Here is a 57,671-nt window from a genome sequence, read left to right on the forward strand (position 1 = left end):
AATGAAATTCCAAAATTCTTACCATCATTTTCTGGATTGCAGCTAGATTTAGAAGTTAATGCGCTTAATAAAATAACTTTTGAAATTTCTAGACCAATTACTTGTATTATTGGTGGGTCTAAAATTTCAACTAAGATTAATGTTATTAAAAACTTAATTCCTAAATTTGACAATATTATAATTGTCGGGGGTATGGCTAATAATTTCATAGAATATTTTGGAAATAGTATTGGAAAATCTATTAAAGAGGAAAATTGTGATAAAATAGTTGAAGAAATCATCTCTCTTTCAAAAAAAGAAAATTGTAAAATAATCTATCCAGTAGATGTGATTGTATCTAAAGATTTAAATGGATCGCCTCAAAAGAAAGAATTGAGCGAAGTATTATCTGATGAAATGATATTAGATATTGGTCCAAAAACTATTGATAATATAACAAATATTATTGATAATAGTAAAACTATACTCTGGAATGGACCCGCAGGATATTTTGAAAATCCAAATTTTGCTTATGGAAGTATTAAAATAGCAAAAAAAATCATTGAAAATAATAAAGCAAACAAAATTTTTTCTGTTGCTGGTGGTGGGGACACAGTTTCTTTATTAAATAATTTAAACGCTGTTAATGAGTTTAATTTTGTTTCAACTGCAGGTGGCGCTTTTTTAGAATATCTTGAAGGTAAAAACCTTCCTGGTATAACCGCATTAAATTAAAATGTCTGAATTAAATAAAATTGCACTTAAAATTATTTCCAATGGCAAAGGTATACTTGCGGCTGATGAAAGCAATGGAACTATGACAAAAAGACTTGAAGCAGTGAACGTCAAATCAACTCCAGAAAATAGGCTTTCATTCAGAGAAATTCTTTTTTCATCGGATGGAATGAAGGATTGCATAGGTGGTGTTATTCTTTTCGATGAAACCATAAAACAAATTTCAAGCGCAGAAAAATCAATACCTGATTTAATATCTAGTTCAGGTGCAGTTCCTGGAATTAAAGTTGATACTGGAGCAAAAAATTTAGCAAATTCCTCTGAAGAAAAAATTACAGAAGGTTTAGATGGGCTAAGAGATAGATTAAAAGAATATTATGATCTTGGGGCAAGATTTACAAAATGGAGAGGTGTCTATTCTATTAGTGAAAAGTATCCAAGCAAACTTGCTATTAATAGTAATGCTCACGCACTTGCTAGGTACTCTGCATTAGTTCAAGAAAGTGGAATGGTTCCAATAGTAGAACCTGAAGTATTGATGGATGGAAACCATTCTTCTGAAGTTTGTTTAAATAAAACATCAGAGGTAATTAAAAAGTGTTTTGAGGAGTTAATTTTGCACAAAGTTGATCTCTCAGGAATAATATTAAAACCAAATATGATTTTGCCTGGGAGCCTATCAGAAAATAAAATTTCTAGTGAAGAAGTTTCTATCAAAACGTTAGAATGCCTTAAAAATTCTGTACCTAACGAAGTTCCTGGGATAGCTTTTTTATCTGGAGGCCAATCTGAAATTGAAGCTACAGAAAACTTAAATTTAATTAATAAAAATAATAATACAAATTTTATCATGACATATTCATATGGACGAGCTCTTCAGCAAAGTGCTTTAAATGTTTGGTCAAATAATATTAAAAACGTAGAGGCAACTCAAACTACTTTTAATCATAGAGCTAAAATGTGCACCTTAGCTGCTCAAGGAAAATGGTCGAGAGAACTTGAAAATAAATAAAAAAAAATTTATTTATCTTATTTCTCCTAACAAAATCCCTAATTCTTTTTATAACAATCTAAAGTTGGTTTTAAAAACTGGAAAAGTAAGTTTTTTTCAGCTCAGACTTAAAAGTTACTCTCAGAATAAAAAAATTATAATTGGAAAAAAAATTAAAAATATTTGTAAAAAAAATGATGTAAAATTTATAATTAATGATGACCCTTTGCTTGCTTTAAAGTTAGACGCAGATGGTTGTCATTTAGGTCAAAAAGATATGAATATTAAGATAGCAAAAAAAATACTTGGTAAAAAAATTATAGGAATTACTTGTCATAATTCTATGAATTTAGCAAAAAAAGCAATTAAAGCTAAAGCTGATTACATTGCCTTTGGTGCTTTTAATCAATCTAAAACTAAAATAACTAAACATGTAGCTTCTGTTAAGATTTTAAAAAAAGTTAAAAAATTTACAAAAACTCCAACAGTGGCTATTGGTGGGATTAATGCAGTTAATTACAAAAATCTATTATTGAATAATGCTAATTTTTTAGCTATTTCAGGCTACATTTGGAAAAATAAAAAATATAAACCGTTACAAGCTATAGAAAGATTAAAATGAAAATTAATGCTGGAGAAATAAGGGTTGGAATGCTCTTAGAATATAAAAATGACTTATGGCAAGTTTTGAAAACCCAACATGTAAAACCAGGAAAAGGTGGTGCGTTTGCTCAAGTTGAAATGAAAAGTTTAAATAAAAATACAAAGTTAAATGAAAGATTTAGATCAAGTGAAACAGTAGAAAAAGCATCACTGGAGGAAACGACTTTCAATTATCTTTATAGTGATGAAGCAAATTATTTTTTTATGGATCCAAAGACATTTGAACAAATAGAAATAAAAAAAGAAACAGTAGGTGATAAAGGTAAACTTTTAACTGAAAACCTTCAAGTTTCTGTAAGTTTTTATAATCAAAAACCACTATCAATAGATTTACCTAACCAAGTGCAGTGTAAAATTGAAACTACTGACGCAGCTCTTAAAGGACAAACCGTGTCATCATCTTACAAACCAGCAACTCTTGAAAATGGATTAAATATTCAAGTTCCTCCTTTTATTGAAGCAGGAGATGAAATTGTAATTGATACTAGAAATTTAGAATATATTAAAAAAATCTAAAATGATCTCTATATCCTCAAATTTAAATATTATGATCAAAGCAGCTGAAAAAGCCTCAAAGTCTGTGATAAGAGATTTTGGAGAAGTTGAGAAACTACAAGTATCTAAAAAAGGTCCCCGAGATTTTGTTACAAAAACTGACAAACTTGTAGAAAAAATTTTAATTGAAGAACTTTCTAAAACAAAAAAAAATTATTCTTTTTTATCAGAAGAGGTTGGTTCAATTAAAAACAAAGATAAAGATAATATTTGGATTATTGATCCGATAGATGGTACAACAAATTTTCTACATGGCATTCCTCATTTTGCAATTTGTGTGGCTCTTGAGTCTAAAAAAGAGATCATTAGTGGCCTAATTTATGATCCTATTAAAGATGAAATGTTTTATGCAGAAAAAAATAAAGGAGCTTATCTAAATAATCAAAGATTACGAGTATCAAACAAAAATTTAATAGATGAATGTCTATTTTCAAGTAATCATGAAGGAGTCAAATTCAGCAATCTAAATATGAGATACAGTGGATGTGCAGCTTTAGACTTGGCTTATGTGGCTTCAGGTAGGCTAGATGGTTTTTTTCATAATAAAATTAATATTTGGGATGTGGCAGCAGGAGCCTTGTTGGTACAAGAGGCAGGTGGGATAGTTAATGAATTAGATAAATTCGATCAGAATAATATAGATATTCGAGCATCAAGTGTAGCAATTAATGGTAAAATGATCGAAAATTTAAAGAACTTTTAATTGTGTTATAAAATTCTTTTGTTATAAGTCTCGATATGAAAAAAGACACACACCCTAATTACCATAAAATTAAAGTAGAAATGACAGATGGTACTCATTTTGAAACAAGATCAACTTGGGGATCTGAAGGCGATATTTTAAAATTGGAAATTGATCCTAAATCTCATGCTGCTTGGACAGGCGGTAAACAAAAGCTAATGGATAAAGGTAGAATTAGCAAGTTCAATAAAAAATTTCAAAATTTCAAAGTAGATAAAAAAAGTTAGATGTCAAATACACCTTTAATGCCAATGGCAACTGCTGTTTGGTTAGTTGAAAATACTACTCTTACATTTAAGCAAATCGCTAGGTTTTGTAATTTACATGAAGTAGAGGTTCAAGGTATAGCCGATGGAGAGGTTGCTAAGGGAATTAAAGCATATAACCCTATAATCTCTGGTCAACTTTCAAGAGAGGAAATTGAGTTATCCTCAAAAGATGAAAATAGACAATTACAGATTAAAAGCAGAGATGTTGAAATATCAAATTCTGAAAAAAAAATTAAAAAATATGTCCCTCTGTCAAAAAGACAAGATAAACCCGATTCAGCACTTTGGTTAATTAAGCAACATAGTATTTTAAAAGACTCTCAAATTGCAAAATTAGTTGGTATTACTAAAAATTCTGTAACATCTATTAGAAATAAAAGTTATTGGAATTATAATAACCTTAATCCAAAAGATCCTGTTGCTTTAAATTTATTTACTCAAAAAGATTTAGTTGAAGCTTTAGAAAAAGCTGAAAGAAGAATAAAGAGAGAGAAAAAAGAAAAAGAAAAACAAGCAAAATTAGTATCTGTATAATGAATAATATTAATAGACATAAAATATTAAAAATGTTATCTAACCTTTTTTTTGGAGGTAGTTATTAAAATAGAAGTCAAAGATAATAATGTTGAACAAGCTTTAAGAGTTTTAAAAAGAAAACTTCAAAGAGATGGTTTTTTTAAAGTAATTAAGTTAAAAAATACTTATGAAAAGCCGTCTGAAAAGAAAAAAAGAATTCTTCAAGAAAATATTAAAAGAGTTAAAAAATTAAATAAGCTAAAAAACAGAATTTAAAATACCGCGGGGTGGAGCAGTCTGGTAGCTCGTCAGGCTCATAACCTGAAGGTCGGCGGTTCAAATCCGTCCCCCGCAACCAATTAATGATTATTGATTATAAAGAAATCAAAGAAATTAAACCTTTAAAATTACTTAGTATTCTATTGCTTGTTGCATACCCACTTGCTTTAATTTCAGGAAATCTTGTAATAAATTTATTTATACTTTTATTTTCAATCATTTTTTTTCTAAATTTTAAAGAAAACAAAAAATTATTAAAAAATAAAATTTTTTATTTATTAGTATTTTATTTTATTTCATTGATAGTAAATCTCGTTTTTAGCACCAATGTAGAAAATTCAGTTTTTAGAGTCTTAAAAATATTTTTTATTATATGCTTAATAATTGAAGTAATGAATATGATAACCAGACACAATAAAACTTATTTAAAATATATTTTTTTTTCATGGTCCTTTATATTTTTTATAGTTTCTATGGATATTGTTTTTGAAAGTATTTTTGGATTCAATTTAATTGGAATTAAATCTCCTTTCCCTGGAAGGATAGCTAGTTTTTTTGGAGATGAACTTGTTGCTGGAGGCTTTTATCATGGTTTTATCTTATTTTTTTTAAGCTTCTTAATAGTAAATAAAACTAAAAATTATTTTTTTATTACATTAATTATCTGCCTTACAGTAATAAGTTTTTTAATTGGTGAAAGGTCAAATTTTATCAAAATATTTTTATCAATTTTAATTTTTTCATCAATTGCTATTAAAGTAGATTTTAAGTCAAAAATAATATCATTTCTTATAGTCATTATATCGTTGTCAGCTTTTCTAAACTTTAATGATCAGTATAAATTAAGATATTTTGATCAACTTAAAATATTATTTACATCTGATGGATATTCAAATTATTTAAAAGAGTCAACTTACGGTGCTCACAGAAACACAGCGGTTAAAATTTTTAAAGAAAATTTTTATTTTGGAGTTGGCATAAAAAATTTTAGACACGAGGCTGATAAGGAAAAATATCAAAATAAAGATTATAAAGAAACAGGAACAAAAACTACTCACCCACATCAAGTACATCATGAAATTTTATCCGAAACTGGAATATTTGGTTATATTTCATTTTTGATTTTTGTCCTTGGTTCACTATTTTTTGGTATGAAAAGTTATTTTAAAAATCGTAACCTTTATCTTTTATCTAGTATCATATTTATAATTACTACTTTATTACCTGTTCTGCCCTCAGGAAGTTTCTTATCCACATTTAACAGCAGTATTTTTTGGATTAATTTTGCGATAATGGCAGGTTATTCCAATATCAAATCTTAAATTTAGATTTTATACTATCTTTCAAAAAAGCTCTGACAGTTTCCTTGGTTAGCTGATCAAATGTTTTTCCAAAATTTTCGATTTTTTCTATAATTGCTGGTGGAACTGTTATTATTTGGCAACCTAGTTGTTTCGCTTGTAAATAATTGTATGGTTCTCTAACACTTGCCCAGAGTATTTCAACATTTTTATATTTTTTTGCTAAAGAAATACTTTTTTTAAATTCAGGCAAAGGATCTTTGCCTGTATCTGCAGCTCTACCTGCAAATATTGAAATAATCACTTTTGTTTTTTTATTAATTAATTTAAGAATTTTCTTTGTTTGTTTTGAAGTATAAACGGCAGTTATATTAATTTTTATATTTTCTTTATTTAGTTCTTTAATTATTTTACCCATAAACTTACCTTTTGAATTTGCAATCGGTACTTTTACAAACACGTTTTTTCCCCATTTATTAATTTCAATAGCTTGCTTTTTCATCTCATTATATTCGTCTGCAAACACTTCAAATGAAACTGGTTTATTTTTACAAATTTTAAGAATTTTTTTTGAGTATAATTTATAATCTTTTGCACCAGCTTTCCTCATTAAGCTTGGGTTTGTTGTAAAACCTTTAACAATTTTTTTTTTATTAAATTTTTTGATTGTATCTACTTCGGCAATATCGCAAAATATTTTAGTTTTCAATTATAAATCCTATAAATTTTTAGTTATGTCTTCAGTCATTTTTTTTGCATCTGCAAATAACATTAAAGTATTTTCTTTATAAAATAGATCATTATCAATTCCTGCATAGCCAGGGGAAAGGCTTCTTTTTACGAATAGAACTGATTTACATTTTTCAACGTCTAAAACTGGCATGCCATATATTGGGCTTTGAGGATCAGTTTTAGCAACTGGATTAGTAACATCATTTGCTCCAATCACAAAAGCAACATCAGCATTAGCAAAATCATTATTAATTTCCTCTAACTCAAAAACTTCATCATAAGGTACGTTAGCCTCTGCCAATAGTACATTCATGTGTCCTGGCATTCTGCCTGCAACTGGATGAATAGCATAGGAAACTTTAATATCGTTCTTCTTTAATGTATCAACCATTTCTCTTAGTGCATGTTGTGCCTGAGCAACTGCCATTCCATAACCTGGTACAATTATAACTGAGGATGCATTTTTCATTAAAAATGCTGCATCATCTGCATTACCACTTTTAACTGGTCTTTTTTCTTTGTTTGAATTACTTGAACTTTCCTCTGTTGCGCCAAATCCTCCCAAAATAACGTTAAAGAATGATCGGTTCATTCCTTTGCACATAATGTATGAAAGTATAGCTCCTGACGAACCAACCAATGCTCCGGTAATAATTAAAGCTGTATTTTCTAAAGTAAAGCCAATCCCTGCTGCTGCCCAACCAGAATAAGAATTTAGCATAGATATTACTACTGGCATGTCCGCCCCACCAATTGGAATAATTAAAAGAAAGCCAATTAAGAAAGAAGCAGCTAAAAGTATCCAAAATAAATTTGATGATTGAGTTGAGCACAAAAGATAAATTAAAACAATTATTGAAATCAAGATAATAGCATTCAAAGGATGTTGACCTTTAAATGTAATTGGAGATCCAGACATTATTCCTTGTAATTTTAAAAAAGCAATTACAGAACCTGAGAATGTTATTGCTCCAACTGCTGCACCAATAGACATTTCAACTAAGCTACCAAGTTTTATATTTCCTGGTAATCCTAAGTTGAAAGCTTCGGGATTTAGAAAAGCTGAAATTGCAACAAATACTGCAGCAAGTCCAACAAGACTATGAAAACCAGCGACTAATTCTGGCATAGCAGTCATTGGTATTCTGTAAGCTATAAAAGCTCCAATTGATCCTCCTATTAGTATAAATATTACTACAAATACAAAACCTGTTGAAAAATTGCCTATTGATAAAAATGTTACAGTTATAGCAATAACCATTCCTAAAATACCAAACAAATTTCCTTGTCTAGATGTTTCGGGAGAAGATAAACCTCTTAAAGCTAGAATAAATAATACGCCTGAAACCAAATAAAAAATTGCAGATAAGTTTGCAGATATCATGATTATTTATCCTTCTTTTTTTTTTTATACATTGCCAACATTCTCTGAGTTACAAGAAAACCACCAAAAATATTAATTGCGGCCAAACCTATAGCCAAAAAACCAAAAATACTTGAAGTGTTAAATATAGTTTCAGAATTTCCTGATAAACCAGCAATAATAGCTCCAACAATAATGACAGAAGAAATTGCGTTTGTGACTGACATTAAAGGTGTATGCAATGATGGAGTAACGCTCCATACTACATAATATCCAACAAATATTGAAAGGATAAATATACTTAATCTGAATATTAAAGGATCTATTTCCATAATTTATTTAATTAATGTATTTTTTATAATTTCATCTTCTAGATTAATATTCATTTTTTTACTTTCTTTGTCGAACAAATTGTCAATAAAATTAAAAATATTTTTTGCGTATAAGTTTGAAGCTGAAACAGGTAACTTATTTAATATATTTGACTCTCCCATTATTTTTACTCCATTTCTATCTATAATTTTATTTACCTCTGTTAATGCAGTATTACCTCCTTGAATAGCGGCCAAGTCATAAATAACAGATCCTGCTTGCATGTTTTCAATCATATTTTCTTTAATAATTAATGGAGCTTTCCTTCCTGGTATCAAAGCTGTACAAATTACTATATCAATTTTTTTTAGAGTTTCAGATAAAAGTTCCTCTTGTTTTTTTTTAAAATCATCAGAGGTTTCTTTTGCATAACCACCTTCAGTTTCTAGGTTTTCTGAACCCTCAACAGTTAAAAATTTACCCCCTAAACTTTCAACTTGTTCTTTTGATGCCATCCTAACATCTGTTGCAAATACAATTGCACCCATTCTTTTTGCTGTTGCAATCGCTTGTAATCCAGCAACTCCTGCTCCAACAATTAAAGCTTTTGCAGCTGGAATTGTTCCTGCCGCTGTCATCATCATCGGTATAGCTTTCTCAAAGTTGGCAAAAGACTCAATAACTGCTTTATAACCAGCAAGATTTGCTTGAGAAGACAATATATCCATAGACTGAGCTCTAGTAATTCTAGGCAATAAATCTAAAGAAAAAAGATTAATATTTTTTTTTACCAACTCATTTAGTTTATCTTTTTTATCATACGGATTTAATACTCCAATTATTGTTTGATTTTGTCTCAACAGAGAATTTTTTTCATCCTCTGGCAAACCTAATTGGACAATTAAATCTGTGTTATTTAATACTTCTTTTTCGTCATTTAAAAACTTTACACCTGCTTCTGAATATTTTTCATCTTGAAAACCTAAATGAAGACCATATTTTTTTGGTAAAAATATCTCAAATCCAAGTCCAATATATTTCTTAACTACCTCAGGTGTAATAGAAATTCTTTTTTCTTTTTTTTGATTTTCAAATATAGAACCAATTCTCATACAAAAATCTTTATAATAGAAATATTGCCATTAATGCTAAAATAATTATTACCACTGCTGTTCCCCATAAAACAAATTTTGTAAAATTATTCCAAGTTTTTTTATGGTTTTCGTTATCCATAAAAAATTATTTCTGTCTTGCTTTAAATTTAGGATTAGTTTTGTTTATTACATAAACACGACCTCTCCTTCTCACCAGTTTGGAATTGAGGTCTCTTTTTTTTATAGACTTTAAAGAACTTTTTATTTTCATAATTGATCCTCTTAACAAACGAAAATGCCTGGCAACGTCCTACTCTTCCATGTCTTAAGACAAAGTACCATCGGCGCAGAAAGACTTGACTTCCGAGTTCGGAATGGGATCGGGTATTGCCCTTTCGCAATAATTACCAGGCGTGAGATAAATACAGAATTAAATTATAAATGTAAATAACTATTTACTTATTTTTAACATCAAAAGTTTCAATAATATTAAAAAACCATCCTTAAATTCATTTACTTTTTTAAATCCAGCTATTCTAGGCCTCTCATAACAAGGAAAATCAGATATTTTAAGTCCCCTTTTTTTAGCAACCACAGGTAACTCTACACATAATCTAAAATCATAACTTTCAAGAAATAATTCATTAACTTTGCGAGTATCTCCTAAAACAAACGTATACAAAATATCTGAAATATTTAATTGAAATAAAAAATTTCCAAAAAAAGTAAAAAATTTGTTACCTATAAAAGTTAAAAAAGTATCATCCTCGCTCCCAGCATTTTTCAAATACCTCGATCCAAATACTAAATCTAATTTTTCATATTCTAATTTATTTTTCATATTTATTATCTCTCGTGGATTAAATGATCCATCTGCATTAAAAATTGAAAAAAATCTAGTTTGAACTTTACTTATTCCATAAATCAAAGCATCACCATAACCTTTTTTTGGTTGGTTCAGAATTTCAACATCTAATTCTTGAATAGATTTAATTGTTTCAATATCTTCCTTTTGAAGAACTACTTTAATTTTAACATTGTATAGACTCTGAATTTCTTTTATTGTAATTGGCAAACTATCTGCTTCATATCTGGCTGGTATAATTAAAGTAAGATTTTCTAAATCATGCATATCTAGTAGCTTTATCTTTATAAATTATTCATTTGATATACATTGATGAAAATTAATGACAATAGATTTTTTACTATTAATTTTAACATTTTACTTAATATTATTCAGCATAGTTGGATATGGGTATCAGTTTGCATCTATTGGTAATTTAAAAAGTGATGTTGGATTTAAAGGATTAATAGGAATTTTTATACTGATAATAGTCTCAATAATTTCAAACTATTTTTTACCTCATAATAAAATCCATAATTCTTTATTAATTATTTTGGGTCTCTTTTTTTTCTTTCAGAATTTTTTAAAGAAAGATTTGAAAATATTATTAATTGTTTCTTTAATTTTCCTAATTACTATTTTCCTAAGTAAAAATCACGATGATTTTTTCTATTACCATCTCCCTTATGAATTAACATTAATAAATTATTCAAAAATTATTGGATTAGGACAACTTGGAATTACTGGATTTAATACACAGTCATCAATTTTTTATCTGAACTCTTTGTTTTACCTTCCAGTAATCAACCTTAATGGAATGCACTTTGGGGTAATTTTTATTTATCTTTTTTCAACAATTACATTATTAGATTTTATATTAAAGAGAATTGAATTAGAAAAAATAGATGTTTTATTTTATCAATATTTGTTAGCCATAACATTTTTTCTTATTTTTTTTTATAGAGTTGCTGAGCATGGAACAGATAGAAGTGGTTTGTTACTATCTTACATACTTATACTTTTAATTCTAGAGTCAATTTTTATATCTAAAAGTGTTGAATTTTTTCAAATCTTTTTAAAAATATTAATTATTCTTGGACTTACGATTTCATTTAAAAGTTTTTTTATTTTATATTTTTCCTTTTTATTGTTTTTATTGTGGGTTAAAAAAGAATATTTTATAAAGATACGTAATAATATTTTTTCAAATATAATTTTTTACTTATTTTTTATTTTGTGTTTTTTGATAACGCTAACAACTTTTTTAAATAGTGGTTGTTTAATATTTCCGTTAGGATTTACTTGCTTTGAATTTGAATGGTCTACACCTGTAAGTTATGTAAATCATGTAAAAGATTGGTTCGAACTTTGGTCTAAGGCAGGAGCTACACCTAACTATAGAGTAGACAATCCAGCAATTTATATTCAAGAATTAAATTGGTTATCTAATTGGATTAAAGAATATTTTTTAAATAAAGTGTCAGATTTTTTAGTTTCTTTAACATTTATAAGCTTGTTATTTATAATATTATTTAAAATTAAAGATATTAAAAATTTAAAAAATGAAATTAATTCTAAAGTTATAATAATATACATTTTAATTTTTTTAATGTTTTTTGAATGGTTTTTTAATCATCCAACCTTAAGGTATGGGGGTTATACAATTATAGCGCTAATGTTTTTTTTCCCACTCGGTTTTGTACTAGAAAGAAATAAAAATAAGCAAAAAATTTTAAGAAATAGTTTTTTTATAATTATTTTAACTTTTTCAATTTTCTTTTTTAGGAATATAGATCGACTTTATAAAGAATATAACATTTATGACTACAACCTAATTAAAAATCCATACTATAGAATTAGTGAAGAAAGTTTTCGTGTAGATAAAGAAATTAAAAACTATATTAAAGATGGAACACTCTGTAGATATGGAACAATTTATGTATACAAAAAAAATAAACTTTGTGGATAATTTTATTTTTTATTTAATAAAATTATTTATTTCTAAACAAACTTTGTCAATATCTTTTATTTTTATATCAGGTCCTGAAGGCAAATAAAGTCCATACTTAGAGATATTTTCTGATATAGGAAAAGACCCTTTAAATTTTATATTATATTTTTTTAAAAACCTTTGTTTATTCATTGGATAAAAAAATGGTCTAGTTTGTATTCCCTTTGACTTTAAATAATTCATCAAAATTTTAGCTGTTATAGATTTTTTCTTAATAACTATTCCAACTACCCAATATATATTTTCAATGCTTCTATAATTTGGTCTTTGAATGAAAATTTTCTTATTATCCTTTAACTTTTGAAAATATAGTTTTCCTATATACTTTTTTAAAACAAGGGTCTTATTCAATCTATTAAGCTGAGATAAACCAAATGCTGCTTGCAAATTTGAGAGTCTATAATTCCAGCCAATATCATCGTGATTAAATCTATCTTTTTTTCCAAAACATAGGTTTCTCAAACTTTTTATTTTTTTATCAAATTTGCTACTGTCTGTTAATATCATTCCTCCTTCTCCTGTTGTAACGTGTTTGTTGGCATAAAAACTAAATGTAGATATATCTCCATAGAAACCACATTTGTGCTTTTTGTAATTATGACCTAACATTTCTGCGGCATCTTCAATTAAAAATAATTTATTTTTTTTGCAAATAATTTTAATTTTATCTATTTCGATTGGATAACCATATATATGTGTGGCTAAAATTGCCTTAGTTTTTGAATTAATAGCTTTTTTAATTTGCTCAATATTCATATTCCAAGTAAATGAGTCACAATCAACTAAAACAGGTTTTAAATTATTTTTTAATACAGCAATTAAATTTGAAACTATGGTAAAATTAGGAATTATTATCTCATCATTTTTTTTAAGGTTTAAAGTTTTAATTGCAATCTCTAAGGCAGCAGTTCCATTAGAAACAGTTGAAGCATATTTTTTTTTTATCAAATTTGAAAATTTTTTTTCAAACATTTTAACTGCAGGTCCTTCTGAAGTTATCCATCCATCTCTCATAACTTTTGAGACAGAATTTATATCTTGCTTTAAGATAATTGGTTTAGAAACTGGTATCATAAAAAAGAAATAATTTTATTTATTATAGTTGTAATATAATAATCTAAGGATGGAATAAATTTTTTATTCTTTTTTTCCATAATAAATTTTACATACTCAAATGCCTCTTTCCTTTTTATAAACCAATTAATTGTAAATTTTTTAGTAATAGTTGAAAGTTCGACACTATTTAATCTCCAATAAGATAAAAATAGATGAGTTCTATGGAGTGAATTATAATAAAAATGTGCAAATATGACTAATTTTGCATCAATTTCTAAATATTTATAGTTATCACCTTTAGTAATTTTAATAAATTTAGTAAAAAAATCTCTTTTAAAACTTAAAGCGCTTGTTTGAAAATTATTTGGCCAAATACTTCCCAAATAAAATTTTTTTTTCTCCTTAAAATAAACCTTCTGATTATTACTTCTATAACCGACAAAATTATTAATTAAAAAATTAATTTTTTTTTTTTTAAAAATGTAATTAATATTTTTTAATTTTTTTTTAAAAAAAAAATCGTCAGAATCTAATAAACATATTATTTTTCCTTTTGAAGCGTTAAAACCTTTTTTTAATGCATAAAATTGTCTTCTAGCAGGAGTAAAATTTTTAAAATTTTTATTAATCTCTAATAACTTAATTTTTTTTTTATATTTTTTTAATATTGTTTTAGAAGCATCGGTGGAGTTATCATCAACTAAAATTATTTCAAAACTTTTAAAATTTTGACTTATACAACTATCCAAGCATTTTTTTAAAAATTTTGCTTTATTATAATTAGAAATAATTATTGAAATTTTCATTTATAAATATTCATATTAATACTTTAATTATACTTCCTTTTATTAAGCTAATAAAATAATAAAAAATGATAAAAATATTTATTAAAAAAATATTTTTAATTTTAAATTTTTGAACATTTTTTTCATAAATAAAAAATAATATGCAAAAATACAACAACGGTTCAAAATAATTATGATATATAGATAATTGTGGATTTGATAAAAAGAGTACAAAAATTAAAATTAAATTATAAAAATTATTTTTAACTAAACTAAATATAAAAAGTACTGATATTGTTGATGGAATTAATATCAAATAAAGAAGATCTAATTCATATAGAAATTTATAAAATATACCTCCGCCTTTAATATATTCATAAACTTCACTATAATCATGAAAATAAAAGCTAAATACCACTATAATAAGTGAAATTAAAAAAATAACGAAATTATTTCTATTTAAATACCTAGCTTCAAATTTATTTATAAAAAAGATGAAACTATGAAAAAATATTATAGTTGAAACTAACAAGATTTTATTTGAAATATTTAAAATCGAAAAGATACTTTCATCATATCCATATATGTTTTTTCCAAATTGAAAAATATTAATATCTAAAAAAAAAATATAATAAATAGCAAAAGAAGATAAGAAAAAATTTGTTAAAATAATTATTAAAATTTTTTTAATATCTTTTATATAATAAAGGCTAAAATTATAAAAATAGTAAAGAGAAAAAATTGCAAAATTAGGACTAAAGTATGAGCTTAGTGCAAGAAAAAAAATATTTAATATTACATCTTTAAATTTTTTTTTCTTTTGAAATTTTAAGAAATAATAAGTCGAAATAGAAAAAAAGATTAGACCGAAGCTAAAACTATCTGGCCAGATAGAATACGATCTAAATGTAGGAGATAAAAAAATAAGTGGTAATAATAAAATTTTAAAATTTAAAAAATTGTTAAATTTTAATTTTAAAGATTTGTAAAAAAATAATGGTATTAATAAATTAAAATGTAAAAATATTAATCTAAAAACCAAATCATTATCTATAAAATAATATAATTTATATAATGTAATAAAAAAAAAGGGAGAATGTCTTGCACCAGTTACTTCATAATTAAAAAGTGTAAATAAAAAATTATTTTGAAACGCTTTTAAAACTTGAATGGTTGTACCATGATAATCTATATTAGCTGCACCAAGAGTATCTTCATTAAGCAAAAATCCAATTATTAAACTTAAGTATAACAATAAGATAAAGCTTATATTAAATTTTTTTTGGTTATTATTTACAAACATACTTACGCTAATTTTTTATGGATAATTTATTAAAAAGATTTTTAAAAATAGATAAAAAATAAAAATAAGATTTAATTATATAATTTATCTTACTATGTGTTGTTTTTGAATATCCTGAATATCTTTTTGACTCTCTAAAAGGTAATTCTATAAATTTGTATTTTTTTAACTTGATATGGAATAGAAGATTTATGAAATATTCTCCATAATAGGCATTAAAATCAAAATCATTTAAACATTTTTTTTTAATACAAATAAATCCACTTGTAAAATCTGTGAAATCGTTAAATAAAAATTTATTACAAAATTTGTTTAAAATTGAGGTTGAATTATCGTGAAATGATTTTCCTTTTTTAGTAAATCTTAAATACCTTGAATAAATTATGACATCATAAGTTTTAATTTTTTTAATAAATTTTTTTATATATTTTGGTGGGTGTTGAAAATCTGCATCTAACCAAATAACATTATCATTTTTACTTTTTGAAATCCCAAATTGAATAGATAGAGCTAAATTTTTTCTGAATTTTTTCCTTGAAAAAAATTTAACAAATTTATTTTTTTTTAGAAAAATTTTTACTAATTTTTCTGTATTATCTTCTGAATTATCATCAACAACAATAATTTCGAAATTTTTATTAGTTTTTTTGAATACATTTTTAATTTCTTTAATAAGCTTGATAATATTTCCACCTTCATTATAAGTTGGTAGAATTATTGAAAACTTAGTTTGCATTTTAAAATTTTAATACACTAAATATGAAATTTTTGAGATTTAATTTAATTATTATCATATTTTTTTTGACTTTAATTCTTATAAAAACTTCAACAACAAATAATTTAATAAATTTAGTAAAATATAATTATGATGAAAGATGGAATAAAGTATATGGTTTCTGTGAAAATGAAGCCTTAGGCTTTGTAAAATATATAAATGAAAAATATAATTTTGCAAGAGTCCCAAAAATAGTAAATTTTAAAAAATTCCCAGACGCATCATGGACATTCATGAGGAGCGATGTTAATCAGTCAAAAGATAAAGTCATATTGTTGAACTATATTGCTAAGCAAAAATATAAATTAAAAAAAATTAAAAATGATAAATATATTTCAGAAAATACTATTTTTTCTGTTTCAAGTGTAGATAGTGTAATCATAAACAAATCTGAGGGAAGTTTAAGAGGAAAATTAAAAATTTATAAATCTGATGCCCATAAAAATATTTTAGTTGATGAAATAAAATTTGATGAAAAAAATGAAAAAATTATTTTTAACAAATTTAGAGATATGAAGTTAAATAATCCTTTAGATCCATTGGATAGAGAGAGAAAATATATTATTCAGATAGAAACAGAAAATAATATTGACTTAAGTAAAATCAAAGACCTAAGTATTACTTTTAACAATATCTATAATTTAAATGAGTATGAAATTATAGAAAGCTATAATAATTGCTATTTCATAAAAAAATGACTGAAATTTTAAACATATTTTATCTTTTTTTCATTTTTAATCTCATAGGTTTTTATAATTTAAGCAAAAATAGTCTAAGTATAAAAATTACACATAATACATTATTATTTTTAAACTTAGCTTTATTTTTTTCATTAATAAAAAATTCTAGTCAATATTTTTTGTCTATATATATTTTGTTAAGTATCTTAATTGGTATTATTTTATTTAAAAAAAAAGCTTCCTTCAAAAATATTAAAAGTATTTTTTTTGAAAATAAAATTTATTTTTTTTTATTACTTTTTGTTTTTTTAATTTTATCTATTGATATTATTTCAAAATTAAAGCTAGGATGGGATGCTCAAAATTTTATTTTTTTAAAAACCTTACATTTTTTAAATGGAAAACCTTTTTTAAGTCTTGTTGAACTCGATCAACCTCATTACTCACATCTTGGATCCTACATATGGTCTATTTTTTGGAATAATGGTTTTTTCAATAATGAATATAACGGAAGGTTGTTTTATTTATATTTTTTTTTAATTTCATTATTTAGTTTTTGTAGTCATTTTGATAACAAAAAAATATTTATTATTGCAGTTCTGGGTTTTGTTTTATTATTTTATAAATATAAATATTTTTTTGGCTCACAAGAAATTTTAAATTTTTCATTATTTTTAATTCTTTCTTCGACTATTTATAGAAGAGTTTATTTAAATAAAAAAGTAAGCTTTATTGAAATAATTTTTTTAATTAATTTATTCATGTGGTTTAAAAATGAGTCTATAATAATGCTGTTTATAATAATCTCGTATTTTGTTTTATTCTCAAAAAACTTAATTTCTTTAAAAGAAAAATTATTTATCACGTTCTCAACTTTATTTTTGTTCTCCTTGAGATTAATTGTATATTTTTACATTGAAAGTGAAATTGTTAGAAATACCCCACTTTTTGACTATCAATTTGAAAAAACTTTTTCAATAAACCTTCAAATCTTAATTGATAATTTTAAGATAGTAACTTACTACTTTGCAGGACATATATTCTTAAATCCATTTTTACTTTTAAATTATTTAGTAATGATATATTTCATTATTTTTTCTAAAACAAACCACATAATGTTTAAACCATTTATTATTTTTATTATAATATTTCATACTATTTTTACTTATGTTGCATTTATGTTTAATTTTTATGATGTAAAATTTCAAACCCAGGTAGCTATGGACAGATTCTTAATTTCAACTTGCGGAATTTACTCTTTAGTTTACTTAATTATATATAACGAATTTAAATTAAAAAATGATACCCAAAACATATAAAATAAAGAAATGCAGATTATGTGGAAATAATGAATTAAAAAAAATATTTTCATATGGCAACTTTTTTGTAAGTAATTTTGTCTCAAAAGCAAATATTAAGAAAGGTGTTAAAGCTCCTCTAAATTTAGTTAATTGTAATAAATGCAGCTTGTTGCAACTTGAGCACACTGCACCACAAGAAATCATGTATAAGAGGTTTTATTGGTATCAATCAGGCATAACAAAAACTATGCGTGATGGTCTTAAAGATATTTATCAATCTTCAAAAAAAATAGCTAAATTAAAAAAAAATGATACAGTTTTAGATATAGGTGCCAATGATGGAACTTTACTTTCATATTTTAAAAAAGATGGTATTAAAACAATTGGTTGTGAACCAGCAAAAAACCTACAGTCAAAATTAAAAAAAAACTGTGATTATCCTCTTAATGACTTTTGGCGTATTAGTGCTTTAAACAAAATTTTAAAAAAAAACAAACTTTCAAAACCTAAGTTAATTACTGCCATAGGTATGTTTTATGATTTAGAGAACCCATTAAAATTTATTAAAGATGCAGCTGATTCCCTTGATGAGAATGGAATTTTTATAGCCCAACTAATGTGTTTAGACTCAATGATTAAAAAAAACGATCTAGGAAACGTTTGTCATGAGCACTTAGAGTTTTATACTTATAAATCTCTAAAATATTTATTTGAAAAAAATGGATTATATATTTTTAAAGTTGAATTTAATGGAATAAATGGAGGAAGTTATAGAATTTTTTGCAAAAAAAATTTAAAAAAGTCTATAAATTATAATGAGAAAACAAAACTTATTGACATTAAAAAATTTATAAAAAGAACTATTCATAACAAAAATAAAACATTAAATTTTTTAAAAAGAGAAAAAAAGAAAAATAAGAAAATTTTTCTATATGGTGCTTCTACAAAAGGGAATACATTGTTGCAATATTACAACCTAGATAGCTCTATAATCGACTTTGCAGTAGAACGTAGCTCAGAAAAATGGGGAAAGTATACTATTGGTACAGGTATAAAAATTATATCTGAAAAAAAAGCTAGGGAATTAAATCCTGACTACTTATTTGTAATGCCATATGGATTTATAAATGAGTTTATAAAAAGAGAAAAAAAGTGGCTTAAAAATGGTGGTAAATTTCTATTACCATATCCTAATTTTAAAATAATCAAATAAAAGATATAAATATTATTAATGAAAAAAATAGCTTTAATTCTTGGTGTCACAGGGCAAGATGGTTCTTATGCGGCAGAATTATTATTAAAAAAAAATTACAAAGTTTTTGGTTTTGTTAGAAAATCAGCAACTGATAATAGAAAAAACATTATACATTTAATTAATAATAAAAAAATTTATAATAAAAATTTTTTTATTATTCATGGCGACTTACTTGATTACAGCTCTATCTATAATGCTATTAAAAATTGTAGACCTAATGAAATTTACAATTTTGCAGATCAAGATCATGTTAGGTGGAGTTTTGAAATACCAAGTTATTCATTCAACACAACCTGCTCATCAGTAATTCAAATATTAGAAAGTATTAAAAGTATTAATAAGAAAATTAAATATTTCCAACCTGTTTCCTCAAATATGTTTGGTTTATCAGAAGATAAAAAACAAAACGAAAAAACAACTTTAAAACCAAATAGTGTTTATGCAGTTGCTAAAGCAGCTACTTATCTAGCTTGTAAAATGTATCAAAACGTTTTTAATCTAAAAATTTATGGAGCTATATTTTATAATCATGAGTCTCCAAGAAGATCTGAGGAATATGTCACACAAAAAATAATTAAAGCGGCTTGTAAAATTTATCAAGGAAAACAAAAATTTTTATATTTAGGTGATATAAATGCTAAAATTGATTGGGGATATGCCAAAGATTATGTGGAGGCTGCATGGAAAATAATGCAACAAACTAAGCCTGACTTTTTTATTATTTCAAGTGGAAAAGCACATAGTGTTGAATATTTTGTTAAACATACATTTGATTTATTAGATTTAGATTACAAAAAATATCTGAAAGTGGACAAAAGACTTTTAAGGCCTAGTAAGACTAAAACTTTATTAGGTAATTATTCAAAAGCTAAGCAAAAATTTGGATATAAAAACAAAACACCATTGAAAAAGTTAATAAAAATTATGTTGGATTTTGAAATGAAAAAAAATGAAAAAAATTAAAATTTCAATTCTTTTAAGTACTTATAATGAAGAAAAATTTATCAAAAAAACTATAAAGGAAATATTTAAACATATAAAAAATTCTGAAATCATTATAGTTGACGATAATTCAACTGATAACACTATTGAAATAATTAAGAAACTAAAGTTTAAAAATTTAAAACTTTATGTAAGAAAAAACAGAGGACTTGCATCTGCATTTCTTTTAGCATTAATCAATTCTTCCGGTGATAAAATTGGATGGGTTGACTCAAACATGAATACATTAATAAAAAAATTTCCATTGATGATAAAAAAATTAAATCAAAATGATATTGTTTTATTATCAAGATACATTAAATCTGGTGGTGATAAACGTAGTAGTTTAAGAGTTTTATCTAGTAAATTAATAAATTTATTTTCTAGGATAATACTTTCAAATAAAATAAAAGACTATACAAGTAGTATCTTTGTGATGAATAGAAACGCTCTAGAAAAAACAATCCCAATAGCATACGGACACGGAGAGTTTTTTATTGAATTTTTATATAAAGGTCTAAAAAACAATCTAAAAATTTTAGAAATGCCATACATACAACCTGCAGACTATGAAAGTATTAGCAAAACTGCACCTAATGTTTTAAGATTTTTTAAACTAGGTTTTTTATATTTCTTTAGAATATTAATTATTAAATTTAGAAGTAATTAATGATTGAAAAAATTAAACATAAAAGAAAACTTTACGCAATAATAATTAGAAAAAAATATAAAAAAAAAAAAGGTATTAATTTTTTTACTGGCAAAGAACTTACACAACAAATTGGATATATGTCCCATCCATCTGGTCATATAATCAAACCACATATACACAAAAAAAAAATAACAAAAAACCTTTTGACAACTGAAGTCATATTGGTTTTTGCTGGAAAACTACGTGTTGATTTTTATTCAAATAAAAACAAAAAGAATTATTTATTTAGTAAAATAATTAGTGGTGGTGACATATTAATGCTTATAAATGGCGCTCATGGTTTTAAAGTTATTAAGAACACAAAGATTATTGAAATTAAACAAGGTCCATATGATGAAGTTAATGACAAACTAAAATTCGAAGAGGTTAGTGAAAACAAAATCAGGTACCGAAGTTGAGTTTAAAGATAAATGGAGAATTTTTTTTTTAAAAAAAATAAAATTTTACTATTTATATCTTTATTAATTGTTTTTTTATTTTCAGGATTTCTTTTAGGATTTGAGAATTTAAATCCAAATAATGATACTTGGTTAAATAATCCAGATCTTCTGTCGTATCAGTTACCTTGGAAATATTATAAAAGTGATATTTGGAGATTTCCGATTTTTTCAAATCCAACGTATGGATTAGAGTATTCGACCTCTATTTTATACGCTGATAATGTTACGTTTTTAAACATTTTCTTTAAATTTTTTAAAAATTTTTTAAGTGATAACTTTCAGTTTTATGGGCTATGGATCATTATTTGTTTTCTATTACAGTATTATTTAAGTTTTAAAATAATTTTAAATTTTACGAGTAATTTTAATTATTCTATTCTTTCATCATTTTTTTTTATATTAATACCATTCTTTATTGAAAGATCATTTATACATCTTTCATTAGCAGCTAATTGGATTTTATTGCTTTCAATTTTATTTTTAAGAATTTTTAAAACTCAAGATATATCAAAATATTTTTTATTAATCATTTTGTCACTTTTAATAAATCTCCACTTAACTATTAATATCTTAATTTTTTTATTTATTTACATACTTTTAACTGAGAATTTTAAAAAAAGTTTAAAACTATTATCCATATATTCTTCATTCACTATTTTTTTACTATACTTAATTGGTTTTTTTTCTATTGGATTGGTTGATAATATAGATTTTGGATATGGATATTATAAGTCAAATTTATTAACTTTTTTTGATCCCAAAGGTGGGATACTAAATCTAAATTGGTCATCCTTTGTTCCAGATATTAAAAATTATGCTGATGGTGAAAAAGAAGGATATGGTTACTTAGGTATTGGGGGTATTTTAATTTTATGTATTTCAATATTTTGCTCCTTAAAATATAAATATTTTCTTCAAAGAAACTTTAAAATTTATTCCACAATTTCTTTTTTATTTTTAATAATGGCTGTTAGTACAAATTTGTCATTTGGTTCAGCTGAAATTTTAAATTTAGAATTAAATAAATATTTGTATGGTTTATTAAGCATAATCAGATCTTCAGGCAGATTTATTTGGATTGTTGCTTATTTGATAATAATTTTTGGTATAGTCACAATATACTATAGATTACCAACTTATAAATATTTAATTATTTTAACATTACTCTTTATACAAACTATAGATATAATTCCTGGTATAAAGTCAATTCCTGCATACTTAAAGGATAATAATAATACTTTCTTAAAAAAAAATGATAACGAAATTTGGAGTATTGCAAAAAAAAATTATAAATATCTAAGACACACGTTTCCAATTAGCTCGCCTGACCATCTGGCTGAATACAGCTCTATACTAATAAATTATCAATTTGAAGGTACAGACATTGTATATTTATCAAGATCAGACAGACAAAAAATTACAAAATACAGATACAATCTATATAATAATTTCTTTGATAAAAAAGTTGATACTAAAAGTGCATACATTGTGTCTAACACTCATATTTATGATATTTACAGTATATTTAAGAATAGTAATCATGGTTTTTTCTTTAGAGATAATATTTGGTTACTTTTACCAAACAAAAAAAATTATATGGAAAAGGGAGATTTTGATCAGCTTAAAAAATTAGAAAATAATATTAATATTTTTGAAAAAAATAAAAAAATATATCCAAGAACAAATTTATTTAATTTTGGTTTAGGATGGTATAATTCAAAATCATTTTGGTCGGAAAGTAAAACTTCAACTATTCATTTTAAATTAGAAGAAAAAAATATACAAACTGTTAACAAAATCACACTAGTAGGACATATTTTTCAATATAAGGCAAACAAACAAACAAATATTGATTTTTATCTAAATGATAAAAAAATCAATAGTAAAATTGAAAATTTTGGTGAAGAGCAAAAAATTATTTTAGATATTTCGGATAAAAAATATTTAAAAAAATTAAATTATCTTAAAATTATGAATTACAATAAAGAAACAAGACTCTCTAAAAGAATAGCACCTGATCCAAGATTGCTAGGAATTAGATTAAATTATATAGAATTGAATTAAATGGATAAAAGTGAATATAAAAACCAATATATCTTAGAAAAAAATTATTGGTGGTTTAAAGGACAAAGAGAAATTTTTTTAAAACTAATCGATAAATATTTAAAAAAGAAAAAAAAAAATTACGTATTAGATGCAGGTTGTGGAGCAGGGTATAATTCAATCAAATTAAAACAATATGGTAAAGTTTTAAGTATAGATTATTCAAATTATGCAATTCAGCTTGCTAAAAAAAGAGGAGTTAAAAATATAAAAAAGATGAATTTAAATAAAATTTCAATTAAAAAAAAATTTGATTTAATTCTCTGTTCTGGAGTGCTTTATCATAAAGACATAAAAATTAATGCTGTATTAAAGTCCTTTTCTAGATTGTTAAAGAAAGATGGTATAGTTGTAATCACTACACCAGCAATAAAAATTTTGCAAAATAAAATTTTTTTAACAGGTCATGATAAAACAATGCATACAGGAAACAGATATTATCTTAATGAGATTTCAAAAAAATTAGAGAAAAATAACTTGAGTGTATTAAAAAAGTCATATTTTACATCCTTTTTACTTTTTCCTATTATAATCTTTAGATTATTATCAAACACTAAAAATTTATTAATTAAAAATAAAGTTGAGTCAAATTTGTTTGATTTACCTAAAATAATAAATTCATTTTTTTCTTTTTTAATGAGTATTGAAAAACAAATTATAGCCAAGTCATCATTACCAATAGGTCTCCATTTAGTAATTGTAGCAAAGAAATGATAGATAAAAAAAACTTTTACATTTTATTTTTTTTATCAATATTATTTTTTTTAACTAAATGGATTTATTCATATTTGATTAATTTTGATTTAGATATTTTTACTAGAATACTATTTAATGTAGACGATCGACATTATTTGCCTCTTGTTTATAGTTTTTCAAAATTTGATTTAAATCCAGTGTATAATAATTATGATGAAAGTTTTTTATTTTTACCCTTCCCAATATATTCAATTGGTATACATTCAATATTCTTCAAAATTTTTGGAATATCTAGTTTCTTAATTACTGAATGGTTATTCATTTTTTTATTTTTATTTTTAAATTTTAAAATATTTGATTTGATAGGATTGGAAAAAATTGAAAATTTTACTTTAATTATAATATTAGTTTGTCTACCTAGTTTGATATTTTTTTTAAATCTTAACAATTTAAGTATTTATTTTAATTCACTTCTACACTATCATAGCACTAACTTTCCAAGGCCTCTTGTTAGTTCAATATATTTATTATTGTTTTTATATTTAAGTATCAGATTAATTAAATCATATTCACCTGTATTGATAATTTTTATAGGAATTGTTTTTTCATTATTATTTGGAAGTGTGTATTATCACCTACCGATTTGTGGATTATTGTTCTTAATAATTTATTTTAAAAAATTTTTTCTCGAAAATAGAATGAAATTAGAATTTCATTTTAAGAATTTATTTTTTATTTCAATAGGTTTAATTTTAATGATTCCTCAAATTTTTATTGTGATAAAAGCAGAGCCGTTATATACATCAGTAGCTGGATTAACTGATATAAATTTTGAAAATAAAAAAATAATCCTAAATTCTGTATTAACTAAATTATCTTCATCTAAATTTATAATTTTTTTTACAATAAATTCTATATTATTTTTTTTAGTTAAAAAAATTAATACTAATGTAAATAATGGATTAGAAGTTTTTTATTATTTTTTTATATCTTCAATATTCGGTTTTTTAATATTCGTAATAATTTCACCAAAAATTTCTGAAATATATCATTTTAATAATCTTATTCTATATTCGGGATTGTTGAACTTTTTCATTTATGTATATATTTTCTTTTTTAATATTCTTAGAAAATTCAAGTATAAAAATATATTTGTTATTTCTTTAATTTTAATTTCCTTAATTAGTATTAATTCATTCTATTATAAACAATCTAAAATACGAGATACTAGTGAAGTTTTTAACTTTCAAAAAACAATTAATTTTATTAAGAAAAAAAATATAAACTCAAATACAAAGGTTCTTACATTTGATGAAAATTTACAAATTTATTTTATATTAAACGATTTTAGTCAGATTTTATTAACTACAACATTTTTTAACTCTAAAAACCTAAATCTTATGGAAAAGGAGCTTTTTTTTTACTTAAAATTTATTGGAGTAAGCGAGGATAAATTTTTAAATTTAATTAAGAATGAAAAAGCTAGTTGGCGATATTTTAATAGTTTTTTATCACAATTTTATTATCTAAAATATCAGAAAAGTCAGATTAATAAACATCTTTTCGATAAAGAGGATTTTTCTAATGAAGAATGGGTGCATTTAATAAATACATCGCCATCTAGTCCTCAAAACATTTTTTTATCTATTAATGAGAAAAATATTCTTTTAAATAAGTTTATAAAGTATCAGAAAGAATTTGCACTCCCTGAATTAATAATAAAAAATAAAAACTCATATTTAAAAAATCATATGAATATGAAAAACAACTATTGCTATTATGAAAAATATGAACATGTATTTTATTTATCAAATTCCTCTAAATGTGATTAACTTTTTTTTTAAATAAAAATAAATTAAAGTTTTTAATATAACCGCAAATATTATAATTGATATGAGAAGTTGTGTTTGATTACTGTTTTTATAAGCGATTAAAAAAATTATATAATTAAAAATATTTATTATAATTGAAGTAAATGTGTTGTAATTAAATTTATGTTTTTTATTTTTTTTTACTTTGAAAATTATAAAAGAATAAAGTAATTGATGAAAATGTTGAGTATCCGGTTCAAAGGGTTTTTTTCTATTTAAAATTTTTCTTATTATTGAAAATAAATTTTCATAAGCTGGATACCAAAGAAGAACTGCAAAAAAGTAAGGCGACAAATTTGGCTTTAAATTAAAATCTTTAATAATTAATATCCCAATTATGAATGCCAATGAATAAGATCCATTATCTCCAAGATAGTTCTTACCTTTAAAATTTAAAATGATTAAAAAAATTAATATGTAAATAAGTGAAGAGTAATTTGTTATAAGTTCTTTGTTATTATGATCTAACGAAACTAAAAATAAAATAAAACTTACACCAAGAAAGTAAAATAAAACATTACAATTTAATCCATCGATAAAATTTACTCCATTTAGTAAAATAGCTAAACAAAAAGTTGTAAATAATATTGCAACAAAATTGTTTGATAAAAATTTATTAATAAAATCTATTCTAATATCATAAACATAAAGATCTACATAAATCAAAAAAATTAATATTACAATGGATTGAATTATTAATCTAAGCTTGGGTGAATCTAGAATTTTTAAATCTGAAACTAATCCAATAAAAAAAATTAACAAAATAAATAAATTTTCTATTTTATAGACGTCATTTGCAAAAGTATAATTTAAAACTAAAATAAAACCCAGTAAAAAACTTACACCTTTTGAATTAGAAACAAAGTTTTTATGTGTTTCATTATTTTTTTGATAATTAAAAATTTTAAATTTTTTTAAGAATAAAAAAAAAATAAATGATAAGAGTAAAATAATAAATAAATCTAATCTTACAAAATTACTCACTATAATAATTTTTAATAGAATTATATACTTTGTTTAAGCCCTCATCTATTTTAATTTTTGGGGCCCAACCGAGACTCTTTATTATTCTTGAATCCAAATTTTTTTTCATTGTTCCGTCAGGATAATTTTTATCAAATATTATCTTCCCATTATAATTAATTATTTTTTTTATAAGTAATGCTAAATCTTTAATAGATATGCTTTGACCTGTACCAACATTTAATATTGGTAGTTCATTTTTAAAAGTTTTATTTAATTTTTTTTTACTTATAAAAATCATTTTAACAATAGCGTTTGCTAAATCATCACTATAAATAAATTCTCTCTCAGGCCTCCCAGTTCCAAATAGTTTTACTTGATTTTTATTTTCTCTTTTTGCTTTAATAAATTTTGTAATCATTCCTGGAATTACATGACTATTGTCCATGTCAAAATTATCATTTTTTCCGTATGTATTAGTTGGCATTATTGCAACAATATCAAGTTTATATCTTTTGGCTAATGCTTCGGATAATTTTATACCAGCGATTTTTGCTATAGCATAACATTCATTGGTTTTTTCTAATTTTCCAGTTAACAAACTGTTTTCTTTAATTGGTGTTTTTGAGTTCTTTGGATAAATACATGAGGATCCCAAAAAAATGGTCCTCTTAATTTTTTTATCTTTTGCGAGTAAAAGTAAATTATTTTGAATATTTATGTTGTCTATTAAAAACTCATCCTGGTAATTTTTATTTGCTAGAATCCCACCTACTTTAGCAGCTGCAATTATTAAATAATCAATTTTCTTATTTTTAAAAAATTTTTCAACCTTTATTGGATTTCTTAAATCTAATTTTTTTTTAGATACTGTGATAATTTTTTTAAATTTTAGGGCCTTTAATCTTCTGTGTATAGCTGAACCAACCAAACCATTATGACCAGCTAAAAATATAATTGAATTTTTATCATAATTTTCCATAATGAAATTTAATTAAGATTATCAAGCTCATGATTCATCATATCTTTAACAAGGTCTCTCAGATTATACTTTGGTTTCCATTTTAAAAATTTTCTTGCTTTAGAGGCATCACCTTTTAAAAAATTAATATCAAGTGGCCTGAAATATTTTTTGTCTATTTTTAATATTGGGATAAACTTTGTTTTTTCATAAACTAAACACTGCTCATTTAAACCATTACCTTGCCATTTAATGTTTAGCTTTAAATATTTACAACACTCATTAAAAAAATGTTTTACAGTATAAGTTTTACCAGTTGCAATTATGAAGTCTTGCGGTTTTTTTTGTTGAAGCATTTTCCACTGCATTTCAACATAATCTTTAGCATGCCCCCAGTCTCTTTTCGCATAAATATTTCCCAGATATAAGATTTCTTTTTTATTTTGTGATTTCATCCACTTAGCAAGAAACATTGTAATCTTTCTTGTAACAAAAGTTTCACCTCTTCTTGGGCTTTCATGATTAAAAAGAATACCTGAACAAGCAAATAAATTATAAGAGTCTCTATACATTTGAGTAATATTATGAGAGTAAAGTTTTGCAACACCATAAGGAGATTTTGGAGACATAACTGACCTTTCATTAAAAGATCCATAATTAAATTTTTCTCCAAATAGTTCAGATGTACTTGCTTGATAAAATTTTACTTTTTTTTTTAAACTTAATATTCTTACAGACTCAAGCAATCTTAATGTTCCTAATCCAGTTACTTGAGCTGTATATTCTGGATTTTCAAAAGAAACACCCACATGGCTTTGAGCAGCAAGATTATAAACCTCATCTGGTTTTACTTTGCTTACAATATAATTTAAACTATTTGCATCTGTTAAATCTCCGTAATGCAAAAAGAAATTAGATTTTTTATGTGGATCTATGTAAATATCATCTATCCTAGATGTATTAAATGATGATGATTTTCTTTTTATTCCGTGAACAATATAATTTTTTTTTAGCAAAAACTCTGCTAAATAAGACCCATCTTGACCTGTAATACCAGTTATTAATGCTATTTTTTTCATAATCTAAATTTTTTTTTTAATATAGTTGATACTTAAATACAACAAATTTATCAAAGAGTTCGTTATACTTTTACCTTCATAAATATTATACACCCTAAAACCATCTAGAAGTTTTTGAGTTAATGATGATGATAATGAATTTTTTGTCTTTCTCCATGAAACAAGAGGTAAATTTAAGCCATGAAATTTATAACCTCTTTTAGAAATTTTTAACCACAATACATAATCTTCTTTAGTTTTTAAGGAAGGAAATTTTATTTTAAATCTAGAATTTTTTTTTATTATAACTGTAGATAATCCAACATCGCAAGATTTAAACAGGTCTGAATATTCTAAATGACGTGCTTGTTGGCAATATAAAAAATTTTTTTTTTCATCAATTACTTTATAAGCAGTATGTGAAACTAAAATATCTTTATTTATCATATAATTAATTTGCTTTTTAAGTTTATCTTTCCTCCATAAATCATCACTGTCTAGGAAGGCCAAAAATTTTCCTTTTGAAATTTTGATACCAAGATTTCTAGAAATACCAGCACCAAGCTTAGAATTTTTAATTATAGTATATCTTGGGAATTTTTTTAAATGACTTTTAACAAAATTAAAGTCATCTTTATTCTTGTCGTTATAAATTAATATAATCTCATAATTTTTATAAGTTTGGTTATAGACAGAGTCTAAAGTTTCTTTGATAAATTTTTTTTTTTTATAATAAGGTATAATAATACTAACCATATTTCTCATAAGCTAACTTTCATTCAATATTTTAATAAAACTTTTAATAAATTCTTCTGTTTTAATGTCGTTATTCTTAATCGATTTTGTAAAATCATTTTTATTTTGTTTTTTATTTTTTTTTTTTGACAAATACTTTAAAATTTCTGACAATTGAATTGGGTTATTTGGATTAAAATAATATATAGATTTTCCCTTTAATTCTTTATGTGTTTTAATATTTGAGACTATAATTGGTTTTCCAATACTTAATGCCATAGATGCACTATTACCCCAACCTTCAAACTTGGATGGATTTATAACTGCAGATGAGTAATACATTAGTGAAACCAATTCGTTATAATTTACCAGACCTAAAATTTTATAATATTCACCTAAGTTATTTCTATGAATAAATTTTTTAACTTCAGAGAAATAGTTTGGATTTCTATGATCTTCACATTTACCAGTTGAAATTATAGTAAAATTTTTTTTTTTAGATTTTGTCAAGGCTCTTAATAAACACATATGATTTTTGTGCTTCCAATAATGATTAGGTACTAAAAAAAAATTATTTTTAATTTTGAATTTTTCCTGTAAAATTTTTTTACTCAATAAATTCTGAGGAGATATTAAAGAGTTGTTATGCCTCAAAATTCTAGCTTTTTTAATTGCTCTAGTAGATATTTTACCCAAATCATTATAAACACTTTTGCTGCTAACTATAATCCTATTTGCATGATAGCTGGCATAATATAAATTTAATTTTCTAAATATTATTTTTTTTTTTGAAAAATATTTTGGAAAATAATGTTCCTGAAAATCTGGAAACCATGGAAAACTCTTAATTTTACTATTTTTTCCTAAAAAATTTGTATGAGAAACAATAGAAATATTATTTTTTATAAAAAATTTTTCAAATAAAAAGTTTCTTCCAAAAATTATTATTAATAATTTATTAAATATTCTTTTTATTGTATTTTGATTAGAAAAAATACTAGATATTTTATAATCAAATTTTTTTAGTTCTTTATTTTTTATTAATCTTTTTTTTGTATCTAATATTACAACAGGATTACATTTAAATTTTTTATATTTTTTTAAACCATTAAATAAATGTAAATAATAATTATAACCACCTATCCAGTCCTCTTTATTAAAATTAATTATAAAACCAATATTCATAATCTCTTAAAACTAAAAAATTTTAAGATTATAAGTTTTTTTATTTTTTTTCAAAAATCTAGCAGGATTACCAACAACAACATCATATGGTTTTACATTTTTGGTAACAACAGCACCTGCTCCAATAATTGATCCCTCACCTAATACTAAATCAGGTAATATTGTTGCATTAGCACCTACAGAAACAAAATTTTCTATTTTAACTCTTCCTGCAATATATGCTGACCCCATAATATGAACGCCATGACCAACAACGCATTCATGATCAATTACTGAATTTACATTTAAATAACAATTGTTTCCTAATTTGGAAAATTTATGTACAACTGAATTAGGCATTGATAACAATCCATGCCCGTGTTTTACAGTCTTATCAATATTACTACTAGAACTGACTACTGAAAATGGTTTTAAATTTTTTTTAATTAATAAATTAGAGATATAATCTCTTAATTTCCCATCCATCATCCCAATACAAACGAAAAATTTTTCTGATTTTTCAATAAAATTTTTTAAATCAGTTTTTTTATTTGAAAATTTTGCCTTAGATGAAAAAAAAGGCTCTTTTAAATATTGATCGAATATATATGAGGGTTCTACTTTGGTATCTTTTAGCATACTATTAACTATGTAAGCTGTTGATTTTCCACCATATAAAAGAATTTTATTATTTTTTTGCTTCAACATATAGGCTCTCAGCTTCTCTACCTTCTTTATCTATTAGTAAATCTTTATTTTCTCCTGTATTGCGCTTTACTTCAACCACCTCTTTAAAACCTGCTTCTTTTAATTGATAAATTAACCATTCACTATCCCAAACACTTTTATGTCCAAAATTGTTAGAAATATTCCAGATAGCTTCACATCCAAACTTAAATTCTCTATCTATAAATTTTTCACCTTTGACATAATAATTAATATATTTCTTCAAATCTGGTGTGATGACCCTAAATATCCCATTTTCACTTAATACTCTATGAATTTCTTTAAATAAATTTTTTACCTCTGAGGAATAAAGATGTTCAATTGTATGTTCAGAAAAAACTCCCTCAAATTTGTTATTATTGAAGGGTAATGGGTATCGTAAATCTAAATAATACATTTTTTTTTTTAAAAAAGGGTTGAGTGACCTAAATGTAAAAAAATCACAATTTAAAAATTTATCATCTACATCATCCTCCCCACATCCTAATTGTAAATATTTTTTATCTGTTTGAATTTTTTTAAATGAACTTAATCTTCCTAGAAAGCTAATTACCTCTCGCTTTAAATGCTTCCGCAAAGTTAAGTTATAAAAACTTGAGCCGTAATTATGTCTCTCACTCATAATTTTTTAATATTATTTTATTTTTTGCATTGTTTTTTCATTTAGATAAAATTTCAGAAAGTTTTTTACAATGTTGATAGACTGTATAATCTTTTGTTTTTTTAAGCAAACTCAATTTAAACTTTTCAAAATTTTTCTCATTATTTAAAAAACTTTTAATTTTTTCAGAAAATTCATTTTCATCTTTAAAATTATTTGAGACTAGAGGATAATCTAACTCTTTGAAAAATTCCTTTGGTCCATTAGGACAATTGTTAGATATTACGATTTTTCTAAAAAAAGCTGCCTCAATTAAAACAAAACCTGGATCTTCCCATAAGGATGGAAGCAAAAAACATTTACAATTTTTCATATAACTAAAAATATTTTCTGTGTGACCAATTAATCTAACTTTATCTTTAAGTGAAAGTTCCTCAATCAAATTTTTTAATTCTTTTTTGAGTTCACCATCACCTAAAATAACAAGATCTACATCATCGTGATTTTTAGTGATTTTTTTGAAACACTTTATTAAAAAACTAAAATTTTTTTGATTGGTTAACCTACCAGCTGCAAGAAGATATGGTTTTTGTATTTTTTCATAATTTTTTATATTAATTTTTTTTATTTCTTTTAATGAAATTATAGGGTCTTTGAGAACAAAAATTTTATCTACATCAACAATATTTTTACTAATTAAATAATCCTTGGTCAGTTCTGTTGGACAAGTAATGATATTAATTTTTTTTAACATTTTTTTCCAAAAAAATTTTCTTATGAAATTCATTTTTGGAAAACCAGAAATTCTTAAAATAAATTTAGTCTTAAAACTAAATATATAATTTAATATTAAGGGTAGGGGGCTGATCAAATGAATAATAAAATAATCTGGTTTAGATTCTGATAAAAGTTTTTTTAATTTAAAAAATGTAATTAAAAAAATTATCAAAAATGAAAATCTAGATTTTAAAAAGCCATTATAAGGAAAATATTGTTTAATATCTTTTTCAAAAAAATTAATTAAATTTAAATTACTATATTTTGTAAACTCTCCAATGGCGTTTATTATATAACAATCATAATCTTTAAAGTATTTACCAAAGTTTGATGCGGAATTAACAACAGCTTTTTCTGTAGCTATTTTTGATAAAAATGGCGACCAATAGAAAATTTTTTTTTTCATATAATTTTGAATTATAAGTTTGTTATATAAGGACTATAAGATAACTTACAAATTCATTTTATGAAAAAATTAATTATTTTCATACCTTCTATTGAAGACGGTGGTGTCGAAAAAAACCTTTTTTTAATTAGCAATTATTTATCAAAAAAGATAAATGATATAGCTATTATTACAGCAAATTTTGATTACAAAAAAAACTTTAATAAAAAAATAAAATTTTTAGGTTTAGACTTTAAATTTTTGCGTAAAAAGAATCGAATTTTTAAGTATATTTTTTGTTTAATCCAATTAATATTTCAAATAATCAAAGAAAATAGAAAAGTTACAATCCTATCTTTTCAAGCAAATATCTATGCAATAATTTTAGCTAAAATTTTTAAAATTAAAATTATATCACGATCTAACTCATCTCCATCTGGTTGGTCACAAAATACTTTAAAAAAAAAAATATTTAAAATTTTTTTAAAAAAGGCAGACTTAACAATAGTAAATTCTTTAGAATTTAAACAAGAAATGTTTGATAGATTTGCAGTTAAAGCTAAGTGTATTTACAATCCATTTGATAAAAAATATATAAAAAATAAAATTATTGGTTCTAAGAAAAACATTTTTCAAACAAAAAAAAATATACTTAAAATTTTATCTGTTGGAAGATTAACTCAGCAAAAAGATTTTATGACAGTTTTGAGAGCTATAAATCATATTAAAAATGAAATTAATTTAAAACTGATTTTAATTGGCAAGGGATCTGAAAAATATAAATTAAAAAATTTTATTAATAATAACCAACTAAATAATAAAATATTTTTAGTTGGATATAAAAAAAATCCATATAAATATTTTAAAGATACAGATATTTTTGTTCTTACTTCTAAATTTGAAGGTCTACCTAATGTTTTATTAGAAGCACAATTTTTCAAAAAATTTATTATTTCTTCAAATTGCCCAACAGGACCAAAAGAAATTTTATTAAATGGAAAAGCTGGTGAACTATTTGATGTCGGAAATTATAAAAAATTATCTAAAATTATTTTAAATTATAATAAAAAAAAAAATAACAAAAAAATTTTACTCGGTTTTAAATCTCTTAATCGTTTCAATTATGATAAAAGTATGAAAGAATATTATTATTCAATAATTAAATTTTTATGATAAAGAAAATAATAAAAAAACTAGTTTATAAAAATAGATCCAATATTCACAGAGATTTAAAACTTAATCTAATGTCAAATGAAAGTAGAGATTTAAATTATAATATTAAATGTTTTGGAAATCTAAATACTAATAAAATTTTTTATGTAATACAAAGATTTAGAGGTGGTGGAATGTTTTCAAATATAAACTACATTCTACACCATTTATATTTGTGCGAAAATTTTGGTTGTATTCCTGTAATTGACTTTGAAAATTATCCAACAAAATATAATGAACCTGATAAAATTAATTCTTCATTAAATATGTGGGATTATTACTTTGATCCCATTAATCAATATAAACTTGATGAAATTTATAAAAGCAAATTTGTCATAATTACTTCTAATAAAACAAATAAAATTAAAGAGTTTGACACTTTCGAGAATCTTACAGCTAAACATTATGATTTATTTATTAAATATTTTAAAATCAAGAAGAATATTTTGGATGATATAAAAAATTTTGAGGAAAAATATTTTTTAAATAAAAAAGTTCTTGGAGTACATTTTAGAGGAACTGATATGAAAACGCAGGAAAGGCACCCATTCCCTCCTACATTTAATCAAATTGTGAGTTTAGTAGACAAAAAAATGAAAGAAGATAAATATAATTTAATATATTTAGTTACTGAAGATATTAATTATTACAAGAGACTAAAAAAAAAATATAATAATATTTTGTGTTCATATTCAAGTTACAGATCAGACAATTATGACATTTTTAACAATTATGAAAGAGCTAACCATAGATACATGATAGGTAGAGAGAATTTAATTGATATGTACCTATTGTCAAAAACAAGTGGAATAGTGTGTTCTGAGTCACATGTTCCAGATGCTGCAAAATTTGTAAATTACCATAATCTAAATTTTAAATTGTTCAAAATTGATAATGGTTTTAATTCTGAAAATATTATTTATGCAAAATTTTTATGGTATATTAAAAAAATTCTTCCTGAATTTCTAGGTGGTTTTAAGAACTTTTAACAAATAAAACATCTGTGTGATTTGAATTCATTTCAGTGATCTGTTTAAACTCTAAATTTGTTAAAAAGTTTTTAACATCAGCCCACTTTGAACCATTTTGATATATTTGATCATTACTTACCTCAATATATATTGATTTACAACAACTTAGAGATTTTTTAGCACCTTTTAAAAAAAATAATTCAGAACCTTGTACATCAATTACCCAGTGATTATAATTTTCAATTTCTAAATTTTTTTCTTTAACCAAATTGTCAAAAGTATTTGACTCGATATTGATTGATTTTATCATTTTAAGATTTTTCTCTGGCCAAATAGAATTCTTACCCTCGCTAAGCTTTCCAAAGTTGAAAATTGAAGATGATGCAAAATCATTATTAGATAGATTAAATTTTACATTTGTTTTTTTCTCATCTAGAAGTAAGGTTTTATATGCTTTTTGGTATTTGTATTTATAAATATTATCTTCAAGATCTTTAAAAATATATGGATTTGCCTCAAACCATAATACTTTTTTCCCAAACCATTCATAAACAGGCGCCTCTTCTCCTCTATGTGCTCCAACATGAATAATTCCTTTACAGTTTATTAAAGCAGTTATTAGTTCTAAGTTTGGTTTTTCTAAATTATAGAAACTATTTTTTCTTATTTTCTCTAATCGCCATCCAAATTTACGAATTAAGTTTTTTGTAAAATTTTTAATTTTTTTTTTCAATTTTTTATTTTTTTAGATTAATAAATAAATCATCTTCACTATAAAGTAATTTTCCTTTTCCAAAATGAATATTTAACATCAACCTATGTTTATTTAAAGGTGGAACTCCTTTATGTAATCCATAACTATCCGTAAAAAAACTTGTACCAGCAGCCCCCTTAAAATACTTAATATTATTGTATTCAGACAAAACTTTATCATCGCTATAAAGCCGACATAGCCTATGTTGTTTTTTTTTATATTTATGAGAAAAGGGTACAAATACATGTGGACCTGCAAATTCATCAACATCTGATAGATAAATATAAAATTTAAAAAATTTAACAAAATCATTATCCCAGTGGAAATATTGTGCATTAGAATATTTTTCTTCTTCAGATGTTTTAATCGGATTTGATATAAAGTAAGTAGCATTTATTGAAATACAATTAGTATTCAAATATGACTTTGCAATTTCTATAAGAGATTTTGACGTAATAATACTTTTTAAAATATTTTCATCTTTTAAGTTAATTGTACCTGTTAGACGACTGATTTTTGATGATTCTAATCTTTGCACATATTCTTTCTCACTTTCATTATCCATTTTTTTTAGATTTACTTTATTTTTACTAATTTTTTTAAAATCAAAGTTTTGACTATCAAAAACAAGTTTTTTTAATTCCTCAACATAATTTTTTTTTAACTTAAGTGAGTTGGCATGACCCAAGTTATCAATTTCGTTAGAAATTTTTTCTACATTGATTTCTGAGTCTTCAAAATAAATTTCTTTAGATATATAATTGCTTGATTTAATTTTTTGAAACTTTCTTATTGAACTGAAACTAAAAAAGAACCTTATAATAAACATTTTAAATATAACTAAAAAATTATTATGTTTAATTAGATTAAAATGCTTGACTATTTTAAACGTATCTCTTACTGCATCTAATAAAAGTTTTAGTATGAAAACAATATATTTCATATTTATTAAACAATTTAATCATTATGTTTTCAAATACTACAAAAAAACAAATGGATAGTTTTAACACTCCAATTGTGCTTATAGTTTTTAACAGAACTAAATATCTTGATAAAATTTTTGAAGTATTAAAAAAACTTAAACCTAAAACATTATATATAGCTGCTGATGGACCAAGAGGGGAAATAGAGAAAGATTTAGAAAACTGTAATTTAGTAAGAAATTTAATTTTTGAAAAAATTGATTGGGACTGCAAAATTCATAAAAAATTTAGAAAAAAAAATATTGGTTTAAAGATAAATATAAATGAAGCAATTGATTGGTGTTTCGAACAAGAGAATGAATGTGTAATTTTAGAAGATGATTGTTTACCAGATATATCTTTTTTTGAATTTTGTAAATTCACTCTTAATAAATATCGTCAAAATAAAAAAATTAAGATGATTTCAGGAAATTATTATTTTGAAAATATTTTAAGTCAAAATAGTTACTATTTTAGTAATTGTCCAGGCACACATGGATGGGCTATCTGGAAAGATAGATGGCAAGAAAATGATAAAAAAATGAAAAGCTGGAAAGGTTTAAAAGAATTTTTTTGGCTAATTTATTTTTTTAACTTTAATATTTCTGTTGCACATTATTTTTATCAAAAATTTAAGCTATCTTACTTAGAGGAAATTAAATCATGGGATTACCAATTACTTTTCAGTATTTGGAAAAATAATGGTTTAATTATTAGGCCTTATAAAAATTTATGTAAACATATTGGTTGGGGACCAGATTCTACTCATGGTAAAGGTGACGATACATTCCCTGAATTAAAAAATTCACTAATGAAATTTCCAATCAAATCACCAGATAAAATTAAAATAAATATTAAGCTAGATCATTTAGAGCATAAACATATTAGAAAAATTTATTTTTTTAGATATCTTGTAAAATTAATTAAATTAAATTTTTTAAAAATTTTTAAATAATTTTTAAATAATTTTATAAATTTTTTTTTTGTAAAACCACTCAATTAAATTCGTTATATTTTTTTCATGATTGATGTCTATCTTTCTTAATTTAAGATAATTTAATATTTTTTTATTTGAACCGTGTGTTTTATAAACATCAGCAGGATTTATTGCTGCATTTTTTTTTTTGATTTTCCCAGCTTTTTTTTCCATTAATTTAATAATATCTAAAATATATATTGGTTTTCCAGAACATATATTAAATACTTGGCTTCCATTTATTTTTTTTCTCATTAATCGATTCAAAATAATATTTACGTTATTAATGTAAGTAAAATCTCTATAATGATTTCCTTTATTATTTAAATGTATGCTCTTATTTTTTTTTTGAGATTGAAGTATTTTTAACAACAACATATCCGGTCTTCCCCATTTTCCATAAATTGTAAAAAATCTAAGACCAACAGATGAAATTTTAAAATTTTTGAAAAAATATTTAGCAATAAATTCGTTTATTTTTTTAGTATTTCCATATACATTTTTAGGATTTAAATTAGCATTTTCTTTTATTGGAAAATTATATACTTCACCATAAACAGAGCTAGATGATGCATAAAAGAATTTTCTTATTTTGTTGTCTCTAACTGCCTGAATAATATTTAAAAACCCAAAAATATTTACTTTTACATATTTAAGTGGATTTACTAAACAATATCTGACACCTGCCTGAGCTGCAAAATGAAAAATTTGGTTGAACTTATTAAATTTTATATATTTTTGTAATTTTTTTTTATTTGTTATATCAATTTTTTTAAATGAAAAATTTTTATAATTATTAAGTACATTAAGTCTTTTTTTTTTCAATTTTACTGAATAATAGTCATCTAAATTATCTATTCCATAAACTTTAAATTTATTTTTTTTTTTAAGCAAATATTCTGCAAAACTGAATCCAATAAATCCCGCAACACCTGTAATTAAAATTTTCATATTAATCAAAATTATTTTTTACTAAATTATCTACTATTTTGTCTATTGAAACACTTGGTATTTTATTGAAAGTTCTTTTCAATAATTTTGGATTTGCATAAGTTTCTTTTGATTCGCCTAATCTAATTAAACTTTTATCTTTTTTAATATATTTTTTATAATCATAATTATATCTTTTAAAAAACTTATCTATGATTAATCTTAAACTTCTTTTCTTTCCAGTACCAATTACATAATTCTTTGCTGTTTTTGTTTGCATAATTAAATATATAAATTTTACAAACTCAGGTGCCCAACCCCAATCTCTTTTAATATCAATGTTACCAACAAATAATTTTTTTTTAGTATTTATATTTTTTTTATTTATATAATTTATAATTTTTCCAAATATAAATTGCTTATTTCTAAGTAAAGAATTGTGATTTGATATAAAAGAATTTGATACCCATAATTTCAAGTTATTTTTATAATTTTCGCCAATATAATAATTTATTACTTTTGATAAAGCATAAGGGCTAGACGGATCAAACTTTGAATTTTCACTTATGGATTTTTTTTGATCTCCAAAACAATCAGTAGATATTGGATTAAAAACTTTTATTTTTTTATCTATTTTATTCACCGCATCTAAAATATTTATTAATCCTGTTACATTAGACTCGATTGTTAAATTTTCCTTTTTGAAAGACTCACTTACAGACGAAACACCTGAAAAATAATATATTTCATCACATTTAATTTTTCTTATTATAGTTTCGATTTTCTTTTTTTGAAAATGATTTACAACAAATATTTTAACTTTAGTTTTATTTATACTTAACTTCTTAAAATTTTTAATGTATTTGTTTTTTGATCTTGTGGTTCCGTATACAATATACTTTTTTTGAATTAAAAGTTTGGTTAAATAGCTACCATCCTGCCCTGAAACTCCGAATATTAATGCTTTTTTTCTCATTTATTAAAATTTTTTAAAGTTCTTTAAATATTTGAGAATAAAAATAATTAATACAATGAATTTATTTTGCTTATTATCTAAACGTATTTTTATAGTCTCAAAAAAATGATCCAAAAAACTTACTGTGCTTGAAAACCCACCTCTTCTAAAAATCCCAAATATTTCATTTTTCTTTGCTGAAACTCCTTTCATTTTAAGATGGACAATCATACGATAAAAATAATCATAATCCGCTGAATATTTGTATTTTAAATTATATAATCCTATTTTTTTTGCTGAATTTTTTTTTATAAAAAAACCTGTTGAATGACTTGAGTAAAAACCCCAACTAAATTTTAATTTCCAGGGTTTGTAACCATGTACTAATCCCCAATGTTTTCTTACTGGACCAAAGATAAAATCAATTTCTTTATTATTTTTAAAATATTCAATTACTGTTTTAAAAACATTTTGATCGTAAAGTCTGTCATCAGAATTTATAAATACTATGTAGTCTCCTCTACATAATTTTAAACCCTTGTTAAAAGCATCATATATTCCATCATCCGTCTCAGAAATCCAATAATCAATTAAATGATTTTTACTTCCAATTATATCTAAAGTTTTATCTTTGGATCCTCCATCTATTATAATGTGTTCAAAATTTTTATAATTCTGATTATGAATACTTTCAAAATTTTCTTCTAAGTACTTATCCCCATTAAGAACAACTGTAATTACTGAAATTAAAGGTTTTTGATCAGAACTATTTTTTAATGCTCCTTTTAATCTAATACCACCGTGTAAAAATTTTTTATCATCACGTTTAATAAAATTATTGTATGATTTAAATTGACTATTATCTTCCACTTATCTTTTTTATTTCAGTATTTAGTATTTTTTTTATATTAAGTATATCTTTTCTTTTTAATAACCAATTAGATGGCAAAACAATTATTTTATTAAATATTTTTTTTGATGAACCATTTAAATAAAGTTTTGATTTAAAAAACTTGAAATCAGATAATGGCCAAAAACCAGATCTCACTTCAACTCCTCTTTTTTGAAGATTTTCACCTAATTTAAATATTTTTTTTTTATCTAACTTTTTTAAATAAATTCCATTCAACCAATATACTGATTTATTACCTTTAACTTCATTTTGAATAAGTTTGTATTTCTCATTTTCTACAAATATTTCTCTATATAATTCTCCTACTTTTATTTTTTTTGGAAGTATCTCTTTTTTAAATCTCTCAATCTGACCTCTTCCAACTGCACCAAGCAAATGTGGCAATAAATAATTAAATCCATGTTCACTAATAAAATACTTTTTCCAATATTTATCTTTCTTAGTTCTTTCCTTTGCTCCTCTAGAACAATATAATAAGATTTTCTGAAATATTTTTTTATTATTTGTACATATTAATCCACCTTCTCCTACTCCTATCATTTTTTCAGATCTGGTTGAAAATACACTTACATCTCCAAAGGAACCAATTTTTTTACCATTTATTGAAGCTCCCAGTGCTTCACTTCCATCTTCTAAAACTAAAATTTTTTTACTTTTGCAAAAATTTATAATTTCTTTTGTATTCTTAGCTGGATGACCATACACATGTACAATTTGAACAATTTTTGGTTTGGTTTGACTAATTGCTTTTTTAAGTAGTTTTAAATCTAAGCCTAATGTTTCCAACTCAACATCAACTAAAACAGGCAATGAATTACATTGTTTAATAGATGATAAATTTGATATGCAACTATAATTTGGTGAGATAATTTTTGAATTTTTATCAGCCCCCATACCAAGTAAAGCTGCATGCAATGCAGCTGTACCACTTTGTACCGCAACACAATATTTAACTCCTATAAACTTACTAACTTTCTTTTCTAGTAATTGAGTATGCTTTCCTGAGCTAGAAAGCCATCCCTTATCGAATGAGTCGTTTAAATATTTTTTTTCTAATTTAGATAGATTTGGTAAATTTAAGTGATACATAAATTTTCAACTAAAATCATTACAAGACCAATTTGTCAAGAAATTAAATTGTTTAGATTTTTAAAGTAACTTTTGATATAAATTTTTTGTTTGATCTGCACATTTATTCCAAGAAAATAATTCAATTCTTTTTTTTCCTTTAACTAAAAATTCCTCACTAATTTTTTTTTGAAATAAAAGAATTTCAATATTTTGAGTCCATTCATCAATATTTAAAGGATCATCTATGTAAATCACGCTATCACCATATATCTCTTTCAAAGACTCAACATTTGATATCAGTACTGGACAACCATTTTGAATTGCCTCCATTGGTGGAAGTCCAAATCCCTCATAAAGTGTTGGGTAAACTAGTAAATTTGCATTTTTGTAAAACTCATTTAAATTAGCATCGTCTCCTGATACCTGCTTAACTTTATTGATAACGTTTAGTTTAGAAAATAAATTTTTTTCATATGAATTAAAATTTCCTCCACCAAAGCATAAAAAATCAAAATTATTATTTATTTTTTTTGATTTTGAGTAAGCTTTAATTACACTTATAAAATTTTTATGTTTTGATCTGTTTCCTACATAAAGTATATAAGGATTTTGATTTTTAGATTTATTTAAATTTAAATTTTTATCTAAATTACTATCTATACCAAGATAGATGGTATGTATCTTGTTTTCATTAATATTGTAAATATCTATCAAATCTTTTTTTGTATTTTCAGATATTGAGATGATAGCATCAACATGATCAAAAATTTTTTTTCTATAATTAAAATATGGTTTCTTGAATCCATATTTTTTATAAAATTTTTCGTGTGTTAGATCATAAACTGTTAAAATTGATTTACAACTTTTTGAGATTTGAGGTCCATAATAAGTATAGTGAATAATATCTGGTTTAAAAAATAAATTATTTTTTTTTAAATTAAAATTGTTAAATCTACTAAATATTTTTTCACATAACGGTGGATATTTTTTTAAAAAATATGATTTAGAATGAAAATTTTTTAAATATTCATTTTTATGAATACCATGGGAAATTAAAAAATTAACTTCATCTTTTTTACTAAAAGAGTTAAATAATTTAATAAAGTATTTCGATATACCACCATAAGATTGGTTAAAAAAAATTGAATTATCATATAAAATTTTCATTCGTGAGTGACTAGTCTAATGTAAAATTTTTGTCAGAATGTTTTAATAATTCTTTTTTATGTGTAATATGAATTACTGTCATTTTTTCATTCTTCAAAGATTTAATTATCTCTAACTCTGTGTCAGAGTCTAAGGCATTAGTAGACTCATCTAAAATAATGATTTTAGGATTAGTATAAATTGCTCTAGCAATACCAATTCTTTGTTTTTGTCCCCCAGATATTTTAAAACCTTTTTCACCAACATCTGTCTCAAGTTTATTTGGTAGATTTTCTACAAAATTTTTTAATCCAGCAATAGTTATAGATTTAATTATTCGATTTTTATCTATCTCTTCAGAGAAACATCCAAATGCTATATTTGCCATTAAAGTATCGTCAATTAAATTAATGTCTTGAGGAGCATGTCCTATAATGTTGTAAAATTTTCCCAAATTTTTATGAATATTTTGATTATCTATAAGAATTTCGCCACTTATTGGCTTCAACAAACCCAAAATAAGATTTATTAAAGTACTTTTTCCAACACCACTAGGTCCTCTAATAATTACATATTCACCTTTTTTTATTTCTAAATTAAAATTATCAAAAATTTTCTTCTCACTTTCTTGGTATTTGAATACTAAATTCTTAATATTTATCTTTTGATTAAAAATGAAATTAAAATCTTGATTATTTATGTTTTTAAACTCTTTTGAATGAAATCTCTCAATTTCTGACTCTAAAAAATCTATCATTGGCCTCGAAAATTTTAATCTTTGAATTGCACCAATTAACCTATTTGCTGATGGCATTAACCTAAAGCCTGACAATGCATACAAAGCTAGAATAGGTAAAAAATCCGATGGATCTTGATTACTCATAACCTTAATTAAAATAAAAATACAAATAAAAGATATACCAGCAACTTCCAAAAAAAGTCGCGGTAAAGCCATTACCCCATCAAACTTATAAGAAATTTTCGCAATATCTTTTAATATTTGAAAATAGCTATTTACAAAGTGATTTTCTTTATTAAATAACTTAATCTCTTTGAATAGTGTAAGTCCTCTCTTAGCTTGATTTAACTTTTTAACTAAATTTTCATGAATAATACTCCCCCAAAATGAAATTTTCTTTTGGTGATAAAGATAAACTAAACCTCCAATTAAACCCATGCTAATTACAAATAAAATACTAGTTATTGGAGATGCTATAAACATAATTATAAATAAACCCAAAACTATAAACAATTCTGTAATGAAACTTATCAAATATTTAATAAATGTTCCAAAAAATGCATTAACATTATCAATTATATTTCTTAAATAATAACTTGTATTTTTTTTTTGAAATTCTTGATATTCAAACTTTAAATATATTTTATATAAATTACTTGAAAAATTCGCATTTGCAAAATTAAGAAATTTACTTTGAATAATCGTGAATATTAACAATAATAAATTTTTTAGTGTGTAGATAAAAAAAATTATTGATATAAAAATTATTAAAATTGTATTTTCACTATAAACATTGAGAAAATTTTTCAAGATACTAATGTTTTTTAAATATTCAGTATCAAGTAAAATTTTCATTAAAGGAAATATCGCAGCAACGCTTAATGTTTCTAGCAAAATAATAAAAAAAGATAGAATTAATATTATAATTAAATTTCTTTTTACTTTTTTATCTAAAAATTTAAAAATTATCCTCATTATTTAATCAATTTTTTTTTTAGAAAATTATTAATTAATTTTACAACTTTAATTTGATTTGATTTATTTAAAGCAACAAATATTGGGATACTTATAGTAGATCTTTTATAATTTTTTGCCCCTCTAAAAACAGTATTTGGAACTTTAAAAATTCTAAATTGATTTATAGGCGTATAATGATATTGAACCTTTAGTCCTTTTTTAAACAAGTGATTCATTAATAATTCTTTTTTTGTATTAAATTTTGTAAAATCAATATTAATTAAAAAAAGATGCCATGATGATTTAATTTTTAATTTATCAAATTGTGGTAACTCAATATATTTTTTTAATTTAATTTTGCGAAATAACTTAAAATAATTATTAGCTAAGTCTGATCTTTTTTTTAAAAAAAAATTTACTTTCTTAATTTGAGAAACTCCTAAAGCACAATTAAGCTCACTTAATCTAAAATTTAGACTACTTTTTATAAGATCATATTGCCAATGAGCTTTTTTATAATTTGAGTCGAAACCATGGTTTCTTAAATTTTTAGCCATTTGAAAGATCTTATAATTATTTGTAGTTAAGCACCCCCCTTCACCAGTTGTAATAGTTTTTAGAGGGTGAAATGAGAAAGTAGCAATATCACTATGTTTACACGATCCAATTTTATGTAAAGAGTTAATTTTATATTGAGATCCAAATGCATGACAAGCATCTTCTATAAGAGTAAATTTATATTTATTTTTAAGTTTATAAAATTCTGAAATGTTATAAGGATGTCCTGCCATGTACATGGTTAGTACGACACTAATTTTTTTTAGTTTGTTATCTTTAATACAATTTTTTAGAGTCTCGGGTGTCATCTGTCCCGTTTTCTCATGCACATCAGCAAAATATATTTTACAACCTAGTAAATTAGCAATGTTTGCTGAGGCAACAAAATTTATTATCGGCATTATGATAATATCATTTTTTTTTAAATTTAATGACTTCATTGCTAAAAAAATTGCTGATGTTCCACTTGAACATGCGATGACATATTTACATTTAAAATAATTCTTTATTTTATTTTCAAAAAGATTTAGATATTTCCCACTAGTTAGATATTTTTCACTTAAAGGTTTTGTTATTTTTTTTAAATCTTCTTTGTCTACAAAATGATTTCCATAATTAATCATTTTTGCTATCAACATATTCGTTAATTAAGTTTTTCAAATTTTTTATAGATATATACTTTTCTTGATTTGAGCCATATTTAAACTGTTTAATAATTTTTTTATAACCGGCAAATTTTTTATAATATTTTTTTGCACTATCTTTATTATTTTCAGATAAAATTAAATATTTATCTTTTAATACTATTGCATTTCTAGATTCATTATACGAAATCATTTCTTCGTGAATTTTTTCACCAGATCTTATTCCAATAATTTTTGATTTTGCTTTAGGATTTATTGCTTTAACTAAATCAGTAATTTTATAACTAGGAATTTTTGGTACCACTATTTCACCACCGTAACTATAATTTAAAGACCAAATAACTAAGTTATATGCATCTTTCAAACTAATGTTAAATCTTGTCATCGATTTATCTGTTATTGGAAAATAATTATTGGATTTTAACTCTAAAAACTTAGGTATTACTGATCCTCTACTAGCAAAAACATTTCCATATCTAATTACTGTAAACTTAATTTGTCTATTACCTTTAATATTATTGGCTGAAGTTACCAATTTATCTGCACATAATTTTGTAGCGCCATACAAATTTATAGGACTACTCGCCTTATCAGTAGATAAGGCAATTACTTTTTTTACATTATTATTTAATGCTGCAGTTACAACATTTTGCGTTCCTATCACATTAGTCTTTATGTACTCAAATGGGTTATATTCTGCCTTAGGGACATGTTTTAATGCAGCAGCATGAACTACATAATCAACATCTTTAAACGCGAAGTTTAATCTATCTAAATCCCTTATATCACCTAATAAAAATCTAAACTTTTTTTGTGAATTTTTAGGTATTTTCGCTTCTAGTTTAAATTGTTTAAACTCATCTCTACTAAAAACTATAATTTTTTTAAAACTTAATTTATTTTTTAAAATATTTTTTATGAAATCATTTCCAAATGAACCTGTACCACCAGTTATTAATATAGTTTTTCCACTAAACAATTTTATCTCCTATATTTACTTGATTAATTTTTTAAATCTTTGAGTTTTATATTTTAAATAATCTTTTAGACTTTTTTTTGACCTTTTTTTTGTGTAAAATGTCATAATATTTCCATAAAATGGTGGTGAAACTTGTTTTTTATTAAATAATTTTTTTAAATTATTAAGATTAAAATGATAAGTTTCAAAATATGGATAATCAACATTAAAAACTTCAAATCCATAATCATCAAATAATCGATATAAGGAATTTTCAGAAAAAAAGGTTATGTGTGTTTTATCATGAAAAAAGCGATATTTTTTTTTGAATAATCTTGCACAACCACTATCAAAATTTGGAGTACCTAAAATAAATATTCCATTGTCTTTCAACAACTCTCTTGCATTAAGAATGAATTGATTTGGATTTTTTAAATGCTCAATAACGTGATAACTAAAAACTACATCAAATTTTCCAAGTTTTTTCATATCTGAAATTGTAATTTTTTTTTCTAAATCAATTTTATGTATTTTCGACCATTTTTTTGAGTCATGACTAGCTAAATCAGATAATTCTATACCGTGTTTTTCCCAATTTTTTCCAAAAGCAGATAAAAAAAAACCAAATCCACTACCTAAATCAATTATTCTACATTTGCGATTTTTAAATTTATTTTTAATAAAACTAATTTCGTTTTTAAGATCTATTAATTTTTTTTTTCTTTCAATTGAAAGATTTCTTAATTTACCATCTGGATCTTTAAAATTTTTAAAATCTTTCCAATAAAGATTGTTTTTAAAATTTCTTAACTTTTTATTAGTGCTAAATTTTTGTATAAAATAATTGTTATAATTAAGCTTAAAAAAGTTATTCATATTTTAATTTTTTTATAGAAATTTAAATCTGCTTTAGTATTTATTTCTCTTGAAATATTTTTTACCTGGTTCGACATAACTTTAAAACCACTTTCAATAAGTTTCAACCATTCATTATCTTCATTTAATTGTAAATTTGTATTTGGTATTTTATGAAAAGATTTTAAATAGTTTATTTTTAGACATACGGGGCCATGATGAGTATTGAATATTTGTGTTTTTTTATGACAATTAGGAATTGGTGATCTTGAAATATACATAACTTCGTTTTTTTTATTCACAACAATTTTAGCAATACTTTTGTTATAAAATATTTTCTCACTCTTTTCTTTCTTATGAACTGTTGCCCCACAATACTCTTTCAGTTTAAAAATTTTTTTATAAGTATTGAGAGTTTGTTTTATTGTATCTTTTCTAATATAGGAATTATCACAAGATATAATTAATGCTCCATCGTACTTTTTTCTTATTTTGCTATAACCTTTAGATACTCTATCTGTGCCATTGAAAAATTTTCCTTTCTGGATAATAATATTTTTAATCTTTTTGCCTAATCTTTTTTCAATAAATTCACTTTCTGTAAAAACATATGTATCCTCTGGCTTAAATACTTTAATTGCTCTTTCATAAGTTCTTAATAAAATTTCTTTATTATTTATTTTTAATAATGGTTTACCCGACAAACGTTTTGAATAATATCTTGCAGGAATTACAGCACAAATTTTCATAAAATTAAAACTTTTCTAAAACTTGGTAATATTTAATTCTTTATTAATTTTTTTATTTTCATTAAAAAATAAATTTATTTTTTTTTGTTTAATAGTATTGTTTTTAAATAGTATTTTATTTGTCATATCTAATAATTCTTTATAATTTTCAACATTTCTAACTAATTTATTTTTAGCATAAATAGTCTGCCATTTATGCAATTTTTTATTTTTAATAAGATCTAAATTGTCAATATCCCCCAACCAAAACTCAATTACATTTTTATTAACATATATTAAATCTAAAATACCTGATGTATAAAAACTAATGCAAATCTTTGCCTTTGCACCTAGATTAAATAAATGATCATTTGAAAAAAAATAATTTTCGAATTTATTTTTAATTGCTAGATCTGTAATTAGTTTTTTTTCTGTTCCGTTGGGATGGGTTTTAAAAACAATATTATAACTAGGAAAATTTTTTGCTAAATTAAAAATACTTCTCAACATATATTCAAAAGATTCAGTTGAAAAATATTTTTTATCATTTTTACCATCAAATGGTGGCCTGGTAACTACTAAAAAAAATTTTGAAGGTAACTTTTTGTCTTTAATAGAGCGAACTTTAGAGCTCCATTTTTTTTCATATTTTAGAATACCACAATTAATTATTTGCTTCTTTTTTAAAAAATTTTTTGAAAAAACATCGTATTTATATGGAAGTATAATCATATCTGAGATTAATTTTTCATATTTTATAAATTTTAAATTATACTTTGAATTATAATCCCATATATGTTGTGCTTCTGGAAATCTTACAATTTGAATATTATTACAAAAGTTTTTTAAAGATTGCGGCCAAAATGAATGATTGTTATATGTCAAGAAAATATATTTTATTTCATTAATTTTAATTTTTCTGGTCATTTTAATTTTAGAAATATTATGTATTTTTAAATTAATTTTTTCACTTATTTTTTTGAAATTAAATAAAGTTGTAAATTTTAAAATAATTTTTAAAATTAAGTCATTCCTTTTTTTTAATATTAAATAATCTTGATTAATATCTTTCCATAATAGAAATAGACTTTTATTTTTGGTCAAGCTTGAAAATATTTCATCATTATTGAAAATTGTTATAAAATTATATTTATTTTTAATTTTATATAATAAAGGTAAAATCCAATCTATTTCACCAATATGCTTATTTATAATTAAAATTATAATTTTTTTTTTCAATTTAATTTTCTAAAATAAAATTAATATTAATTGATTTTCGAATATAGTTTGGATTAATATTCACTGGCTCAACAGTATGCCATGATTTATCATTTCTTAAAAAACCACAACAATGATTTTTTTTAAATCTAGAAATATAAAAAATTTTATTTTTTTCTTTAAATTCTTTTTCATCTTTCTCTAGAATAAGATGTTTATTACTAAAATTTTTTAAATCAGACTCCCAAAAACTAGTCCCATAACTTTCTTGTTTATCCATATCTTCATCATTGAGTTTTTCGTCCGGAAAGTAAATTAGAAATGTACAAATTTCCTTAATAGAATCTACGTGTGGAACAATTTTTCCCATATTCTCAATATAAGAAAATTCACAATCTAATTTAATTTTTGAAAATAAATATTTATTAATTCTATTTATATTCTTGAAAGATGGAAATCTTAAATACTTAATTAACCTAAGTAAATTTCTTTTATTTGCAAATAATAATTTTGTATAAATTTCCCAATACAGTTTTTTTTGAATCTTCTCTGAATTGATGTGTTGTTTAAATTTTTCTAGTGTCTTATTATTTTTGGCTAATAAATCAAATTTTTTACTATTTATCTCTAAACTATATTTTCCATGATTTTTTTTATCAAAATTTTCTCTATCTAATTTTGGAAAAGCCTCATTTAAATCATCATAAAATTTTTCATTAAAAAACTTATTGCAATTATAAATGACTACATCTTTATTGTAAAAAAAATTTAATTTAAAATTTTCATCTAGCATCAATTACATGTTTTCTGCTTAAGACATAATCTTTTGAATTTATAAAATTGCTTAAACGTTTGATTATACTAGAATAATTTAATTTATGAACTCCATAAATACAATCAAAATAAAACTTATCTTTAAAAATTCCCATCCTTGATTTTTTTGAAAAAATATAATTTTCAAAATTTTCAAAAAGGTAATTTTTATTAAAATATTCAGTATCCATATAATAATAAATATACAAATCTTTTAGGCAAATATTTGCTCTTTTTTTACTAAAAAATTCTCTTTTTGCTTTTAATAGATTGTTAATTTTATTCTTAAAATCTTCAATATTTTTCGGAGTAAGTGCGAAACTAAAATTTCTGTAAGGATTGCTATTTGAAGCATTGATTGGAACAATATTATATAAATATGCCTCTTTCGCAATTGAACCATAAACTGTCAAGATAGCTTGTATATTCATTTGTCTTATTTTTTTTAAGTCATAATAGTCTGGTAAAATTTTAATATGTTTGTTTTTTTTTAATAATTGCTTAATAACTTTATCTGTTAAATCAAATTTGTTTGGATGAGCTTTAATATACCATTGGTAATTTGTATACTTACTAAGTTTAGTTAAAAAATCTAACCAAACAAAAAAATCAGGAAAAAAATTTCTACCATATACATGCGGGCTATCAAAAAATGAGTGTGCTGCGATCAATACTCCAGTTTTATTCGGATGAATTTTTTTTTCATTTTTACTTAGTTTTTTATTTTTTTTTCTAATATAAGAATATGTAAAGTTTTCTTTCATTCTTTTAATCAAAATTTTTTTACCAACTTTTAAAATATTTTTTTTTTCAATTGAGTTTTTTGTATTAAAAATTTTTTTGTAAAATTCTGTTTCTTGGAATAATGAAGTTGGAGAGACATATTTTTTGATTGGTATATATTTTAAATTATAAATTTTTTCTTCATTAAGAACATATGAATTAATTTTTTTTTTTTGTGCAATCCTCAAAGGTATTGCTAAAGAATAAACACCATGACTAGCAATTACAGCTTTGATTTTTTTTTTATTAAAATACTCAAGCCAATAAATAAAATTCTTAATAAATTCTGCAAAATATATTCTAAATTGTATTGATTTAATATCAATTGTAGGTAACAAATATTTTTTTAAATAACTATCATAAATTAAATCTCCAATTAAAATATTTCTGAACTTATATTTTTCTAGCTCTTTAAGATTTTGTATTTTACAAATTTCAATTGAAATTATTCTATTTATATTTTTACTCTCTTTTTTTTTAATTTTTAAAAATGAGTTAACTCCTATGGATTTATAAATATCAAATGTTTTTAAACCAAATTTTGATCCCAAGAACCATTTTAAATTTTCGAAGAAATTTCTTTTTTTGTAATTTAATAATTCAAAATTATCATAGCCTATGATTTTACATTTATACTTATCTACCAAAGCTTTTAACAAATATAATGATGCTACATGGAAAGGTTGCCATCCATTTAGTTCTACTAAAATTAAATTATTTTTATGAATAACTTTGTTTTTTTTTGTAATTGATTTAGCATAATCAATAAAATCATTCACATACCCTTTTTTGAAAATATTTTTCATTTTCTAAAATTATATATTATTTCAGCAAGCTTGAAATCATCATTATAATTTATATCAATACCTGAAAAAATATCTAATTCATGAAATGTTGTTTTTTTTAAAAAGTTTCCTTTACTACTAATATATTTTTTAGTTTTAAAAATATAAAAAGTTCCTGTATCATGGTAAATATCACTAAGATCTTGAGATCTAAATTTATAATATTTTTTAAAAATACTAGAGATAAAATTTTTGTTCTTTTTAAAACCTCTCCAAGGAGAATTGTTAAATTTTTTTATTGCAATTAGTTGATCAAAATTGCTTTTTTTTATTTTTAATAAAGCTTTTTTTAATTGTTTAGAATTAATTAATACTGCTGTTGGGTAAATACACATAAAGAACTTATCGTGTATATTAAGTTTATTAATTACATCTTTTAGAACATCAAAAGTTGACACTTTATCTCCTGCTAGTTTTTTTTCTCTCAAGAACGGAACTTCAGCACCAGCGTTTTTTGAAATCTTTGCAATTTCTTTGGAGTCAGTTGATACAATTACTTTACTAAATAATCCTGAATTAACAGCCATTTTTATTACATGTGATATCATGGGAGAACCTACAAATTTTTTTATATTTTTATTTTTTATTCTCTTACTTCCGCCTCTTGCAGGTATAATACAAACTGTCATATTTTTATTTTACTTAAAGAAATCCTCTCACCAGCCTCAATATTTTTTTTTGCTTTTTTATTAATTATTTTTTCCAAATATTTAGGGTGTAATCCAAAACTAGGTCTGATTGATTTTACATTTTTGTTTGTTATTACCTCGTTTTTTTTTATGTCTTGTATAGCATATAAAGATCTTTTCCCTCTTAAATTTTGTTTTACAGATGGCATTATTTTAAGATTATTAAGACCTAGAGATACTTTTGCATCATCTAATGATTTTTTTAATTTACTAATTTTACTAATCGGAAATGAAAAATGATGATCAATAGAATTTTTGTCACCATCAATTTTAAAATGTTTTTCTATAATTGTTGCCCCTAAAACTGTTGCTACTATTGGTGCTACTTCATTAACTGTATGATCGGAATAACCTATGGCACATTTATATTTTTTTCTAAGAGTTGGAATTGAATTTAAATTTAAATGATCTTGTGGAGCAGGATAAGCACTTGTACATTTAAGAATTGCTATCTTTTTATGTTTTTTTTTTATTTCATTAACTGCAAGATCTAAATCTGTAAAGCTTGCTAAGCCAGTAGAAATAATTACTGGTTTATTTTTAGAGCTAATAGCTTTTATTAATCCAAGATCTGTTATTTCTGGCGAAGCCAACTTATAAGCCTTACAATTTAATTCTTCTAAAAAATTTACTGCTGAAACATCAAAAGGAGATGCAAACCATGGATATTTATTTTTATCACAAATATTAGCTAATTTTTCTATCCAGTTCCAAGGAGTGTATGCTTTGGTGTATAATGAATATAAATTCTCAAACTTATCCCAATTTGATTTACTTTTTACAAGAAAATCTTTTCTTTTTGATTTATATGTTATTGTATCTGGTGTGTAGACTTGAAACTTAATTGCATCTGCATCTGAGTCTATAATTTTTTTAACATATTCAATTGATTTTTTCAAAGATCCTTGATGATTACCAGACATTTCAGCAATTAAGTAAACTTTTTTTGAATCTTTTTTAATCAAATTCGAAAAAAAATTCAAATTTTCATCTCCATAGTTAAATAATCATCTGAAAGATTAAATAATTTTTTCATTCTTTTTTCTTTAACTTTGTTCACAATTTTAAATCCATTCTTCAAATTAAGATATTTTACAAAAGTATTATTTTTTTTCATAAAAATAATCCACAAATATCCTTTGAAGTGTTTTTTAGCAGTGACTACTTTTAGTTCAATCGTTTTGTTGGCTAATTTAATATCTAAATTAGATGAATTTTTAATAAACCATCCACTGTACAAATATTTATTTTTATTAATTCTAAAACTTCTAAGCCAAAAAAATGATTTAATAGAACTACCCTTTTTTATTAAAAATTTTTTTATATTTTTATTTTTCCACCATTCAAGGTGTTCAAACCAGCTTATTTTTTTTGACGAAAATCTTGTTGCAAATCTATTAATTTTTCTATTTCTAGCATTTAAAAATAATCTTCGAAAAGAAGAGTCACATTTTTCTAAAGTATACAAATTTGAATTCTTGTTGTTATTTTCTTGATTTATTTTTTTATTATTTTGAAACTTGTTATAATTGGTTAGTATTAATTTTTCGACTCTTTTTAAACCGTTGCCATCTAAATATTTTTTTGAGAGTTTTATATTTCTTTTTAAATCAAGATAATTTTTAATAGTATACTCCCACAATTGTTTAATTAAAAAATTATTTTTTTTTTCATAAAAATTTAAATGCATTAAATGATTTAACTTAATCCAATCTGATAAATTATAATATCTATCTTTATAAATAGAAACTGTTACCGGTAAAGTTTTTGATAGAATTGTTTCAAATGTTGTAACACCTAAAGGCCCACATACTATTTCATAAGTAGATAACTGATTTGATAAATTTTTAGTATAATTAATTATATTTATTTTTTTATTTTTTATTTTATTTAAAATTTTTAATTTAAGAAAATTCTTTGATTTTTTATTTGTTGATAAAATATCAATTGAATAATTTTTATTTGTAAAAAAAATGATAGTTTCTTGCAAAAACTTCTCAAACAATTCATAATGACTTTGTCCACCTCCATGAATTAAAATTGTATTTTTTTTTACTTTTTTTAACTTAGGTTTTTGAACTAAATTAAATTTATGTCCATAATACCAAAGTTGCGAATTAAATTTATTTTTTCTTTTCTCAACATAATTGATTGATGAAAAAATTAAATGTGAACTATGCGGCTTATTAAAATCATCAAAACTTACAACAAAAATATTATTTTTTTTATAATTTATTTCATCTTGTTGAGAAATTAAATAAGAGTCTATAATAATTATAGATATTCTATTTTTTTTTAAAATTTTTATATTTTGTTTATGATTTAATATATTACTCCTTCTAATAAATTTAGCTTTATTATATATCTTTCTGGCATCTTCAATCTGTTTTTTAGTAAATATAAAAAAACATTTATTTTTTTTTGATAAACTTTTATATAAATTTAATTGTCTTGAAAAATGTCCATGTCCATAAATTTTTCCAAAATCACAGTAAAAAGCAATTTTATTCATTAAATTTTAAACCTAATAATTTTTTTATTTTATTAATAATAAATGCTGATAAATCAGTAGATGTAAATAAAAATCAAAATAATTAGTGACATACTTAAATATCTTAAATATATAATTTTATAGGTAAAAAGTGAGTAAAAATATTAAAAATAAATTAAAATATGAAAAAGTTTTTAAAAAAACTTTTGGTTTGAAAGACAAAGATTTAAAAAAAGATATAAAATACAATACAATAAAAGAATGGGACTCTGTAGGTCATATGAATATGATTGGTGAGCTAGAAAATTCATTTAATATATCAATGGAGATGGATGATATAATTGACTTTAGTTCCTATAAAAAGGGAATTAAATTACTCAAGAAATATAAAATTCTAATATAATTTATAATTGTGAAAAAATTTTCTTTAGACTGTACCGAACTTTTAGATTACCAGCCAAATAGATATCCATTTCTAATGATCGACCATGTAAGCGAAGTTTATCCTGGTAAATTTGCAAAAGGGTTCAAAAATTTTACTAATAATGAATGGTTTTTTCCTATACACTTTAAAGATAACCCAAATGTTCCTGGGGCATTACAATTAGAGGCTCTAGCGCAAATGTTGACTGTGGCTATTACTACTTTGCCTGGTAATAAAGGTAAAGTAACACATGCAATATCACACAATGTAAAATTTAGCAGAGAAGTAAAACCTGGTGAAAAACTTATTATAAAAACAAAAGTCTTATCATGGTCAAGAGGCATCTGTAAGGGTCATGGTGTAGGTCTGGTCAACGATGATGTTGCTTGTGAAGCAACAATGGTAATTACTATTCCAGAAATTCTAGAAAAGTATTTACCAAAAAAAAATGAAAAAAAATAACTTTGACGTTATAATAATTGGTGCTGGTGCATCAGGAATAACAGCAGCATGGAATTTAGGTTTAAAATACAAAGTATTATGTCTAGATCAAGGGCCGTTCATAAACTATAATTCAAAAAAAGTAAAAAAATGGAATTCTAATAACGATAAAAAATTTAAAATTAATCCAAACGAAAGAAAATTAAAATTTGATTATCCAATTGATAATTCAGATTCTGATATAGAAATTGCAAATTATAATGCAATTGGAGGTTCTACTATAATTTATTCTGGTCATTTTCCAAGATTACATCCATCAGATTTTAGAACAAAAAAAATGGATGGGGTTGGTACTGACTGGCCTTTAAAGTACGATGATTTAGTTAAGTATTATAAATTAAATGATAAAAAAATGAATGTAGCAGGCTTAAAAGGTGATCCTGCTTATCCAACATCATTTGGAAATTTAAACAAACCTTTACCAATTGAACTTGCTGGTGAAAAGCTTGCTAAAGCTTTTAATAAACTTGGTTGGCATTGGTGGCCATCTTATAGTGCAATTTCAACAAAAAAAAATAAAATCCAAAAAAAGTTTATTAAATCTGATTATTATAATTTACTATATCCTTATACTTCTAAATCTAGTGTTGATAATACATACCTCAAATTAACAAATCAAAAAAATGTAAAATTTTTAAGTGAACATAGAGTTTTAAAAATTAAAAATGAAAATAAAAATAAAGTCAGTTCTGTTATTTGCAAAAATTATATTAATAATATTAAAATAGAATTCTTTGCTTCTATTATAATTGTTGCTTGTGGTGGAATTGGATCAGCTAGATTACTTTTAAATTCTAAAAATAAATTTTATCCTAATGGTCTTGCAAATAGTTCTGGTTTAGTTGGAAAAAACTTGATGTTACA

62 protein-coding genes, 1 tRNA gene and 1 rRNA gene (2 of these 64 cut by a window edge) are annotated in these 57,671 nt (G+C 23.4%); 26 read left to right on the plus strand and 38 right to left on the minus strand.

The features are described 5' to 3' along the window. The 10 genes from ACTT9L_RS04415 to ACTT9L_RS04460 all read left to right on the plus strand — a co-directional run. Positions 1-714, plus strand: the 3' portion of a protein-coding gene (locus tag ACTT9L_RS04415) for a phosphoglycerate kinase (RefSeq protein WP_440928119.1). 465 nt of this gene lie to the left of the window's left edge; only the last 714 of its 1,179 coding nucleotides appear in the window; the start codon falls outside the window, past its left edge; its stop codon occupies positions 712-714. A gap of 1 nt (position 715) precedes the next feature. Further along, positions 716-1,726, plus strand: a complete 1,011-nt coding sequence (locus ACTT9L_RS04420) for a class I fructose-bisphosphate aldolase (protein WP_440928120.1) — start codon at positions 716-718, stop codon at positions 1,724-1,726. Continuing rightward, on the plus strand, positions 1,713-2,327 hold the full coding sequence (gene thiE, locus ACTT9L_RS04425; protein ID WP_440928121.1) for a thiamine phosphate synthase: 615 nt from the start codon (positions 1,713-1,715) through the stop codon (positions 2,325-2,327). Before ACTT9L_RS04420 ends, thiE begins: the two co-directional genes overlap by 14 nt. After that, the gene (gene efp, locus ACTT9L_RS04430) at positions 2,324-2,884 is read left to right on the plus strand and encodes an elongation factor P (protein ID WP_440928122.1); all 561 of its coding nucleotides are present in this window, start codon (positions 2,324-2,326) and stop codon (positions 2,882-2,884) included. The genes thiE and efp overlap by 4 nt, the downstream gene beginning before the upstream one ends. Position 2,885: 1 nt before the next feature. Beyond that, positions 2,886-3,626: an inositol monophosphatase family protein gene (locus tag ACTT9L_RS04435; RefSeq protein WP_440928123.1), complete on the plus strand. Its 741-nt coding sequence runs from the start codon at positions 2,886-2,888 to the stop codon at positions 3,624-3,626. A gap of 35 nt (positions 3,627-3,661) precedes the next feature. Continuing rightward, entirely contained in the window at positions 3,662-3,892 is a 231-nt protein-coding gene (gene rpmE, locus ACTT9L_RS04440; RefSeq protein ID WP_440928124.1) for a 50S ribosomal protein L31, read from the plus strand. After that, positions 3,893-4,468 (plus strand): cell cycle transcriptional regulator TrcR, encoded by a 576-nt coding sequence (locus ACTT9L_RS04445; protein ID WP_440928125.1) that lies wholly within the window; start codon positions 3,893-3,895, stop codon positions 4,466-4,468. 63 nt (positions 4,469-4,531) lie between these two features. After that, positions 4,532-4,726, plus strand: coding sequence for a 30S ribosomal protein S21 (rpsU, locus tag ACTT9L_RS04450; protein WP_075484443.1), 195 nt, complete (start codon positions 4,532-4,534; stop codon positions 4,724-4,726). 5 nt (positions 4,727-4,731) lie between these two features. Further along, positions 4,732-4,808: transfer RNA gene (locus ACTT9L_RS04455), tRNA-Met, on the plus strand. A 4-nt stretch (positions 4,809-4,812) separates the two neighbouring features. Next, positions 4,813-6,051: an O-antigen ligase family protein gene (locus ACTT9L_RS04460; RefSeq protein WP_440928126.1), complete on the plus strand. Its 1,239-nt coding sequence runs from the start codon at positions 4,813-4,815 to the stop codon at positions 6,049-6,051. Here ACTT9L_RS04460 and ACTT9L_RS04465 read toward each other — a convergent pair. From ACTT9L_RS04465 to ACTT9L_RS04500, 8 genes are all read right to left on the minus strand, one after another. Next, entirely contained in the window at positions 6,041-6,739 is a 699-nt protein-coding gene (locus tag ACTT9L_RS04465) for a transaldolase family protein (protein ID WP_440928127.1), read from the minus strand. The two genes, ACTT9L_RS04460 and ACTT9L_RS04465, sit on opposite strands and share 11 nt — an antisense overlap. Before the next feature lie 9 nt (positions 6,740-6,748). After that, on the minus strand, positions 6,749-8,146 hold the full coding sequence (locus tag ACTT9L_RS04470) for an NAD(P)(+) transhydrogenase (Re/Si-specific) subunit beta (RefSeq protein WP_440928128.1): 1,398 nt from the start codon (positions 8,144-8,146) through the stop codon (positions 6,749-6,751). 2 nt (positions 8,147-8,148) lie between these two features. Continuing rightward, positions 8,149-8,457 carry a proton-translocating transhydrogenase family protein gene (locus ACTT9L_RS04475; protein ID WP_440928129.1) on the minus strand — a complete coding sequence of 103 codons (309 nt, stop codon included), beginning with the start codon at positions 8,455-8,457 and terminating at the stop codon, positions 8,149-8,151. A gap of 3 nt (positions 8,458-8,460) precedes the next feature. Then, on the minus strand, positions 8,461-9,549 hold the full coding sequence (locus ACTT9L_RS04480; protein ID WP_440928130.1) for a Re/Si-specific NAD(P)(+) transhydrogenase subunit alpha: 1,089 nt from the start codon (positions 9,547-9,549) through the stop codon (positions 8,461-8,463). A gap of 10 nt (positions 9,550-9,559) precedes the next feature. Continuing rightward, the gene (locus ACTT9L_RS04485) at positions 9,560-9,670 is read right to left on the minus strand and encodes an aa3-type cytochrome c oxidase subunit IV (RefSeq protein ID WP_440928131.1); all 111 of its coding nucleotides are present in this window, start codon (positions 9,668-9,670) and stop codon (positions 9,560-9,562) included. A 6-nt stretch (positions 9,671-9,676) separates the two neighbouring features. Next, positions 9,677-9,802, minus strand: a complete 126-nt coding sequence (ykgO, locus tag ACTT9L_RS04490) for a type B 50S ribosomal protein L36 (protein WP_008545413.1) — start codon at positions 9,800-9,802, stop codon at positions 9,677-9,679. A 26-nt stretch (positions 9,803-9,828) separates the two neighbouring features. Then, positions 9,829-9,943, minus strand: a 5S ribosomal RNA gene (gene rrf / locus ACTT9L_RS04495). A 39-nt stretch (positions 9,944-9,982) separates the two neighbouring features. Continuing rightward, positions 9,983-10,663: a glycosyltransferase gene (locus tag ACTT9L_RS04500; protein WP_440928132.1), complete on the minus strand. Its 681-nt coding sequence runs from the start codon at positions 10,661-10,663 to the stop codon at positions 9,983-9,985. Positions 10,664-10,718: 55 nt separating this feature from the next. Here ACTT9L_RS04500 and ACTT9L_RS04505 point away from each other — a divergent pair, with 55 nt between their 5' ends. Then, the gene (locus tag ACTT9L_RS04505) at positions 10,719-12,344 is read left to right on the plus strand and encodes a hypothetical protein (RefSeq protein ID WP_440928133.1); all 1,626 of its coding nucleotides are present in this window, start codon (positions 10,719-10,721) and stop codon (positions 12,342-12,344) included. A gap of 9 nt (positions 12,345-12,353) precedes the next feature. On the opposite strand, the gene ACTT9L_RS04510 is transcribed toward ACTT9L_RS04505, so the two are convergent. Genes ACTT9L_RS04510 through ACTT9L_RS04525 form a run of 4 tightly spaced genes read right to left on the minus strand, consistent with a single transcriptional unit; the run spans position 12,354 to position 16,266 of the window. Further along, entirely contained in the window at positions 12,354-13,460 is a 1,107-nt protein-coding gene (locus tag ACTT9L_RS04510; RefSeq protein ID WP_440928134.1) for a DegT/DnrJ/EryC1/StrS family aminotransferase, read from the minus strand. Further along, positions 13,457-14,248 carry a glycosyltransferase family 2 protein gene (locus ACTT9L_RS04515; protein ID WP_440928135.1) on the minus strand — a complete coding sequence of 264 codons (792 nt, stop codon included), beginning with the start codon at positions 14,246-14,248 and terminating at the stop codon, positions 13,457-13,459. The genes ACTT9L_RS04510 and ACTT9L_RS04515 overlap by 4 nt, the downstream gene beginning before the upstream one ends. A 10-nt stretch (positions 14,249-14,258) precedes the next feature. Beyond that, the gene (locus ACTT9L_RS04520) at positions 14,259-15,530 is read right to left on the minus strand and encodes a hypothetical protein (protein WP_440928136.1); all 1,272 of its coding nucleotides are present in this window, start codon (positions 15,528-15,530) and stop codon (positions 14,259-14,261) included. A gap of 7 nt (positions 15,531-15,537) precedes the next feature. Continuing rightward, positions 15,538-16,266, minus strand: coding sequence for a glycosyltransferase (locus tag ACTT9L_RS04525; RefSeq protein ID WP_440928137.1), 729 nt, complete (start codon positions 16,264-16,266; stop codon positions 15,538-15,540). A gap of 23 nt (positions 16,267-16,289) precedes the next feature. Between ACTT9L_RS04525 and ACTT9L_RS04530 the strand changes: the two genes are divergently transcribed. The 9 genes from ACTT9L_RS04530 to ACTT9L_RS04570 are packed head-to-tail and all read left to right on the plus strand — an operon-like array spanning position 16,290 to position 26,305. Then, positions 16,290-17,003, plus strand: a complete 714-nt coding sequence (locus ACTT9L_RS04530; RefSeq protein WP_440928138.1) for a hypothetical protein — start codon at positions 16,290-16,292, stop codon at positions 17,001-17,003. Next, complete coding sequence (locus ACTT9L_RS04535) at positions 17,000-18,304, plus strand: hypothetical protein (RefSeq protein WP_440928139.1); 1,305 nt, start codon at positions 17,000-17,002, stop codon at positions 18,302-18,304. The genes ACTT9L_RS04530 and ACTT9L_RS04535 overlap by 4 nt, the downstream gene beginning before the upstream one ends. Continuing rightward, positions 18,285-19,499: a class I SAM-dependent methyltransferase gene (locus ACTT9L_RS04540; protein ID WP_440928140.1), complete on the plus strand. Its 1,215-nt coding sequence runs from the start codon at positions 18,285-18,287 to the stop codon at positions 19,497-19,499. The genes ACTT9L_RS04535 and ACTT9L_RS04540 overlap by 20 nt, the downstream gene beginning before the upstream one ends. Positions 19,500-19,517: 18 nt before the next feature. Continuing rightward, positions 19,518-20,504, plus strand: coding sequence for a GDP-mannose 4,6-dehydratase (locus tag ACTT9L_RS04545; protein ID WP_440928141.1), 987 nt, complete (start codon positions 19,518-19,520; stop codon positions 20,502-20,504). Further along, the gene (locus ACTT9L_RS04550; protein WP_440928142.1) at positions 20,491-21,192 is read left to right on the plus strand and encodes a glycosyltransferase; all 702 of its coding nucleotides are present in this window, start codon (positions 20,491-20,493) and stop codon (positions 21,190-21,192) included. Before ACTT9L_RS04545 ends, ACTT9L_RS04550 begins: the two co-directional genes overlap by 14 nt. After that, positions 21,192-21,632, plus strand: a complete 441-nt coding sequence (locus ACTT9L_RS04555; RefSeq protein ID WP_440928143.1) for a hypothetical protein — start codon at positions 21,192-21,194, stop codon at positions 21,630-21,632. The genes ACTT9L_RS04550 and ACTT9L_RS04555 overlap by 1 nt, the downstream gene beginning before the upstream one ends. Positions 21,633-21,644: 12 nt before the next feature. Next, entirely contained in the window at positions 21,645-23,738 is a 2,094-nt protein-coding gene (locus ACTT9L_RS04560) for a DUF6311 domain-containing protein (protein ID WP_440928144.1), read from the plus strand. Further along, positions 23,739-24,491, plus strand: coding sequence for a class I SAM-dependent methyltransferase (locus ACTT9L_RS04565; protein WP_440928145.1), 753 nt, complete (start codon positions 23,739-23,741; stop codon positions 24,489-24,491). Beyond that, positions 24,488-26,305, plus strand: a complete 1,818-nt coding sequence (locus ACTT9L_RS04570; RefSeq protein WP_440928146.1) for a hypothetical protein — start codon at positions 24,488-24,490, stop codon at positions 26,303-26,305. The genes ACTT9L_RS04565 and ACTT9L_RS04570 overlap by 4 nt, the downstream gene beginning before the upstream one ends. On the opposite strand, the gene ACTT9L_RS04575 is transcribed toward ACTT9L_RS04570, so the two are convergent. The 8 genes from ACTT9L_RS04575 to ACTT9L_RS04610 are packed head-to-tail and all read right to left on the minus strand — an operon-like array spanning position 26,282 to position 33,735. Further along, positions 26,282-27,328 (minus strand): hypothetical protein, encoded by a 1,047-nt coding sequence (locus ACTT9L_RS04575; protein WP_440928147.1) that lies wholly within the window; start codon positions 27,326-27,328, stop codon positions 26,282-26,284. The genes ACTT9L_RS04570 and ACTT9L_RS04575 overlap by 24 nt on opposite strands. Then, positions 27,321-28,289 (minus strand): GDP-L-fucose synthase family protein, encoded by a 969-nt coding sequence (locus ACTT9L_RS04580; RefSeq protein WP_440928148.1) that lies wholly within the window; start codon positions 28,287-28,289, stop codon positions 27,321-27,323. Before ACTT9L_RS04580 ends, ACTT9L_RS04575 begins: the two co-directional genes overlap by 8 nt. 8 nt (positions 28,290-28,297) lie before the next feature. After that, positions 28,298-29,347, minus strand: a complete 1,050-nt coding sequence (gene gmd, locus ACTT9L_RS04585; protein ID WP_440928149.1) for a GDP-mannose 4,6-dehydratase — start codon at positions 29,345-29,347, stop codon at positions 28,298-28,300. A gap of 3 nt (positions 29,348-29,350) precedes the next feature. Next, the gene (locus ACTT9L_RS04590) at positions 29,351-30,082 is read right to left on the minus strand and encodes a glycosyltransferase family 2 protein (protein WP_440928150.1); all 732 of its coding nucleotides are present in this window, start codon (positions 30,080-30,082) and stop codon (positions 29,351-29,353) included. Positions 30,083-30,094: 12 nt separating this feature from the next. Beyond that, on the minus strand, positions 30,095-31,246 hold the full coding sequence (locus ACTT9L_RS04595) for a glycosyltransferase (RefSeq protein WP_440928151.1): 1,152 nt from the start codon (positions 31,244-31,246) through the stop codon (positions 30,095-30,097). Between the two features lie 12 nt (positions 31,247-31,258). Further along, positions 31,259-31,933, minus strand: coding sequence for a hypothetical protein (locus ACTT9L_RS04600; protein ID WP_440928152.1), 675 nt, complete (start codon positions 31,931-31,933; stop codon positions 31,259-31,261). Next, on the minus strand, positions 31,914-32,573 hold the full coding sequence (locus ACTT9L_RS04605) for a class I SAM-dependent methyltransferase (protein ID WP_440928153.1): 660 nt from the start codon (positions 32,571-32,573) through the stop codon (positions 31,914-31,916). Before ACTT9L_RS04605 ends, ACTT9L_RS04600 begins: the two co-directional genes overlap by 20 nt. A gap of 37 nt (positions 32,574-32,610) precedes the next feature. Next, positions 32,611-33,735, minus strand: a complete 1,125-nt coding sequence (locus ACTT9L_RS04610; protein WP_440928154.1) for a glycosyltransferase — start codon at positions 33,733-33,735, stop codon at positions 32,611-32,613. A 60-nt stretch (positions 33,736-33,795) separates the two neighbouring features. On the opposite strand from ACTT9L_RS04610, the gene ACTT9L_RS04615 reads away from it, so the two are divergent. Beyond that, complete coding sequence (locus ACTT9L_RS04615) at positions 33,796-34,887, plus strand: glycosyltransferase (RefSeq protein ID WP_440928155.1); 1,092 nt, start codon at positions 33,796-33,798, stop codon at positions 34,885-34,887. Next, entirely contained in the window at positions 34,884-35,915 is a 1,032-nt protein-coding gene (locus ACTT9L_RS04620) for a hypothetical protein (protein ID WP_440928156.1), read from the plus strand. Before ACTT9L_RS04615 ends, ACTT9L_RS04620 begins: the two co-directional genes overlap by 4 nt. On the opposite strand, the gene ACTT9L_RS04625 is transcribed toward ACTT9L_RS04620, so the two are convergent. Together ACTT9L_RS04625 and ACTT9L_RS04630 are read right to left on the minus strand one after the other, a co-directional pair. Next, a complete protein-coding gene (locus tag ACTT9L_RS04625; RefSeq protein ID WP_440928157.1) occupies positions 35,902-36,630 on the minus strand; it encodes an FkbM family methyltransferase in 729 nt (242 codons plus the stop codon). The genes ACTT9L_RS04620 and ACTT9L_RS04625 overlap by 14 nt on opposite strands. A gap of 4 nt (positions 36,631-36,634) precedes the next feature. Then, a complete protein-coding gene (locus ACTT9L_RS04630; protein WP_440928158.1) occupies positions 36,635-37,594 on the minus strand; it encodes a hypothetical protein in 960 nt (319 codons plus the stop codon). 23 nt (positions 37,595-37,617) lie between these two features. Between ACTT9L_RS04630 and ACTT9L_RS04635 the strand changes: the two genes are divergently transcribed. Further along, a complete protein-coding gene (locus ACTT9L_RS04635; RefSeq protein WP_440928159.1) occupies positions 37,618-38,568 on the plus strand; it encodes a nucleotide-diphospho-sugar transferase in 951 nt (316 codons plus the stop codon). 3 nt (positions 38,569-38,571) lie between these two features. On the opposite strand, the gene ACTT9L_RS04640 is transcribed toward ACTT9L_RS04635, so the two are convergent. The 16 genes from ACTT9L_RS04640 to ACTT9L_RS04715 are packed head-to-tail and all read right to left on the minus strand — an operon-like array spanning position 38,572 to position 55,903. Then, a complete protein-coding gene (locus ACTT9L_RS04640; protein WP_440928160.1) occupies positions 38,572-39,540 on the minus strand; it encodes a GDP-mannose 4,6-dehydratase in 969 nt (322 codons plus the stop codon). 1 nt (position 39,541) lies between these two features. After that, on the minus strand, positions 39,542-40,495 hold the full coding sequence (locus ACTT9L_RS04645; RefSeq protein WP_440928161.1) for a GDP-mannose 4,6-dehydratase: 954 nt from the start codon (positions 40,493-40,495) through the stop codon (positions 39,542-39,544). Positions 40,496-40,498: 3 nt separating this feature from the next. Next, on the minus strand, positions 40,499-41,344 hold the full coding sequence (locus tag ACTT9L_RS04650) for a glycosyltransferase family 2 protein (protein WP_440928162.1): 846 nt from the start codon (positions 41,342-41,344) through the stop codon (positions 40,499-40,501). Continuing rightward, positions 41,334-42,476 (minus strand): DegT/DnrJ/EryC1/StrS family aminotransferase, encoded by a 1,143-nt coding sequence (locus ACTT9L_RS04655; protein ID WP_440928163.1) that lies wholly within the window; start codon positions 42,474-42,476, stop codon positions 41,334-41,336. The genes ACTT9L_RS04650 and ACTT9L_RS04655 overlap by 11 nt, the downstream gene beginning before the upstream one ends. 60 nt (positions 42,477-42,536) lie before the next feature. Next, positions 42,537-43,625 carry a glycosyltransferase family 4 protein gene (locus ACTT9L_RS04660; RefSeq protein ID WP_440928164.1) on the minus strand — a complete coding sequence of 363 codons (1,089 nt, stop codon included), beginning with the start codon at positions 43,623-43,625 and terminating at the stop codon, positions 42,537-42,539. Positions 43,626-43,635: 10 nt separating this feature from the next. Further along, on the minus strand, positions 43,636-45,318 hold the full coding sequence (locus tag ACTT9L_RS04665) for an ATP-binding cassette domain-containing protein (RefSeq protein ID WP_440928165.1): 1,683 nt from the start codon (positions 45,316-45,318) through the stop codon (positions 43,636-43,638). Then, positions 45,318-46,496 carry an aminotransferase class I/II-fold pyridoxal phosphate-dependent enzyme gene (locus tag ACTT9L_RS04670; protein WP_440928166.1) on the minus strand — a complete coding sequence of 393 codons (1,179 nt, stop codon included), beginning with the start codon at positions 46,494-46,496 and terminating at the stop codon, positions 45,318-45,320. The genes ACTT9L_RS04665 and ACTT9L_RS04670 overlap by 1 nt, the downstream gene beginning before the upstream one ends. Next, a complete protein-coding gene (gene pseB, locus ACTT9L_RS04675; RefSeq protein WP_440928167.1) occupies positions 46,474-47,481 on the minus strand; it encodes a UDP-N-acetylglucosamine 4,6-dehydratase (inverting) in 1,008 nt (335 codons plus the stop codon). The genes ACTT9L_RS04670 and pseB overlap by 23 nt, the downstream gene beginning before the upstream one ends. Positions 47,482-47,496: 15 nt before the next feature. Then, the gene (locus ACTT9L_RS04680; RefSeq protein WP_440928168.1) at positions 47,497-48,336 is read right to left on the minus strand and encodes a class I SAM-dependent methyltransferase; all 840 of its coding nucleotides are present in this window, start codon (positions 48,334-48,336) and stop codon (positions 47,497-47,499) included. Then, positions 48,333-49,064: a cytidylyltransferase domain-containing protein gene (locus ACTT9L_RS04685; protein ID WP_440928169.1), complete on the minus strand. Its 732-nt coding sequence runs from the start codon at positions 49,062-49,064 to the stop codon at positions 48,333-48,335. The genes ACTT9L_RS04680 and ACTT9L_RS04685 overlap by 4 nt, the downstream gene beginning before the upstream one ends. A 15-nt stretch (positions 49,065-49,079) precedes the next feature. Further along, positions 49,080-50,282, minus strand: coding sequence for a hypothetical protein (locus tag ACTT9L_RS04690; RefSeq protein WP_440928170.1), 1,203 nt, complete (start codon positions 50,280-50,282; stop codon positions 49,080-49,082). Position 50,283: 1 nt separating this feature from the next. Beyond that, positions 50,284-51,054, minus strand: a complete 771-nt coding sequence (locus ACTT9L_RS04695) for a hypothetical protein (protein ID WP_440928171.1) — start codon at positions 51,052-51,054, stop codon at positions 50,284-50,286. Then, positions 51,044-52,663 carry a hypothetical protein gene (locus ACTT9L_RS04700; protein ID WP_440928172.1) on the minus strand — a complete coding sequence of 540 codons (1,620 nt, stop codon included), beginning with the start codon at positions 52,661-52,663 and terminating at the stop codon, positions 51,044-51,046. Before ACTT9L_RS04700 ends, ACTT9L_RS04695 begins: the two co-directional genes overlap by 11 nt. Continuing rightward, entirely contained in the window at positions 52,660-53,331 is a 672-nt protein-coding gene (gene pseF, locus ACTT9L_RS04705) for a pseudaminic acid cytidylyltransferase (RefSeq protein ID WP_440928173.1), read from the minus strand. Before pseF ends, ACTT9L_RS04700 begins: the two co-directional genes overlap by 4 nt. Next, positions 53,328-54,356, minus strand: a complete 1,029-nt coding sequence (gene pseI, locus ACTT9L_RS04710; RefSeq protein ID WP_440928174.1) for a pseudaminic acid synthase — start codon at positions 54,354-54,356, stop codon at positions 53,328-53,330. The genes pseF and pseI overlap by 4 nt, the downstream gene beginning before the upstream one ends. Before the next feature lie 14 nt (positions 54,357-54,370). Next, positions 54,371-55,903 (minus strand): hypothetical protein, encoded by a 1,533-nt coding sequence (locus ACTT9L_RS04715; protein WP_440928175.1) that lies wholly within the window; start codon positions 55,901-55,903, stop codon positions 54,371-54,373. Positions 55,904-56,033: 130 nt separating this feature from the next. Here ACTT9L_RS04715 and ACTT9L_RS04720 point away from each other — a divergent pair, with 130 nt between their 5' ends. The 3 genes in view from ACTT9L_RS04720 to ACTT9L_RS04730 are tightly spaced (at most 9 nt apart) and all read left to right on the plus strand, a layout consistent with a single transcriptional unit that may run on beyond the window. Then, positions 56,034-56,285, plus strand: a complete 252-nt coding sequence (locus ACTT9L_RS04720) for an acyl carrier protein (RefSeq protein ID WP_440928176.1) — start codon at positions 56,034-56,036, stop codon at positions 56,283-56,285. Positions 56,286-56,294: 9 nt separating this feature from the next. Then, on the plus strand, positions 56,295-56,768 hold the full coding sequence (locus ACTT9L_RS04725) for a 3-hydroxyacyl-ACP dehydratase FabZ family protein (protein ID WP_440928177.1): 474 nt from the start codon (positions 56,295-56,297) through the stop codon (positions 56,766-56,768). Continuing rightward, on the plus strand, positions 56,755-57,671 hold the 5' portion of the coding sequence (locus tag ACTT9L_RS04730) for a GMC oxidoreductase (protein ID WP_440928178.1). The gene runs 676 nt beyond the window's last position; only the first 917 of its 1,593 coding nucleotides appear in the window; its start codon is at positions 56,755-56,757; its stop codon lies off the right edge, out of view. The genes ACTT9L_RS04725 and ACTT9L_RS04730 overlap by 14 nt, the downstream gene beginning before the upstream one ends.

Source organism: Candidatus Pelagibacter sp. (genome assembly GCF_052049675.1).
In the GTDB taxonomy this organism is placed as follows: Bacteria; Pseudomonadota; Alphaproteobacteria; order Pelagibacterales; family Pelagibacteraceae; genus Pelagibacter.

Coding starts and splice junctions, on each gene's coding strand:
- ACTT9L_RS04420 (WP_440928120.1), top strand. CDS start 716: ATGTCTGAATTAAATAAAATTGCACTTAAAATTATTTCCAATGGCAAA.
- efp (WP_440928122.1), top strand. CDS start 2,324: ATGAAAATTAATGCTGGAGAAATAAGGGTTGGAATGCTCTTAGAATAT.
- ACTT9L_RS04435 (WP_440928123.1), top strand. CDS start 2,886: ATGATCTCTATATCCTCAAATTTAAATATTATGATCAAAGCAGCTGAA.
- rpmE (WP_440928124.1), top strand. CDS start 3,662: ATGAAAAAAGACACACACCCTAATTACCATAAAATTAAAGTAGAAATG.
- ACTT9L_RS04445 (WP_440928125.1), top strand. CDS start 3,893: ATGTCAAATACACCTTTAATGCCAATGGCAACTGCTGTTTGGTTAGTT.
- ACTT9L_RS04460 (WP_440928126.1), top strand. CDS start 4,813: ATGATTATTGATTATAAAGAAATCAAAGAAATTAAACCTTTAAAATTA.
- ACTT9L_RS04470 (WP_440928128.1), bottom strand. CDS start 8,146: ATGATATCTGCAAACTTATCTGCAATTTTTTATTTGGTTTCAGGCGTA.
- ACTT9L_RS04475 (WP_440928129.1), bottom strand. CDS start 8,457: ATGGAAATAGATCCTTTAATATTCAGATTAAGTATATTTATCCTTTCA.
- ACTT9L_RS04480 (WP_440928130.1), bottom strand. CDS start 9,549: ATGAGAATTGGTTCTATATTTGAAAATCAAAAAAAAGAAAAAAGAATT.
- ACTT9L_RS04485 (WP_440928131.1), bottom strand. CDS start 9,670: ATGGATAACGAAAACCATAAAAAAACTTGGAATAATTTTACAAAATTT.
- ykgO (WP_008545413.1), bottom strand. CDS start 9,802: ATGAAAATAAAAAGTTCTTTAAAGTCTATAAAAAAAAGAGACCTCAAT.
- ACTT9L_RS04500 (WP_440928132.1), bottom strand. CDS start 10,663: ATGCATGATTTAGAAAATCTTACTTTAATTATACCAGCCAGATATGAA.
- ACTT9L_RS04505 (WP_440928133.1), top strand. CDS start 10,719: ATGACAATAGATTTTTTACTATTAATTTTAACATTTTACTTAATATTA.
- ACTT9L_RS04510 (WP_440928134.1), bottom strand. CDS start 13,460: ATGATACCAGTTTCTAAACCAATTATCTTAAAGCAAGATATAAATTCT.
- ACTT9L_RS04515 (WP_440928135.1), bottom strand. CDS start 14,248: ATGAAAATTTCAATAATTATTTCTAATTATAATAAAGCAAAATTTTTA.
- ACTT9L_RS04520 (WP_440928136.1), bottom strand. CDS start 15,530: ATGTTTGTAAATAATAACCAAAAAAAATTTAATATAAGCTTTATCTTA.
- ACTT9L_RS04525 (WP_440928137.1), bottom strand. CDS start 16,266: ATGCAAACTAAGTTTTCAATAATTCTACCAACTTATAATGAAGGTGGA.
- ACTT9L_RS04530 (WP_440928138.1), top strand. CDS start 16,290: ATGAAATTTTTGAGATTTAATTTAATTATTATCATATTTTTTTTGACT.
- ACTT9L_RS04535 (WP_440928139.1), top strand. CDS start 17,000: ATGACTGAAATTTTAAACATATTTTATCTTTTTTTCATTTTTAATCTC.
- ACTT9L_RS04540 (WP_440928140.1), top strand. CDS start 18,285: ATGATACCCAAAACATATAAAATAAAGAAATGCAGATTATGTGGAAAT.
- ACTT9L_RS04545 (WP_440928141.1), top strand. CDS start 19,518: ATGAAAAAAATAGCTTTAATTCTTGGTGTCACAGGGCAAGATGGTTCT.
- ACTT9L_RS04550 (WP_440928142.1), top strand. CDS start 20,491: ATGAAAAAAATTAAAATTTCAATTCTTTTAAGTACTTATAATGAAGAA.
- ACTT9L_RS04555 (WP_440928143.1), top strand. CDS start 21,192: ATGATTGAAAAAATTAAACATAAAAGAAAACTTTACGCAATAATAATT.
- ACTT9L_RS04560 (WP_440928144.1), top strand. CDS start 21,645: ATGGAGAATTTTTTTTTTAAAAAAAATAAAATTTTACTATTTATATCT.
- ACTT9L_RS04565 (WP_440928145.1), top strand. CDS start 23,739: ATGGATAAAAGTGAATATAAAAACCAATATATCTTAGAAAAAAATTAT.
- ACTT9L_RS04570 (WP_440928146.1), top strand. CDS start 24,488: ATGATAGATAAAAAAAACTTTTACATTTTATTTTTTTTATCAATATTA.
- ACTT9L_RS04580 (WP_440928148.1), bottom strand. CDS start 28,289: ATGGAAAATTATGATAAAAATTCAATTATATTTTTAGCTGGTCATAAT.
- gmd (WP_440928149.1), bottom strand. CDS start 29,347: ATGAAAAAAATAGCATTAATAACTGGTATTACAGGTCAAGATGGGTCT.
- ACTT9L_RS04590 (WP_440928150.1), bottom strand. CDS start 30,082: ATGGTTAGTATTATTATACCTTATTATAAAAAAAAAAAATTTATCAAA.
- ACTT9L_RS04595 (WP_440928151.1), bottom strand. CDS start 31,246: ATGAATATTGGTTTTATAATTAATTTTAATAAAGAGGACTGGATAGGT.
- ACTT9L_RS04600 (WP_440928152.1), bottom strand. CDS start 31,933: ATGTTGAAGCAAAAAAATAATAAAATTCTTTTATATGGTGGAAAATCA.
- ACTT9L_RS04605 (WP_440928153.1), bottom strand. CDS start 32,573: ATGAGTGAGAGACATAATTACGGCTCAAGTTTTTATAACTTAACTTTG.
- ACTT9L_RS04610 (WP_440928154.1), bottom strand. CDS start 33,735: ATGAAAAAAAAAATTTTCTATTGGTCGCCATTTTTATCAAAAATAGCT.
- ACTT9L_RS04615 (WP_440928155.1), top strand. CDS start 33,796: ATGAAAAAATTAATTATTTTCATACCTTCTATTGAAGACGGTGGTGTC.
- ACTT9L_RS04620 (WP_440928156.1), top strand. CDS start 34,884: ATGATAAAGAAAATAATAAAAAAACTAGTTTATAAAAATAGATCCAAT.
- ACTT9L_RS04630 (WP_440928158.1), bottom strand. CDS start 37,594: ATGAAATATATTGTTTTCATACTAAAACTTTTATTAGATGCAGTAAGA.
- ACTT9L_RS04635 (WP_440928159.1), top strand. CDS start 37,618: ATGTTTTCAAATACTACAAAAAAACAAATGGATAGTTTTAACACTCCA.
- ACTT9L_RS04640 (WP_440928160.1), bottom strand. CDS start 39,540: ATGAAAATTTTAATTACAGGTGTTGCGGGATTTATTGGATTCAGTTTT.
- ACTT9L_RS04645 (WP_440928161.1), bottom strand. CDS start 40,495: ATGAGAAAAAAAGCATTAATATTCGGAGTTTCAGGGCAGGATGGTAGC.
- ACTT9L_RS04655 (WP_440928163.1), bottom strand. CDS start 42,476: ATGTATCACTTAAATTTACCAAATCTATCTAAATTAGAAAAAAAATAT.
- ACTT9L_RS04660 (WP_440928164.1), bottom strand. CDS start 43,625: ATGAAAATTTTATATGATAATTCAATTTTTTTTAACCAATCTTATGGT.
- ACTT9L_RS04665 (WP_440928165.1), bottom strand. CDS start 45,318: ATGAGGATAATTTTTAAATTTTTAGATAAAAAAGTAAAAAGAAATTTA.
- ACTT9L_RS04670 (WP_440928166.1), bottom strand. CDS start 46,496: ATGTTGATAGCAAAAATGATTAATTATGGAAATCATTTTGTAGACAAA.
- ACTT9L_RS04680 (WP_440928168.1), bottom strand. CDS start 48,336: ATGAATAACTTTTTTAAGCTTAATTATAACAATTATTTTATACAAAAA.
- ACTT9L_RS04685 (WP_440928169.1), bottom strand. CDS start 49,064: ATGAAAATTTGTGCTGTAATTCCTGCAAGATATTATTCAAAACGTTTG.
- ACTT9L_RS04695 (WP_440928171.1), bottom strand. CDS start 51,054: ATGCTAGATGAAAATTTTAAATTAAATTTTTTTTACAATAAAGATGTA.
- ACTT9L_RS04700 (WP_440928172.1), bottom strand. CDS start 52,663: ATGAAAAATATTTTCAAAAAAGGGTATGTGAATGATTTTATTGATTAT.
- pseF (WP_440928173.1), bottom strand. CDS start 53,331: ATGACAGTTTGTATTATACCTGCAAGAGGCGGAAGTAAGAGAATAAAA.
- ACTT9L_RS04715 (WP_440928175.1), bottom strand. CDS start 55,903: ATGAATAAAATTGCTTTTTACTGTGATTTTGGAAAAATTTATGGACAT.